General features: G+C 64.9%; 55 protein-coding genes (1 of these 55 cut by a window edge). 42 read left to right on the plus strand and 13 right to left on the minus strand.

Translation table 11 applies throughout. From position 1 onward, the window contains the following. Window positions 1-19: 19 nt before the first annotated feature. From ACQRCJ_RS03240 to ACQRCJ_RS03255, 4 genes are all read left to right on the plus strand, one after another. Window positions 20-1,477: a hypothetical protein gene (locus ACQRCJ_RS03240; RefSeq protein ID WP_419008628.1), complete on the plus strand. Its 1,458-nt coding sequence runs from the start codon at window positions 20-22 to the stop codon at window positions 1,475-1,477. A gap of 18 nt (window positions 1,478-1,495) precedes the next feature. Then, on the plus strand, window positions 1,496-1,687 hold the full coding sequence (locus tag ACQRCJ_RS03245) for a hypothetical protein (protein WP_419008629.1): 192 nt from the start codon (window positions 1,496-1,498) through the stop codon (window positions 1,685-1,687). A 369-nt stretch (window positions 1,688-2,056) separates the two neighbouring features. Beyond that, window positions 2,057-3,616, plus strand: coding sequence for a phage portal protein family protein (locus ACQRCJ_RS03250; RefSeq protein ID WP_419008630.1), 1,560 nt, complete (start codon window positions 2,057-2,059; stop codon window positions 3,614-3,616). Further along, entirely contained in the window at window positions 3,579-5,060 is a 1,482-nt protein-coding gene (locus ACQRCJ_RS03255; RefSeq protein WP_427799346.1) for a phage minor head protein, read from the plus strand. The genes ACQRCJ_RS03250 and ACQRCJ_RS03255 overlap by 38 nt, the downstream gene beginning before the upstream one ends. Here ACQRCJ_RS03255 and ACQRCJ_RS03260 read toward each other — a convergent pair. Further along, the gene (locus ACQRCJ_RS03260; RefSeq protein ID WP_419008632.1) at window positions 5,037-5,291 is read right to left on the minus strand and encodes a hypothetical protein; all 255 of its coding nucleotides are present in this window, start codon (window positions 5,289-5,291) and stop codon (window positions 5,037-5,039) included. The two genes, ACQRCJ_RS03255 and ACQRCJ_RS03260, sit on opposite strands and share 24 nt — an antisense overlap. A gap of 172 nt (window positions 5,292-5,463) precedes the next feature. Between ACQRCJ_RS03260 and ACQRCJ_RS03265 the strand changes: the two genes are divergently transcribed. The 30 genes from ACQRCJ_RS03265 (at window position 5,464) to ACQRCJ_RS03410 (ending at window position 32,282) form a co-directional block, all read left to right on the plus strand. Continuing rightward, on the plus strand, window positions 5,464-6,447 hold the full coding sequence (locus ACQRCJ_RS03265) for a phage protease (RefSeq protein ID WP_419008633.1): 984 nt from the start codon (window positions 5,464-5,466) through the stop codon (window positions 6,445-6,447). Between the two features lie 18 nt (window positions 6,448-6,465). Further along, window positions 6,466-7,053, plus strand: a complete 588-nt coding sequence (locus tag ACQRCJ_RS03270) for a hypothetical protein (RefSeq protein WP_419008634.1) — start codon at window positions 6,466-6,468, stop codon at window positions 7,051-7,053. Window positions 7,054-7,083: 30 nt separating this feature from the next. After that, on the plus strand, window positions 7,084-8,082 hold the full coding sequence (locus ACQRCJ_RS03275; RefSeq protein ID WP_419008635.1) for a major capsid protein: 999 nt from the start codon (window positions 7,084-7,086) through the stop codon (window positions 8,080-8,082). A 111-nt stretch (window positions 8,083-8,193) separates the two neighbouring features. Further along, window positions 8,194-8,625, plus strand: coding sequence for a phage protein Gp36 family protein (locus ACQRCJ_RS03280; protein WP_419008636.1), 432 nt, complete (start codon window positions 8,194-8,196; stop codon window positions 8,623-8,625). Between the two features lies 1 nt (window position 8,626). Further along, entirely contained in the window at window positions 8,627-9,118 is a 492-nt protein-coding gene (locus ACQRCJ_RS03285) for a phage virion morphogenesis protein (protein WP_419008637.1), read from the plus strand. Window positions 9,119-9,126: 8 nt separating this feature from the next. Then, window positions 9,127-9,645 (plus strand): translation initiation factor 2, encoded by a 519-nt coding sequence (locus tag ACQRCJ_RS03290; protein ID WP_419008638.1) that lies wholly within the window; start codon window positions 9,127-9,129, stop codon window positions 9,643-9,645. 9 nt (window positions 9,646-9,654) lie between these two features. Then, a complete protein-coding gene (locus ACQRCJ_RS03295; protein ID WP_419008639.1) occupies window positions 9,655-10,029 on the plus strand; it encodes a hypothetical protein in 375 nt (124 codons plus the stop codon). Window positions 10,030-10,033: 4 nt separating this feature from the next. Continuing rightward, entirely contained in the window at window positions 10,034-11,749 is a 1,716-nt protein-coding gene (locus ACQRCJ_RS03300) for a DUF2586 domain-containing protein (protein WP_427799347.1), read from the plus strand. A gap of 9 nt (window positions 11,750-11,758) precedes the next feature. Beyond that, the gene (locus ACQRCJ_RS03305; protein ID WP_204625970.1) at window positions 11,759-12,223 is read left to right on the plus strand and encodes a hypothetical protein; all 465 of its coding nucleotides are present in this window, start codon (window positions 11,759-11,761) and stop codon (window positions 12,221-12,223) included. A 116-nt stretch (window positions 12,224-12,339) separates the two neighbouring features. Continuing rightward, a complete protein-coding gene (locus ACQRCJ_RS03310; protein ID WP_427799348.1) occupies window positions 12,340-12,666 on the plus strand; it encodes a hypothetical protein in 327 nt (108 codons plus the stop codon). A 172-nt stretch (window positions 12,667-12,838) separates the two neighbouring features. Then, the gene (locus tag ACQRCJ_RS03315; protein ID WP_427799349.1) at window positions 12,839-15,364 is read left to right on the plus strand and encodes a phage tail tape measure protein; all 2,526 of its coding nucleotides are present in this window, start codon (window positions 12,839-12,841) and stop codon (window positions 15,362-15,364) included. Then, window positions 15,361-15,900 (plus strand): hypothetical protein, encoded by a 540-nt coding sequence (locus ACQRCJ_RS03320; RefSeq protein ID WP_302554387.1) that lies wholly within the window; start codon window positions 15,361-15,363, stop codon window positions 15,898-15,900. Before ACQRCJ_RS03315 ends, ACQRCJ_RS03320 begins: the two co-directional genes overlap by 4 nt. Next, window positions 15,897-16,715, plus strand: a complete 819-nt coding sequence (locus ACQRCJ_RS03325) for a hypothetical protein (protein ID WP_302554388.1) — start codon at window positions 15,897-15,899, stop codon at window positions 16,713-16,715. The genes ACQRCJ_RS03320 and ACQRCJ_RS03325 overlap by 4 nt, the downstream gene beginning before the upstream one ends. 1 nt (window position 16,716) lies before the next feature. Then, on the plus strand, window positions 16,717-17,475 hold the full coding sequence (locus tag ACQRCJ_RS03330; RefSeq protein ID WP_302554389.1) for a baseplate assembly protein: 759 nt from the start codon (window positions 16,717-16,719) through the stop codon (window positions 17,473-17,475). A gap of 110 nt (window positions 17,476-17,585) precedes the next feature. Further along, complete coding sequence (locus ACQRCJ_RS03335) at window positions 17,586-18,059, plus strand: baseplate assembly protein (RefSeq protein ID WP_302554390.1); 474 nt, start codon at window positions 17,586-17,588, stop codon at window positions 18,057-18,059. After that, window positions 18,010-19,197, plus strand: coding sequence for a baseplate J/gp47 family protein (locus ACQRCJ_RS03340; protein WP_302554391.1), 1,188 nt, complete (start codon window positions 18,010-18,012; stop codon window positions 19,195-19,197). The genes ACQRCJ_RS03335 and ACQRCJ_RS03340 overlap by 50 nt, the downstream gene beginning before the upstream one ends. Next, window positions 19,198-20,658, plus strand: a complete 1,461-nt coding sequence (locus tag ACQRCJ_RS03345) for a phage tail protein (protein WP_419008641.1) — start codon at window positions 19,198-19,200, stop codon at window positions 20,656-20,658. Beyond that, window positions 20,655-21,182: a hypothetical protein gene (locus ACQRCJ_RS03350; RefSeq protein WP_419008642.1), complete on the plus strand. Its 528-nt coding sequence runs from the start codon at window positions 20,655-20,657 to the stop codon at window positions 21,180-21,182. The genes ACQRCJ_RS03345 and ACQRCJ_RS03350 overlap by 4 nt, the downstream gene beginning before the upstream one ends. Before the next feature lie 9 nt (window positions 21,183-21,191). Next, window positions 21,192-24,383: a DUF4815 domain-containing protein gene (locus ACQRCJ_RS03355; protein ID WP_419008643.1), complete on the plus strand. Its 3,192-nt coding sequence runs from the start codon at window positions 21,192-21,194 to the stop codon at window positions 24,381-24,383. Between the two features lie 12 nt (window positions 24,384-24,395). Then, the gene (locus tag ACQRCJ_RS03360; protein WP_427799350.1) at window positions 24,396-25,907 is read left to right on the plus strand and encodes a hypothetical protein; all 1,512 of its coding nucleotides are present in this window, start codon (window positions 24,396-24,398) and stop codon (window positions 25,905-25,907) included. Window positions 25,908-25,976: 69 nt separating this feature from the next. Then, window positions 25,977-26,240 carry a hypothetical protein gene (locus ACQRCJ_RS03365; protein WP_427799351.1) on the plus strand — a complete coding sequence of 88 codons (264 nt, stop codon included), beginning with the start codon at window positions 25,977-25,979 and terminating at the stop codon, window positions 26,238-26,240. Then, window positions 26,227-26,649, plus strand: coding sequence for a hypothetical protein (locus ACQRCJ_RS03370; protein ID WP_427799352.1), 423 nt, complete (start codon window positions 26,227-26,229; stop codon window positions 26,647-26,649). The genes ACQRCJ_RS03365 and ACQRCJ_RS03370 overlap by 14 nt, the downstream gene beginning before the upstream one ends. Beyond that, window positions 26,646-26,939, plus strand: a complete 294-nt coding sequence (locus ACQRCJ_RS03375) for a pseudouridine synthase (protein ID WP_427799353.1) — start codon at window positions 26,646-26,648, stop codon at window positions 26,937-26,939. The genes ACQRCJ_RS03370 and ACQRCJ_RS03375 overlap by 4 nt, the downstream gene beginning before the upstream one ends. Window positions 26,940-27,014: 75 nt before the next feature. Further along, a complete protein-coding gene (locus ACQRCJ_RS03380) occupies window positions 27,015-27,266 on the plus strand; it encodes a helix-turn-helix domain-containing protein (RefSeq protein ID WP_016360880.1) in 252 nt (83 codons plus the stop codon). Next, window positions 27,266-27,691, plus strand: a complete 426-nt coding sequence (locus ACQRCJ_RS03385) for a four helix bundle protein (protein WP_427799354.1) — start codon at window positions 27,266-27,268, stop codon at window positions 27,689-27,691. The genes ACQRCJ_RS03380 and ACQRCJ_RS03385 overlap by 1 nt, the downstream gene beginning before the upstream one ends. Window positions 27,692-28,500: 809 nt before the next feature. Further along, entirely contained in the window at window positions 28,501-29,541 is a 1,041-nt protein-coding gene (locus ACQRCJ_RS03390; protein ID WP_427799355.1) for a reverse transcriptase domain-containing protein, read from the plus strand. 253 nt (window positions 29,542-29,794) lie between these two features. Then, window positions 29,795-29,989 (plus strand): Com family DNA-binding transcriptional regulator, encoded by a 195-nt coding sequence (locus tag ACQRCJ_RS03395; RefSeq protein WP_427799356.1) that lies wholly within the window; start codon window positions 29,795-29,797, stop codon window positions 29,987-29,989. Then, on the plus strand, window positions 29,958-30,137 hold the full coding sequence (locus ACQRCJ_RS03400) for a hypothetical protein (RefSeq protein ID WP_337441408.1): 180 nt from the start codon (window positions 29,958-29,960) through the stop codon (window positions 30,135-30,137). Before ACQRCJ_RS03395 ends, ACQRCJ_RS03400 begins: the two co-directional genes overlap by 32 nt. Further along, entirely contained in the window at window positions 30,124-31,644 is a 1,521-nt protein-coding gene (locus ACQRCJ_RS03405) for a ParB N-terminal domain-containing protein (protein WP_427799357.1), read from the plus strand. Before ACQRCJ_RS03400 ends, ACQRCJ_RS03405 begins: the two co-directional genes overlap by 14 nt. Next, window positions 31,641-32,282: a class I SAM-dependent methyltransferase gene (locus tag ACQRCJ_RS03410; protein ID WP_337441406.1), complete on the plus strand. Its 642-nt coding sequence runs from the start codon at window positions 31,641-31,643 to the stop codon at window positions 32,280-32,282. The genes ACQRCJ_RS03405 and ACQRCJ_RS03410 overlap by 4 nt, the downstream gene beginning before the upstream one ends. Before the next feature lie 387 nt (window positions 32,283-32,669). Here ACQRCJ_RS03410 and ACQRCJ_RS03415 read toward each other — a convergent pair whose 3' ends face one another. The 9 genes from ACQRCJ_RS03415 to ACQRCJ_RS03455 form a co-directional block, all read right to left on the minus strand. Beyond that, window positions 32,670-33,632 (minus strand): ABC transporter ATP-binding protein, encoded by a 963-nt coding sequence (locus ACQRCJ_RS03415; RefSeq protein ID WP_204625160.1) that lies wholly within the window; start codon window positions 33,630-33,632, stop codon window positions 32,670-32,672. A 137-nt stretch (window positions 33,633-33,769) separates the two neighbouring features. Further along, on the minus strand, window positions 33,770-34,603 hold the full coding sequence (locus tag ACQRCJ_RS03420; RefSeq protein ID WP_204625159.1) for an MlaA family lipoprotein: 834 nt from the start codon (window positions 34,601-34,603) through the stop codon (window positions 33,770-33,772). An 18-nt stretch (window positions 34,604-34,621) separates the two neighbouring features. Continuing rightward, window positions 34,622-35,278 carry an ABC transporter substrate-binding protein gene (locus tag ACQRCJ_RS03425; RefSeq protein WP_204625158.1) on the minus strand — a complete coding sequence of 219 codons (657 nt, stop codon included), beginning with the start codon at window positions 35,276-35,278 and terminating at the stop codon, window positions 34,622-34,624. Window position 35,279: 1 nt separating this feature from the next. Then, window positions 35,280-35,729 (minus strand): outer membrane lipid asymmetry maintenance protein MlaD, encoded by a 450-nt coding sequence (mlaD, locus tag ACQRCJ_RS03430; protein WP_006006299.1) that lies wholly within the window; start codon window positions 35,727-35,729, stop codon window positions 35,280-35,282. Window positions 35,730-35,906: 177 nt separating this feature from the next. Next, entirely contained in the window at window positions 35,907-36,722 is an 816-nt protein-coding gene (locus tag ACQRCJ_RS03435) for an ABC transporter ATP-binding protein (protein ID WP_168934473.1), read from the minus strand. Window positions 36,723-36,728: 6 nt separating this feature from the next. Beyond that, a complete protein-coding gene (locus ACQRCJ_RS03440) occupies window positions 36,729-37,523 on the minus strand; it encodes an MlaE family ABC transporter permease (protein ID WP_204625157.1) in 795 nt (264 codons plus the stop codon). Window positions 37,524-37,541: 18 nt separating this feature from the next. Further along, window positions 37,542-38,330, minus strand: a complete 789-nt coding sequence (locus ACQRCJ_RS03445; RefSeq protein ID WP_427799358.1) for an SPOR domain-containing protein — start codon at window positions 38,328-38,330, stop codon at window positions 37,542-37,544. Window positions 38,331-38,335: 5 nt separating this feature from the next. Further along, window positions 38,336-39,991 carry an arginine--tRNA ligase gene (gene argS, locus ACQRCJ_RS03450; protein ID WP_204625156.1) on the minus strand — a complete coding sequence of 552 codons (1,656 nt, stop codon included), beginning with the start codon at window positions 39,989-39,991 and terminating at the stop codon, window positions 38,336-38,338. A gap of 30 nt (window positions 39,992-40,021) precedes the next feature. Further along, window positions 40,022-40,975, minus strand: a complete 954-nt coding sequence (locus ACQRCJ_RS03455) for an ACP S-malonyltransferase (protein ID WP_168934469.1) — start codon at window positions 40,973-40,975, stop codon at window positions 40,022-40,024. A gap of 96 nt (window positions 40,976-41,071) precedes the next feature. Here ACQRCJ_RS03455 and ACQRCJ_RS03460 point away from each other — a divergent pair, with 96 nt between their 5' ends. Then, window positions 41,072-41,740 (plus strand): 16S rRNA (guanine(527)-N(7))-methyltransferase RsmG, encoded by a 669-nt coding sequence (locus ACQRCJ_RS03460; protein ID WP_204625155.1) that lies wholly within the window; start codon window positions 41,072-41,074, stop codon window positions 41,738-41,740. A gap of 130 nt (window positions 41,741-41,870) precedes the next feature. Further along, window positions 41,871-44,153, plus strand: a complete 2,283-nt coding sequence (locus ACQRCJ_RS03465; RefSeq protein ID WP_168934467.1) for an STT3 domain-containing protein — start codon at window positions 41,871-41,873, stop codon at window positions 44,151-44,153. 340 nt (window positions 44,154-44,493) lie between these two features. On the opposite strand, the gene ACQRCJ_RS03470 is transcribed toward ACQRCJ_RS03465, so the two are convergent. Further along, a complete protein-coding gene (locus tag ACQRCJ_RS03470; RefSeq protein ID WP_006006317.1) occupies window positions 44,494-44,967 on the minus strand; it encodes a 23S rRNA (pseudouridine(1915)-N(3))-methyltransferase RlmH in 474 nt (157 codons plus the stop codon). Between ACQRCJ_RS03470 and ACQRCJ_RS03475 the strand changes: the two genes are divergently transcribed. The 6 genes from ACQRCJ_RS03475 (at window position 44,966) to ACQRCJ_RS03500 (ending at window position 51,371) form a co-directional block, all read left to right on the plus strand. Further along, window positions 44,966-45,634 carry an L-threonylcarbamoyladenylate synthase gene (locus ACQRCJ_RS03475; RefSeq protein ID WP_289616474.1) on the plus strand — a complete coding sequence of 223 codons (669 nt, stop codon included), beginning with the start codon at window positions 44,966-44,968 and terminating at the stop codon, window positions 45,632-45,634. The two genes, ACQRCJ_RS03470 and ACQRCJ_RS03475, sit on opposite strands and share 2 nt — an antisense overlap. A gap of 113 nt (window positions 45,635-45,747) precedes the next feature. Continuing rightward, a complete protein-coding gene (locus tag ACQRCJ_RS03480) occupies window positions 45,748-46,239 on the plus strand; it encodes an NUDIX domain-containing protein (RefSeq protein WP_168934465.1) in 492 nt (163 codons plus the stop codon). After that, complete coding sequence (locus ACQRCJ_RS03485; protein ID WP_303739876.1) at window positions 46,239-48,080, plus strand: UbiD family decarboxylase; 1,842 nt, start codon at window positions 46,239-46,241, stop codon at window positions 48,078-48,080. The genes ACQRCJ_RS03480 and ACQRCJ_RS03485 overlap by 1 nt, the downstream gene beginning before the upstream one ends. Window positions 48,081-48,089: 9 nt before the next feature. Then, window positions 48,090-49,742 carry an NAD+ synthase gene (locus ACQRCJ_RS03490; RefSeq protein WP_337810260.1) on the plus strand — a complete coding sequence of 551 codons (1,653 nt, stop codon included), beginning with the start codon at window positions 48,090-48,092 and terminating at the stop codon, window positions 49,740-49,742. Window positions 49,743-49,887: 145 nt separating this feature from the next. Then, window positions 49,888-50,871: a class II fructose-bisphosphatase gene (gene glpX / locus ACQRCJ_RS03495; RefSeq protein ID WP_006006325.1), complete on the plus strand. Its 984-nt coding sequence runs from the start codon at window positions 49,888-49,890 to the stop codon at window positions 50,869-50,871. A 17-nt stretch (window positions 50,872-50,888) separates the two neighbouring features. Further along, window positions 50,889-51,371 (plus strand): hypothetical protein, encoded by a 483-nt coding sequence (locus ACQRCJ_RS03500; RefSeq protein WP_297137545.1) that lies wholly within the window; start codon window positions 50,889-50,891, stop codon window positions 51,369-51,371. Window positions 51,372-51,922: 551 nt separating this feature from the next. Here the strand turns inward: ACQRCJ_RS03500 and ACQRCJ_RS03505 are convergent. Both ACQRCJ_RS03505 and ACQRCJ_RS03510 read right to left on the minus strand, forming a co-directional pair. Continuing rightward, window positions 51,923-54,184, minus strand: a complete 2,262-nt coding sequence (locus ACQRCJ_RS03505) for a hypothetical protein (RefSeq protein WP_427799359.1) — start codon at window positions 54,182-54,184, stop codon at window positions 51,923-51,925. Continuing rightward, window positions 54,181-55,000, minus strand: partial view of a hypothetical protein gene (locus tag ACQRCJ_RS03510; RefSeq protein ID WP_427799363.1) — the 3' portion only. 1,223 nt of this gene lie beyond the right edge of the window; only the last 820 of its 2,043 coding nucleotides appear in the window; its start codon lies off the right edge, out of view; the stop codon is at window positions 54,181-54,183. The genes ACQRCJ_RS03505 and ACQRCJ_RS03510 overlap by 4 nt, the downstream gene beginning before the upstream one ends.

The following is a 55,000-nucleotide window of genomic DNA, read 5'->3' on the forward strand; positions in this document are numbered from 1 at the left end:
CTAAGCGGGAGACGAGCATATGAACGATGTGTTTTTGCCGTATCAAAAGAAATGGCTGGCGGACAAGGCTTCGGTCAAGGTGGTGGAAAAATCCCGCCGCATCGGCCTTACCTGGGCGCAGGCGCATGACGATACGCTGCTTGCGGCCACGTCCGGGCGCTACGGCATGGACGTGTTGTATATCTCGTTCAACCAAGACATGACGCGGGAGTATATCGAGGCCTGCGCCGACTGGGCGAAGCGGCTCCAGCTTGTGGCCGGAAAGGTCAACGAGGACGTGTTCAAGGACGGGGACGAACGGGAGATCAAGGCCTTTCGTATCGACTTTGCGAGCGGGCGCAAGATCCTGGCCCTGTCGAACCGGCCTTCCAACCTGCGCGGCAAGCAGGGCCGCGTCATCATAGATGAAGCGGCCTTCGTGGAAGACCTGCCGGAGCTTTTGAAGGCTGCCCTGGCACTCTTGATGTGGGGCGGGCAGGTCATCATTATTTCCACGCACAACGGCGCGGACAATGCCTTCAACCAGCTGGTGCAGGATGTACGCGCCGGGACCCTGCCTTACAGCCTGCACCGCATCACACTGGACGATGCCCTGCGCGACGGCCTGTACCGTCGGATCTGCCAGGTGACGGAAAAGCCCTGGACGCAGAAAGGGGAAGACGCCTGGCGGGCGGAGCTTATCAAGACCTACGGGGACGGGGCGGATGAAGAACTGTTCTGCATTCCCCGGCAGTCTTCCGGGGCCTACCTGACCACGTCCATGATCGAGGCCTGCATGGAGGATATGCCGGTGCTGACCTGGACGCCTCCGGCGGAGGACTTTGTGGACTGGCCCCTGCCCGTGGCGGAACTCTACACCAGGGGCTGGATAGCGGAACAACTGGAACCGCTGCTGGCCACGCTGCCCCAGGACATGGCGCATTTTTGCGGCGTGGACTTCGGGCGCAGCGGCGACCTTTCCGTGTTCTGGCCAGCCACGGAAGGGAAGGGCCTGCGTCTGGTACCGCCCTTTGTGCTGGAGCTGCGCAACTGCCCGCACCGGACACAGCAACAGATCTTGTTCGCCATCCTGGACCGGCTGCCGCGCTTTTCCGGCGTGTCGCTGGACGCGCGGGGCAACGGTTCCGCCCTGGCGGAAGCCGCACGGCAGCAGTACGGGCCGGAACAGGTCCGGGAAGTGATGATTTCCGAATCTTGGTACCGGGAGACCATGCCGCTGCTCAAGGCGGGCATCGAGGACAAGACGCTGCTTTTGCCCAGGGACGCGGGCATCCTTTCGGATTTTCGCAGCCTGCGCGTGGTGAAGGGCGTGGCCCGCGTGCCTGAGCAGCGCATCAAGGACAAGACCGGCGGCAGGCATGGCGACTCCGTCATTGCCTGCGCCATGATGCTGGACGCCCGCAAGGAACTGGGAAGCGCGGAGCCGTGGGACTATGTGGGCATTCCCCTGGAAGGCTTTGCATTGAACGGCTGGTAAGCCAAAGGAGAAAATGGTATGGAACGGGACAAGTTTTTGCAGTGCCGTGATGAAATCCTGGACGTGCTGAAAAAGCATGAGGCGGATAGCTGGGACCGTGTGAGAGTCCTGGTATCCGCCATCAATGAAGACCTTGCGCCGAATGGCCATCAAGCTGTCATTACTCTGCGACCTTTGTTAACTTATCCCGAAGTTGAGAATAAAATATGACAAAACTTTCCATTTCCTTTGTGCGTCGGTCTTCAATGGATCCGTGTTCGCGTACCAAGTCTCCCTTGTTTTTTCTCACAGAGAGATAAAGCTGGGTAGCAGTCTGTAACAATACATCGGGAGAAAATTTCTCAGCCATATTTCCGGCTCCTGTGATGCCCGGATGGTCCGGGGTTATAGGGTGTAATGAAAAGTCTATCACAGAGAGCCGGATTTTTTCAATCCGGGCAATATTGCGGATTTTTGCCTGCCTTTTTGTGTCAGAATTGACACACGGCCACCCTGAAAGATCCTCGCACAGCCCGCGCCCTTTCCGGGCAAGACCTCCGTTTTTCTGCCATTGTGGTGGAAAAACGGAGGTCTTTTTTCATGGCGGACGGACTTTTTATGCCGGACGGCAACTTTGTGCCGTTCAACGCGGCGGAACTTTCCACGGAGCTGGCCACGCGGCAGAACGCGGGCGTGTTTTTCGGGGAGCTGGATGGCTGGCTTTCCACCTTGCCGGACCCGGATCCGGTGCTGCGCAAGCGCGGGGATGATGCGGAAGTGCTGCGGGAGCTTTCCGCCGATGACCAGGTGACAACGGCCATGCTTTCCCGCAAAAACCGCGTGCTGAACTGCCCGCATTTTTCCATCCGTGCGGGCGCGCCGGAGGGTGAAACGCCCACGCCGGAAGCGGAAGAGCTGCACCGGCGCTTCATGCTGGACTTGGAGCGGACGAATCTGCGCACGGTCATTTCCGGGATGCTGGACGCGCCGTACTATGGCTTCACGCCTCTGGAGCTGATCTGGCGCTTTGACGGGGACTGGTGGCACCTCGTGGACATCGTGCCGAAGCCCTACCACTGGTTCCGGTTCGACAGCCGGAACAATCCTGTGTTCGTGGGGGAGTACGGAGCGTTTTGCGCGGATCCGCGCCCTTTGCCGCCGGGAAAGTTCGTTTTCGTGACGCACCATGCCACCTATGACAATCCCTACGGCTTGCGGCTGCTTTCCCGCTGTTTGTGGCCGGTGAGCTTCAAGCGCGGGGGCCTGACCTTCTATGCGCGCTTTGTGGAGCGGCACGGGATGCCCTGGGTGGTGGGCGAGGCCCCGGCACAGGCCAGGGAGCCGGAAAAACGGGACATGGCGCGCGGCCTTTCGCGCATGGTGCAGGACGCTGTGGCCGTCATCCCGCACGGGGCGAACGTAAAGCTGGAAAGCGCCGGGCAGACGCAGGGAGCCATACACGAGGACTTTCTGGCGCGACAGGACCGGGCCATCAGCAAGGTGCTTATGGGACAGACCCTGACCGTGGAGACCGACGGCAAGAACAGCCTGGCGGCCACCAAGGCCCACAAGGACGTTGCCGATGACCTGGCGGATGCCGACAAGGCCATGGTCACGGACGCCTGGAACGAGATCGCCTGGCTGTATGCCCAGGTCAACGCCGGGCCGGGCGTCATGGCCCCGCTGGCGGAATACGACGAACCCGAAGACCTGAATGTCCAGGCGGACCTTGGGAAGAAGATCAAGGAAATGGGGGCGAGCTTCACGCGGGAATACTTCACCGGGCGCTTCGGCCTCAAGCCGGAAGAGTTCACCTTGGAAGGCGAATCCGTGGAGCCGGCGGGCGCGAATTTCGCGGCCCCGGCGGCGAAAAAGGCGACCACGGCGGAGAAAGCCCAGGCGAACCTTGACGCGGCCATCGTGAAGATGCTGCCCGGAGCGCTCAAGTCCAGCGCGGAATTTGTCACCAGACTTGAGAACGAGATCCGGGCGGCGCGAAGCTATGAGGACCTGGAGGAATCGCTGGGCGTGTTGCTGGCCCCCAGCATGACACCGGAGGCATTGGAGAGCTTTCTGGCCCGTGCCATGACGGCGGCTGCGGGCCTGGGCATGACGGCTGTTCGTGCGGAGGAAGAAGAGGATGCCGAAGAAAAGGCCTGAGATCGAGCTGCCGGAGCCGGAAATCATTGCGGAGCCCGTCCACCCGGATGCGGCCATAGCGTTTTGGCAACAGCGGGCCAAGCTCACGGATGCGGAAGCCAGGGCCCTGGGCGAAGAGGCCAGGCGCCGGGCGTTTTATGTGACGGGCCTGGCCCGGCATGACCTGGTGCAACTGGTGAGCGACGGCCTAGAAGAAGCCCTGAAAAACGGGGAGACGCTGCCGGAGTTCAAGGCCAGGATCATGGCGGCCATACAGACGCAGGGCTGGCACGACCACCGGGTGGAAAACATCTTTCGTACCAACCTGCAAACGGCCTACGCCGCCGGGCGATACAAGAAAATGCAGGCGGTGAAGGCTTCGCGCCCTTACTGGCAATACCTGGCGGTCATGGACAAGCGGGTGCGGCCTTCGCACGCCATCTTGCACGAAAAGGTCTATCCGGCGGACCATGAGTTCTGGGCGTCCAACTATCCGCCCAACGGCTTCCGCTGCCGCTGCTGTGTGCGCACGCTTTCCGCGCGGCAGGTGGAAAAAGAGGGCCTGACCGTGGAAAAGGAGATGCCGCAGGCCGGGGTATGGACGGACCCGAAAACCAACATGGAGTATTTCGTCCACTTCCCTGGAGCGGACAAGGGATTCCGCAACAATCCGGGCAAGGACTGGGCGGAATCCGGGCTGGACATGAAGAAGTGCCCGGAGGTGAGCAAGGAAAGCTATGAAGAGCTGCGCGGCCCGGCGTCAAAGCGACCGAAACCGGTCAAAACGTATGCGGAGCTTTGCGAAGGTATCAAGCAACATTGCGGGCAATTTGCCACCAATAACGGCATTCAGAAGGTAGTGCCGGAAAGTGGCAAGCGCTACTTCATGGCCACGGATTGCAAGGGAACGTTTTGGCTTAATGCCAAAACGTTTTCCACGTCCTGCGATGGGTTCAACGCATTACGAGATCTGAAAACCGCATGGAACAAGCTCGCCAAAGGTGAATCGCTGACGTTCAACGAGGAATACGCCTTTGAAAGCCTGTGGCATGAGCTGACGCACAACCGGCAAAAGACTGGAGACCTTGGCAAGGGAGAAACGCCGCAACGGCGTATCATGGAGATATTCACGCAGTGGACGGCCCGGCGCACCTATCCGCGCCTGCTGGAAAGCCTGGGAGGAAAAGCCGCGTATCAGAAAGAGATTCTGAACAGGGGGTACGGCTACGGTCGCAGGATACAGAACTTTGACCGTCTGCTGGATGTGTTGAAGATCAAGGAAGAGGAGTTGTTGCCGGAGATGCTGCGCCTGATGGATACGGTGACCACGCCGGAGTATGACGGCGAATTGAAGGAACTGCTGGCAGCTCTGTCCGGCAGAGAGTTTGTGAACATTGCCAGCGTCCTGGACGACATAGATGCTTTTGACTTTGAGGGGCTACTACGCTTCGCGGAGCTCATATAGGGAAATGCTGGTGTCCAGCCGCTCCCGCTCATCCTTGATTTGCTCCAGGTAATGGTCTGCCTTCTCCGTGTCGCCCCGGCCAAACCAAAGCCCGGCCAACAATGCGCAGTTTCTGTCAGGATACTTTTCCGCAGACGCGCGGCACATTGCCAGCCATTCAGGATTGGTGGCTGCGGTGGGAAAACGCTCCGCGATTTCCTGTTCTGTAGCAATGTCGAAATAGTTTTCCATATTTTTCAGATAGCCCGCAGCCTGGCCACTGTCAACAACCCGCCGTCATTCTCCGTTATCGTGCGGAAAATACTCCCCCAAAACTCACCCTAAAATTGTTCGCATAGTTCGCGCCCTTTCCGGGCAAGGCCCCTGCTTTCCTGTCATAGTGACGGAAACAGGGGCTTTTTTCATGGACAAGAAATGGATCGAGATAGCCCGCACGGGCACGTTCACGGACAGCGCGGGGCGGCCCCAGACGTTTACGGAACGGGACCTTGCCGCCATCGCCAGCGCCTACGACCCGGCCCGGCGGGACGCGCCGCTGACGTTCGGGCATCCGGCAAGCGACAGCGCCCCGGCGTTCGGCTGGGCGGAGCAACTGAAAAGTGAGGGCGGCAAGCTGTTTGCCCGGTTCCGGGACGTGCCGGAGAAGGTGCGGGAGCTGGTGGCGGGCGGACATTATCGCCACGTTTCCATGTCGCTCATGCCGGACCGGGTGAGCCTGCGGCATGTTGCGCTTTTGGGCGCGGCGCAACCCGCCATCGACGGCCTCAAGGCGGTGGAGTTCAAGGACGGCGGCGACGCCATAACGGTGGATTTTGCGGCAGCCGTTGCGACGAAGGAAGCTACGGATGGCGACAGCAAAGATACGGCAGCCGCTGCGAGCGGCGAAGGAGACAGCATGAGTATTGAAGAATTGCAGCGGCAGGTGGGGCAGCTCACGGCGCAGATCGAGACACTGCGCGCGGAAAACGCGGAGCTGAAGAAAAAGGCGGAAAGCCACAAACAGGACAAGGAAAAAGCCGAGGCCGCCCGCGCGGACGCGGAAAAGAAGGCTGGCCAGGCCCATGCGGACTTTGCCGCCTACCGGGAAAAGGTGGAAGGAGAGCGCCGGGAGGCGCGCGTGTCCGAACTGGTGAAGGCCGGGAAGGTGAAGCCTGCCGAAAAGGCTTCCGTCCTGGACTTTGCGGCCCGCCTGGCGGCGCAGACCGACACGGTGGACTTTGCCGCGCCCGACGGCACGACGGAAAAGATCAGCCTGGAAGAACGCTATCTGCGCGAGCTGGAAGCCCGGCCCGTGGACGAACGGGGGACGGACTTCACCGCGCCTCCGGCCCATGCGGGCGGGGACGATCCCGGCTTTGATTACGACAAGATGGCGTCCAAACTTTAACCGCAGGGAGCATCAAGCATGAACGAAGGGCATCTGGGAAAATACAGTTTCGGCGGTGAGCGCGCCGCCACGGACAACCACCCCGCCGTTATCCATTACCTGCCGCTTGCCGAGGGCGTGACGGATCCCCTTGCCGTGGGCACGCTGCTGAAAGCCGTGGACGTGTACGGCGCCACGGCCACGACCGGGGAAGACAACACGGGCGTGACCGCCGCCAGCGTGGACGCCGCGACCTTCGCGGCCAAAGCCGGGAAGGCGGTGGGCGCGTATGCGTTCGCCTACGATTCGGCCTGGAAGCTGAACGGCCAGGGCGTCACGCTTTCGGACTACGGCATTTCCCTGACCGGGGACGCCGCGAGCGGCGATACCGTGACCGTGACGCTGACCGTGGAGGACGTGACCTACGAACCGGCCCTTTCCACGGACGCGGAAGCGTGCGCCGTGGTGGACCTGCCTTGTGACCCCACGGGGGAGAAGGCGGAAACGAGCGCGGCAGCCGTGGTGCACGGCACGGTCAAGACCAGCGTTCTCAAGACCGGTGACGGAAAGGCCCCCACGGGCGGACAGCTGGCCATGCTGGCCCGTCACGGCGTGTTCGCGGTGTAGTCTAAAAACGTCTAAGATTGAGGAATCATTATGCTTGCACAACTGAAAGGACTGTTTACGCCGGAGGCCATCGCGGCTTCGCTGGAGTCGCTGCCGCCGCTGGAAACCACGGTCATGGACAATCTGTTCAAGGACCGTCCCACGCATCCCCTGCCGCTGATCGGCATATCCGACCTGAAGGCCGCCGTGCAGTCGGTGCCGGTGGTGCGTCGTGACGGCACGCCCATTTCCCTGCGCGGGGAAGGGGTGGACATGGAATTTGTGGCCCCGCTGCCCATCAAGGTGCAGATTCCGGTGACGGCCAGCGAGCTGAACGACCTGCGGGTGATTTTCGGCAACAAGGCTGCGCTGACGGCCTGGCGCACGCGCAAGGTGGACCAGATCCGCCAGACCGTGCGCAACACGGTGGAAGGGATGTGCTCCGTGGTGGCGTCCACGGGCAAGCTGACCTGGCCTGTGGAGCTGGAGGGCGGACGCCGCCATGTGTACGAGATCGACTACGGCCCGCTGCTGTCCTATGAGCCGGAAGCCAAGTTGACGACGGCTTCCAAACTGCCCGACGTGTACCGGCTCCTGCGCGGCATGGAGCTGAAAGTACGCCAGGCCGGGCTTGGCGGCAGCGTGGAGTTCTGGGCGGGGCCGGATGTGGCTGCGGTGCTGCTGGGCATTGTGGAACAGTATTCGTCCAACGTGGAAAGCAAGCCGTACCGCCTGTCCCTGGAAGAGGGGCGCGTGGTGGTGGGCGGCTACACCATCCGCTTTATGGACGAAACGTATCCAAACCCAGAAGACGACGGGGAATGGCTGCCCAAGCTGGACGCCAAGATGCTGCTTGCGGTGGCGAAGAACCAGCCGGGCAAGGTGTGGTACTGCGCCATCGACAGCATCAGCGCGAACAATGCGGCCACGCCGCTGCACATTGTGCCGGTGTCCCGCATGGACGACAGCGGCATCATGCTGATCGGCCAGGCCAAGCCGCTTCCGGCGCGTCCTTCGCGGGCTTCCTGCAAGGCTGTGGTGGTCGAATAGCGAAAAACGCCCTGAGCGCCCCGTGGAGGCGTTTTTGCCTCCACGACGGGCGTGGGGAAGGGGAAACTTTTTAGACTATTCTAAAACTAGTCTAAAACGCGAGGAAAAGGCATGTCCATGATTCTGTGCGGGCGCAAGGCGGTGCTGGACCTGATGCACCCGGATTATGTGACGGCGTGCGAGGAGCAGAATCCCGGCCTGGTGGACCGGACCATCAAGGCGGTGTCCGGGGAGATCGCGGACGCGCTTTCGTACCGGTATCCGCAGCCGTGGCCGCAGGTGCCGGAGCTGGTGCGCTACATCGCCACGGCCATCAGCGCCTACCGCGTGGTGGGGGCCATCACGTCCCTGATGGATACGGAAGCCAGCAGCGACAACGAGTGGATCCCGCTGCAAAAGCAGTGGAAATACTGCACGGACCTGCTGGAGGACATTGTATCCGGCAAGCAGAAGCTGCCGCTGACCGAAGTCAATGCGGACCGGGAGGACCCCACGTTTGCCGTGGTGAGCCGCCCGCCGCTCTTTGACCTGCGGGGGCTGTGAGATGGGCAAAAGCGGTGTTTCCCTGCACTGGGGCGGTCTGGACAAGGCGCTGGGCAAGGCGACCGGGAAGCTGGGCAACACGCAGGCGCTCATGGAGTCCGTGGGCGAGGCGCTGGTATCCGGCACCAAGAAACGCTTTGCCGCGAAAAAGGACCCGGAGGGCAAGCCCTGGCAGCCTTCCCGGCGCGCGTTGGAAGAAGGCGGCGAGACGCTGACGGATTCGGGGCGCTTGCGCCGGTCCATCGACTACGCGGCCACGTCCGACAAGGTCATGGTGGGCAGCAATCTGGCCTATGCCCGGATCCACCAGAAAGGCGGCGAGATCAGGCCCAAGAAAGCCAGAAAGCTGGTGTTCAAGGATAGCGACGGCAAGACCGTGGCCGTGGACAAAGTGACCATCCCCGCCCGCCCGTACCTGGGCGTTTCCAAGGAAGACCTGGAGGACGTCAAGGCGACCATGGCCGACTTTCTGGCCGGGGCGTTTAAGGCCTAGGGGGAGCCATGCAGGCATTCGCAACCGAGGTCATCACGCGGGCGGCGCTGGCCGCCGGATTGCCGGAAGGCCGTGTGATCGACATGGTAAAAAAGGACAATCTGACCATCAAGCGCCCGCGCATCGAATTGCAGTTCATGCCGGAAACGCTGACCCGCACGGGCCGCACGCTGGATGTGCGCCGCCAAGAGACGGACCAGATCCGCAAGCGGGAACTGTACGAAGTGGAGCTGACGGTCAACGCCAACATTCTGGCGGATGACCGGGCCTGGCTGGAGCGGTTTTCGTATGACTTTGTGGCCGCGCTTTCCTCCGGGGGCAATGACAGCCGGGGCAACTGGATCCGGGTACGGGCCAGCCAGGCGACTTTTGGACGCGCCCCGGACAAGCGCGTGGGCGAAAAAGTCATTGCCGTGTTCACCAGGGTGAACCGGCTGTACGTTGTGACGTTTACCGGGCGCATCACGAGGGAGGAAGCGGATAAGCTGATCCCCTCCTACACCATCAACGAACCCACATTCAAATAGGAGGCCGGTATGGCTACGAAAAAGAAAACAGCGGAGCAGGCTCCCGATTCCCAGACCGTCACGGCGGCCCCGGAACAGGCTGTTGCGGAAGCGGAACCCAGGGAAGACGAAGGAGGCGCGCATGTCGAGGAGACGACGTCGGAAGCACGGGAAACGCCCGTTGGTGCGCAAGAAGATGTGGCGGCTGTCGTGCGTGCGGAAGCCGGGCCGCAACTGGAAAGCCTTTCTGTGCTGGCGGACCGGCACCGTGTGCCGACCTGGATGGATGCCGCCCTGCGCCGCATGATGGGCTGGGAAGCGGGCAAGATGGTGACGGATGCCGAATACCGGGAAGCCCTGAACGGCATCAGGACCCGCCGGATGTGCGGCGGGCGTGTGAGGTAGCAAGATGGGCGATGTAATCCAATACCTGATAGACGGCACGTCGGGCATCGTGACCGGCGGCGTGGACGGCAAGGCCCTGGTGGCGGGCGTCTGCTCCAAGGGACTTGAGGGCAAGGCGTACCTGATCGGCAAGCGCACGAACCTGGAAGAGCTGCTGGGCACGGGATCGCTGGTGGACCGTATCCGCGACATGCTGGTCACGGGCGGGCAGGAGCCGTATGTGGTGGCTGTGCCTGTCCAGGGGCAGCCGGGCGGCTACATTTCCGCCCTGACGGTGACGGCAGGCAAGACCGGGGCCACGGTATCGGGCTATCCGGCGCTGAATGCGGATGTGGTCGTCCGTGTGGCCACGCCCGGAGTCGTGGGCACGGCCACGCTGGAGATCAGCACGGACGGCAGCAAGACCTTTGCCGAGGCCGCGCCGTCCGCCGTCCAGAATCCCATCAGTTCCGGGGAGGATCCCACGGGGGCCACGCTGGTGTTTGCCGAAGGCGCGACGCTGGAGGCAGGCGCGACGTATGCCTTTGCGGTACGTTGCCCTGTGGGGCCGGTCTATCGCGTGGGGGATGCGGAAAGCCCCCTGGTGGAAGTGAAAGAGCTGGATTCCGGCGTACTGGACGGGGCGGAACTGGTGGCCCGGATCGTGAAAGGCGGCGACAGGAACGAAGGGACGTTCCAGCTTTCCACGGACGGAGGGGACAATTTCGGGCGCATCCGTACCATCCCGCTGGACGGGGAATGCGAGCTGGCGGACTACGGGGTGAAGCTGACCTTCCCGTCCGGGGACTATGTGGCGGGCACCACCTATACCTGCCGCCTGCTGCCGCCCGCGCCGTCCATCGTGGATGTGCTGGAGGCCCTGGAGGAACCGCTGTCCGTGTATGACGTGGAGTTCGTGTATATCGTGGGTCCGTCGGATTCGGTGGACTGGACGGCGGCCCAGGCCAAGGCGGACGAACTCTGGAACCGGCAGAAGCCTACCTACTTCAAGATGGAAGCGCGCCTGCCGCAGGACGGGGAGGACCTTTCCGCCTATACCGCCGCTCTGCTGGCGGAAAAGCAGGACGTGGCCTGCCGTTTTGTGACGGTGTGCTGCCAGTACGGGGAAGTCACGGACACGACCGGCGCGGCCAGGCTGCGCAACGCGGCGGGCTTGCAGGCCGGGCGCGTGATGGCCATCCCTGTGCAACGGGCCACGGGCCGCTACAAGGACGGCCCCGTGTCGCAGCTCCGGCTCCCTGCGGGCTGGGAGGCCGTGCGCCCGACGCTGGAGGAAGCCGGGTTCCTGACGGCGAAGAAGTACACGGGAGATTCCGGTACCTATTGGGGGGATTCGCGTACGCTGTCGGAGAACACGTCGGATTTCCGCTTTGAAGAGGTGCTGCGGACCACGTTCAAGGCCGTGCGCCTGACCAGGGACGCGGCGCGCAAGAGCCTGTACGACGAAGCGGGCGACCCGCTGCGCCGGGGTAACGACGGCGGGCTGGCCTATCTGAAGGCCTCTCTGGAAAACGCGCTGGACGCCATGGTCGCCGCCGGGGAACTGGCAGGTTATGTGGTGGACATTCCGTCCGGGCAAAATGTGGCGCGGGACGGCGTATCGGTGGAAATCACACTTATCGGCATCCCGATCATCCGGGAGATCCGGCTGTATAACCGCTACACCTACGCGGGGTCGACGTTTGACCCGCGCATCGAGGACTACGCGCTGGCAGGGTAAGGAGGCAGCATGTCCGCCAACGGCAATAAATACGACTGGGAAAGCATCACCGTGAACCTGACGAATGGCGAAGTCGTGGGCATCACGGAGATCAAGTACGAGGACGGGCAGGAGATCACGGCCCGTTACGGCAGGGGCAGCATCCCGCGCGGCTACGGACGCGGCAACTACGAGGCCAGCGGCAGCATGGTGCTGGACCGTGAGGAATGGGAGAAGCTCAAGAACGAGCTGACCGCCACGGGTGGTGGCATTTACGACCATGCGCCGTTCACCATCGTGGTGTCGTATGCGAACAACGACATGCCCACGGTGACGGATACCCTGAAAGACTGCAAGATCACCAAATTCAGCGGTGGTGGCGGCAGCCAGGGGGACGACAACGTGAGCCCCATGACCTGCGAGTTCACGATCCTGAAACCCATCCTCTGGAATGGGGTCCCGGCCAAAAAAGACCGGTCGGTCACCGGCCTGTAGCCGGGACTGAAAAACCTCGCATGGAGCGCGTCCTTTCCGGGCGCGCTCTTCGTTTTCATGGCATGTTTTCAGAAACGCCGGGCAATAGTGCCCGCCTCAAACAAGGAGTGATTCGTATGTCTGAGACCAAAGAGACCAACCGCAGGTATGTTCTGTTCTCGCACACCTTTTCCGACATGTGGGCCGGGGAAAGCGCGGAGGACGCGCCGGAAGTGACGCTTTCGTACCGCTTTGCCAAGCCGACCAAGACGCAGATCCAGCGCTTGCAGGACAAGGCGGCCAGGAACGCCGGGCAGGCCTCGCGTAACCTTGTGCTGGACTGCGTGCACCCGGATGACAAGCAATCGCTCACCGAGGCCATGGAAGAATATCCCGGTCTGTCGTCCACCTTTGCCACGGCCATTCTGAAGGGCGTGGGCATTTCCGCTGATCTGGGAAACTAGCGGAGCCGGACGGCTACGGCCAGGGCGACGCCCTGATCCTGCACTGGCTCCACCTTCAGCCGTCGGAAGACCTGGAGGAATGGACGCAGCAGGTAGGCCTGGCCGTCTGGATGGAACGACGCTTTTTTGAAGCCCTGTCCCGCAACCTTTTGGGCACTCGCAAGGTTTGACCATGGAAGTTTTTTCCGTTTTTGCCACGTTGTCATTGGTGGACATGCTTTCCAGTCCTCTGGATTGTATCAAACGGGCCATGAAAGGCGTGGACCTGACAACGGCGGGGCTGGGGCAACGCATGGGCAATCTGGCCCTGGCCATGGGTCCGGCGGCGCTGGCCGCCGGGCTTCTGGTCGGGGCCTTCGGGTCCTGTGTGGGCGTCGCCGCTGGATTTGAGGATCAGATGGCCAAGGTGGGGGCCGTGTCCCGCGCGTCGTCGGAGGAAATGGCGGCGCTGGAAAAAGCGGCGCGCGATCTTGGCGCGACCACGCAGTTCACCGCCGTTCAGGTGGGGCAGGCCGAACAGTATCTGGCCATGGCGGGCTTTTCGGCAAAAGAAAACATAGCGGCACTGCCGGGCGTGCTGAACCTTGCTGCGGCCACGGCCACGGATCTGGGGCGCGCGGCGGACATATCCTCGGACATTCTTTCCGCGTTCGGCATGCAAGCCGAAGAAATGACCCGTGTTGCGGATACCCTGGCCCTGACCTGCGCCACGGCCAACGTCAATATGGAGCTTCTGGGCGACACCATGAAGTATGTCGCCCCGGTGGCGCGCATGGCCGGTCTGTCTCTGGAAGAAACGGCGGCCATGGCGGGCCTGCTCGGCAACGTGGGCATCAAGGGCAGCCAGGCGGGCACCACGCTCAAGGCCATGCTGAACAAGATGGCCGCGCCGACAAAGGAAGCGCAGGAACTTTTCCAGAAGCTGGGCGTGACGGTGAAGGACAGCGCGGGCAATCTGCGCAGTCCTGTGGCCGTGCTTGGCGAGATGGCTGCGGGCCTGAAGAATATGGGCACGGCGGAACAGATCGCGGCCATGAAGACCATTGTGGGCGAAGAGGCCATAGCCGGGTTTGCGGAGCTTATCCAGAAAGAAGGCATCGGCGCCATCGCCGACTATGCCAGGCAACTGGAAGCCGGGGGCGGCTCGGCGGCGGAAATGGCGGCCCGGATGAACGACACTCTGGCGGGTTCTCTGCGCGGCATGGGGTCGGCCTGGGAGAGCGTGCGTATCACGGTGGGCAAGCTGTTTCTACCTGCCGTGCGGGCGGTGGTGGATGCCGTGACCGCCCTGTTGCGGCTGCTGGACCAGGCGGCACAGACGCCCTTTGGCGCGGCGCTTTTGAAGATCGTTTCCGCCGTCAGTCTGGCCGTGCTGGCGGTCACGGGCTTTGCCGCCGGATTGTGGGCGGTATCCAAGGCCGCGCCTTTTGTATCTTCGTCGCTGCTGGCCATCAAGACGGCCTTGCTGGGGCTGGGCTGGCCGGTCTGGGCGCTGATCGCCGCCGTGGGCCTTTTGTACGCGGCCTGGAAAAAGGACTTTGGCGGCATTGCCACCACGCTTTCCCGCTGGGGGCGGAACATTTCGCTGGTGGTCCGGGGCGTGACGGCGGTGTTCGGTTCGCTCAAGGACGGCGTGGGAGAGATCCGGGGTGAACTGGCGGAAGACATCAAGGCGGAAGGCCTGGTGGGCATTGTGACCACGGTGGCCCGCGTGGCCTACCGCATCAAGGAATTTTTCACGGGCATCTGGGAGGGGCTGAATTTTGACGGCGCGGTGGTGGCGCTGACTCCGGCCATCCTCAAGGTCCGCGACCTGTTCGACTCGTTGGGCGAATTGATAGGCCGGGTGTTCGGGACCGAGGTCAAAAGCGCATCGTCCGAGGCGCGGAGCCTGGGTGAGATCCTGGGCGGCGTGCTGAGCATCGGGCTGGAGCTGGTGGCAACGGTGATCGCCAACGTGGTGCGCGGCATCGATTCCCTGGTATCCCTGGTGCGTCTGGTGTGCGCCCTCTTTACCGGGGACTGGGTCACGGCCACGGCCATGGCCGAGAATATCTGGACCAACTTCTGCGATTCGCTCATGGCCTTTGCGGACTATTTTCGCATCGGGGACTGGATCCGGGACGCCTGGGCGCAGGCCACGGAATGGCTTTCTGGCCTGGACCTTTTCGAGTCCGGGGCGCGACTTTTGGATACCTTCAAGGAAGGCATCCTGTCCAAGGTGGAAAGCCTCAAGCAGACGTTTTCCGACGCGCTGGGAAGGCTGCGCGACCTCTTGCCGTTCAGTGACGCCAAGGAAGGCCCGCTGTCCACGCTGACGCTGTCGGGGGCGCGTCTCATGTCCACGCTGAGCGAAGGCATGAACGCGGGCTTTCCCGGCCTGTACGCGACGCTTTCCGGCAAGCTGGGCAGCCTGAAAGAAAGCATCGGCACCTGGTGGGACGGGCTGTGGGGTGACAAGGGCGTGCCCGTGCCCGCCACGGGGGAAGCGCCCGTGGTACCCGACGCGCCGGGGCTGCCCGCCGACGTGGCCGAAGCGCGGACCCGGCAGGGACTTGCCACCGGGGAACAGACCGCAGCGTCGCAATCCTGGACGCTGCATATCGCCAACATCACGCTGCCCAACGTCAAGGACGCGCAGGACTTTTACGCGGACTTGCAGGCAGCGGCCACGGAAATGGGAGGGAGCCTGGCATGAGCCTGAAACTTCTGAGCTTTGAAGACGGCATTGTGAGGATAGGCGGCGAAGAGCTGCCCGGCCTTCTGTCCGATCTGCGGGTCAGCGGGAAGGTGCGCTTTGACGAACAGAGCGTGGACAAGGCCAGCGGCAAAAAAAAGACGCCGCAGGGCTGGGAAGACGCGGACATCAGTCTGACGCTGACCCTGCTCACGGATGAGAACGGCACCTGCTATGACAAACTGGCGGTGCTGGAGGGCTTTTTCAAGAAAACGGACGGCAAGGCCAACCCGTCCATCTTTACCGTGGCGAACAGCCATGTGCTGGCGCGCGGCGTGCGGCGGGTGGTGTTTTCGCGCCTGGATTCCTCGGAGTCGTGCCGGACGGATGAGATCCGGGCCTCGCTGGCCTTTGTGGAGCATAACCCGCCCATCATCAAACAGGAGCGGGCGCAGGCCAGGACGCCCACTCCGGCGGAGCTGGCGAAGCAGGCGAAGGAAAAGGCCGAGAAAGCCGCCGAACAGCCGGAAACGGTCATCGGGGTGGACGTGCAATGATCGAGGGACTGAACATACGCTGCAACGTGGGACCGGTGGAGATCCTGCGCAGCCCGTTTCTGGAGCTGGTGTTCCGTCGCTGCGCGGTGCTGAGCCGGGCGACGGTGGTTGTTCCGGATCCGGAGGGCGAAGTGCGGTCACGGCTTGCCGTGGGGCAGGCGGTGGCCGTACGCTGGGGTTACCGTGGCGAAGCCAGGATGTGGCAGGAATGGGAAGGCACGGTGGAAGGCATCGATCAGCCGCGCCGGGATGCGGACGGCGCGGACGCGGTGGTTGTGCGGGCCGTGGGCCTGGAAAAAGCGCTGACGACCACCATGGTGACGGAGAGCTTTTACCGGGAGCCGGCGGACGTGGTGGCCCGGCGTCTGCTGGCCCGGACCGGGCTTGCCGTGGGCGCTGTGGAGGTTCCGGGGGAAGTGCTGCCCTGGCAGGTGTTTTCCGGCGTGTCCGTGGCGCGGGCCATCCGGCAGCTTTCCCATAGCCTGGAGCGCTCTTTCGGGCACGACATGAGCCGCCACGCGCTGTGGCTGGGGGCATCGGGCCTGACCTGGAGCGCGGGCGATGAACCGGGCGACGTATACAGCGTGGCCACGGCGGAGAACCTGCTTTCCCACACGCCGCCGGAGACGGCGGACGGGGTGGGCGTGGTGGTTTCCGTGCCGTTGCCGGGGCTGACGCACAGCCGCCTGGTGCATATCCGGGATACCCGTCGCGGCGTTGACGAAACGGTGCGGGCGCTGACAGTGGCGCATACCTTTCAGGACAGCGGCAACAGTACGGTCATCAGTTACGGCAAGGACACGGGGTGGTTGTAGCATGGACGACAGTCAGGGCAAACGGGATCTGGTGGGCCTGATCCGCAAGCTGGTGGAACTGGCCATGCCGGACTTGCGGCATTATTACCGCCTGCCCCGGAAGGCCAGGGTGGTGGCCGTGTACGCGAGCGACGGGGAATATTTTTGCGACGTGCAGCCGCTCCGGAACGACGAAAGCGCGGATCCGAAGGAACCGGCGGTGCCGCGTGTGGCCCTGCCCGTGCTGTGGGGCGGCCCGGATCGCGGCGTGGTCTGCCCGCCGGTGCCCGGCGTGCTGTGCGACCTGGCGTATTACGACGGGGACCCGAACTATCCGTATATCGCCAACATCCGCTGGGGCGGCGGCATGAACGCGCCCAAAGCGGCGCTGAACGAATTTGTCATCCAACTTGAGAACGGCGTGGAACTGCGCATCGACAAGGACAAGCGCGTGGTGACGCTGACGCCGCAGGACGTGCGGACGGAAGCGGGGAAAAGCTGGACGGTCCAGGCCGGGGACAACGCGACGATCCAGGCGGGCAAGGACGCCACCGTGCAGGCCGGGAACGTGGCCAACATTGTTGCGCCGCTCATCAATCTGCAAGGCCGCGTGGTCTGCAAGGCGTTTGACGGACAAGGCAAGGGCCAGGCGGAATTTGAGGGGGACGTGGTGATCCGGGGCGACCAGGAGGTGACGGGCAACACGACGACCGGCGGCAGCAGCCGTGTGACCGGGGATTCCTATGCCGGAAGCCGCAGCGGGGGAAGCTGCCCGCATTAGCGCCATTCTCATTTATGGTGCAAAAAACAGGCGGGGAAAGCCCCCGAAAAACTTCGCATGGAGCGCGTCCTTTCCGGGCGTGCTCCCTTTTTTTGTGCCAGTATTTTCCCATGAGCAGTGTAACGACAGATCTTTGGGGGCAGGATATCGCCCTGGACGACAGCGGGCAGGCCCGCGTGGCGGCCAACGGGGAACTTTTGCTGACAAACGGCGTGGACACCGGTCTTCAGGACATACGGCTGCGGCTGTTCACCCGCCTGGGCAGCCTGTTCTATGACCGGGAGTTCGGGTCTTTGCTGTATGACTGGATTCTGGAGGATTCCACGGCGGGGAGCCGCGCGGCCTTTGAGAGCGAGGTCATCCTGCGGGTGGAGGAAGATCCGCGTGTGGAGACCGGTTCGGTACGCTGCACGGTCACGGCCTGGGATGCCCGGTCCATCACGGCGTTGGTGCGCTGGCGTTTTCTGGAGGAAGACACGCCGCTGAACCTGGTTTTGCAGGTGAACAAGCTGACAAGGGAAATGGTGATCGAAGATGCCGACCCAAGAACAGATACCTTTGCCCCGTGTTTCCCGAACGATTGAAGACGTCCGGGCGTCGGTGTTCGGCTATGTGGAGACGGTGCAGGACAGGCTTGCTGCCCACGGCTATCTGCCCGCGCGGCTGAACCTGAACAAGGGCGTGGTACGCGGGCTGCTGGAAATCTACTGCTGGGGCTACTGGCAGATTTACGACCTGTTGCAGCGCCTGCTTGCCCAGGTGACGCCGTCCAGTGCCACGGGAGACTGGCTGGACATGCACGCGGCAAGCGTGGCCCTTACGCGGCGGGCGGCCACGAAGGCGCGGGGCAAGGTCCGCTTTTTCCGGGACGCGCTGTCGAGCTCGGAAGCCAACGTGAGTATCCCCGCCGGGCGCATCGTGCGCACGCTGCCTGACGGCGCGGGCCGGATATACCGCTACGGCACGATAGCCGCCGCCGTACTGCCTGCCGGTGCCGAGCATGTGGACGTGGAGGCTGAGGCCGAGGATTACGGCGCGGCGGCCAATGCGTCCGCCGGACAGATCTGCGAGCTGGTGACGCCGGTCACGGGCATTGCCGGGGTGAGCAACCCGGCGGGCTGGCTGACGGAAGAAGGCGCGGACGAAGAGACGGACACGCAGCTTCGGGAGCGCATCGCGCTGCAATGGCAGGGGAACAACGGCTGCACCAAATACGCCTACGCGGCGTGGGCGCTGTCGGTTCCTGGCGTGACCTCGGTGTCCATTCTGGACCGGCATCCGCGCGGCCAGGGCACGGTGGACGTGGTGGTACGCGGGGCGGACGTGCTGCCCACGGAAGCCCTGCTGGAGAAGGTCCGGGCGGCTATCGCGCCGCATACGCCCATCAATGACGACTGGCTGGTAAAAGGCCCGACGCCGGTATCCGCCGCTCTGGACGGGGTGCTGGAATACACGGCGGGAGATCCCGACGCCATCAGTGCACAGGCGGAAAACCGGCTGCGCGCGCTGTTTGCGGAAAGGAGCCCGCTTGCGGACGTGACGGCCCTGCAGATCGGCCAGGACCTGACGCGGGATCTTTTGACGCACACGGTGATGGCCGTGCCCGGCGTGAAGCGCGTGACCTGGGCAAGCCCCGCGCAGGACGTGGTGCCGGTTCCGGCGGACGGGGTGGCCTTTCTGGAAAGCCTGAGCTTGCGCGCGGTCATGGCGGAGGAAATGTAGGTGTCCGAGTTCTGGAGATACTTTCACGACCGGCTGGCGTGGCCGCTGATCCACGCGCCCGGTCCTCTGGCCGGGCTTGTCCGGGGGCTGGCGCTGTCGCTGGACAGCGCGCGGGACGACAGCGTGTATTTTCGCCGCCAGTGGTTCCCGAAGCTGTGCGAGGCGGAGCTTGTGCCGGACTTCGGCAAAAGTCGCGGACTGGTGCGGCATCCCAAGGAAAGCGCCGAAGCGTTCCGCAGCCGTGTGGTGAACGCCTGGCGCTGGCATCAGCTGGGAGGCAGGACCGAAGGCCTGCCGGAGATCCTGAGATTTTACGGCTTCGAGGCGCTCCGGCTGGAAAGCCTGCGGCGCTACCAGCCGTCGCGCTGGGCGGAGTTTCAGATCGGGCTCAAAACGCCCGCGACGCAAACGGAACAGGATGCCTTGCTGGCGGATCTGGATACGCTGTTGTGGCTGGTGAACGAATACAAGCCCGCCCGTTCCCTGCTGGCGCGCGTGTACACGGATACCTATGACCGGGTGCCCACGGTCTGGAGCGGCGGCCCCGTGGAAGAGCAAGGCTGGTCCAACGGCTTCTGGTCCCGCTTTTCCGGGGTTCTCTGGCCGGGCCAGGACGGGGACATCGTGGTGTCGTTCGGCATGATCCGGCGCTTTCAGTCGGAGCGCTACAACGACAGCGGGGCCGGGCTTGGAGTGGAGAGCCGGACGGGCTTTCTTGCGCCGTACATCGACCGGCCCGTGTGGAGCCGTTCGGCCTGGAGCGACGTGTTTCCGCGCAACCACGGCTTCACCATCGGGGCGTTGGTGAGCCTGCATTGGGAGCGGGAGCTTTTGCCCTGGATCTTTCGGCAGCGGTCCTTTGCGAAGGTGGAGGCCGTGTATTCCTGGCCCGGCGACGGTGAGGAGCCGGGAACGCCCGTGGCCGTGCATGGAGACGGGACCTGGGGCGACGTGAACGCCTGTTATGGCCGCCCGCAGGCGGTCATCTATCAGGGAACGCGCTGGGGGGACGTTTGGGGCGCGGACCCGTTACGGCGCGAATGGGAGATATTGGAGCGCTGGCGGCACCGTACCCCGGTATCCTGCCCCGCCGTCAAAGTGGGCATCCCGCGCTTGGCCGGAGAAAGCCGCCTGGCGGTGCGCAGTGCTTCCCCCAAGAAAGACGGCTGGGAAGGCCCCTGGCGGGGGCGCGAGTGGCGCAGCTGGCGTTTGCCCTGTGCCGTCACGTCCCAGGCGTTTTTGCACGGGGACGAAGCGGAGCGGGAAGCGCCGCGCCTGTCCGGGGACGTGCTGCTGGCCGTAACGGGAGCCGCGCCGGCTGCCACCGCGTACTGGCGCGGGGAAGAGACGGCTCCGCACCTCAGTGGTCCGCTGCATGAACGGCGCTGGCTGGGCAGTTCTGCTGGGCGGCGCTGGTATGACTATACGGGCTTAACCTCTATCAAGGAGCAAACAGAATGAGTCTTGCGACGCTGACGAAAACAGGACGCGCGGCCATCGCGCTGGCGCTGTCCTCCCGGCCCATTCATCTGGCCTGGGGAAGCGGGAATACCGCCTGGGATGAGGAAGACGCGGAACTGCCCAGCCTGGTGGACGCCACAGCGCTGGTCAATGAGCTGGGCCGCCGTACTCCGGCGAGCATCGGCTTTGTGGAACCGGATGAAGAAGGCGACATCGTCATCCCCGTGGCCACGGGCACGGGCGGCGAAGTGCAGGAAGCGCGCTACAAGACCGTGGTCGGGCCGTCGCCGTATCTGTATGTGCGGACCAACTACAACTTTGAGGACGCCAGCAATGCGGTTATCCGGGAGATCGGCGTTTTCATGGACACGGTGCTGAAGGACTCCCTGCCGCCCGGCCAGCGCTATTTTACGCCCGGCGACCTGGAAAGCCCCGGCCTGCTGGTGGCGGTACAGATCATCCGCCCGGCCATCAACCGGTCGCCGTCGGTGCGGCAGACCATCGAATTTGTCCTGCCCATATAGGGGGAAGCCATGCAGACGCAAAGCGGAAAGCGCATAGACAACTACTGGAACCGCTATGATGCGGGCAAGAAATACGTGGAGCTGCTGTTTCGTGACGGATACGGGACGCAGGCCTCGGAAATGAACGAACTGCAAAGCCTGTTCGCCGCGCGCGTGAAATCGCTGGCGGACAGCCTGTTCAAGGACGGGGACATTTTGCAGGACGCGCAGATCACGGTGAATGCCCAGACGGGGGCGCTGACGGCGGAAGCCGGTCTGGTGTACCTGTCCGGCGGGGTGTGGCCTGTGGAGGCCGCGAGCTTTGTCATCCCGGTACAGGGCACGGTGGCCGTGGGGGTGCGGCTCAAGGAAAGCATCATTTCCGAGCTGGAGGATCCGGCGCTGTGCAATCCCGCCGTGGGCAGCCGAGGCGAAGGGGAACCGGGGGCCTGGCGCAAGAAGGTGGAGGCCGTCTGGGGCTATGACGGGGACGGCGGCTCCGGGGAGTTCTATCCCATCCATACGGTGGACGACGGGGTGCCGCGCGCCAAGGAAACGCCGCCGAACCTGGACAGCTTCAACCAGGGGATCGCGCGCTATGACCGTGATTCCACAGGCGGCGGGACCTATGTGTGTTCCGGCCTGACCGTGCGGCAGGCGGAAGACGCGGGAGGCGGCGCGCAGGTGTACACGGTGGCGGAGGGCCGTTGCCGTGTCTGCGGCTACGGCGTGGAACTGCTTACCTCCCGCCGCCTGTCCTACGCGGCGTCCCCGGACCTGCGCTTTATCGATACGGAAGTCATCGAGGCGGACGGGAGCGGAAAGCAGCGCATCAACGTGGCGCATCCGCCCATCCACAACATCACGGCCCTGCGCGTGACGCTGCAAAAGACGGTGTCCGTGGTGCACGGCAGCTATTCCGGCTGCGCGGACGCGCTCCCGGACACGTCGGTCATGTCCCTGGTTGAGATCAAACAGGGCGATACGACGTATGAAGCGGGCACGGACTACAAGCGCACGGGGGACACGGTGGACTGGTCGCCCACGGGCAACGAACCGGCCACGGGTTCCACCTATCAGGCGACCTATACCTACCTGGACAAGACGCTGACGCCGGAAGAGCCGGATTACGACGGGTTCAGCGTGTCCGGAGCGGTGTCGGGTACGGGCATCATGGTGTCGTACAATCAGGCGTTGCCGCGCATCGACCGGCTGTGCATCACGGGGGACGGCACGTTTACCTGGGTGCAGGGCGTGGCGGCGGAATACAACGCCAAAGCTCCGTCCGTGCCGGAGACGGCCCTGGCGCTGTGCAGCGTCAAACAGACCTGGCGGGAGGCCGCCGCGCGCGTGATCCAGAACGACGGCGTGCGCGTGGTGGCGTTTTCGGACATGGAAGCGCTGGCCGCCCGCGTGGAGTACGCCCTGCAGGAAGTGGCCCGGCAGCGGCTGGAAGCCGACGTGGCCACGCGCGAAGCCGGAGCGCGGGTGGGGCTGTTCGTGGACCCCTTGCTGGACGATTCCATGCGCGACCAGGGCATTGAGCAAAACGCCGCCGTGGTCAACGGCTTTTTGACCCTGCCCATTGCCGCGAAAGCCTACGCCCTTTCCCAGGACATCCAGGCCCCGACGGCCCGTACCTACACGCCGCAAATCCTGCTGGAGCAGCCGTACCGCACGGGCGAGATGAAAATCAATCCGTACATGGCGTTTGCCGTGCTGCCCGGCAAGGCACGCCTGACGCCCGCCGTGGACCGCTGGACGGAACAGGCCACGGACTGGACCAGCCCGGTGACGCGGACGTTCTACAAGACGATCTACGCCCCCAGGCATCCGCAGCACGGGCAGACCGTCACGTCCACGAGCAGCAGCACGGAAGCCGTGGGCACGACGCAAAAGGCCCTGGAATACCTGCGGCAGATAGACGTGGCCTTTGAGGTGACGGGCTTCGGCCCCGGCGAAGTGCTGCAATCCATCACCTTTGACGGCATCGAAGTATCGGCCAAGGAAGGCACGGTCACGGCGGACAGCTCCGGCAAACTGACGGGCACATTCACCATCCCCGCCGACGTTCCCGCCGGGACCAAGCTGGTGGTGTTCCGTGGCGGAGAAGGCGGCTCCACGGCGCAGGCCACCTTTGTGGGCCAGGGCACGCTGGAAGTGACCACGCTGCGGCAGGTCCAGACGGTGACGAATACCAACATCGATCCCCTTGCGCAGACCTTCATGCTGGACAAGGCCGTGCAGCTGGCCGGTGTGGACGTGTGGTTCACGGCCAAGGGCGACAGCGGCGTGCGGGTGCAGATCCGCGACGTGAGCAACGGCGTGCCCACGCGCACGGTGCTGGCGGAAGCCGTGGTGGCCGCCGCCGATCTGGTGGTCACGGGCGGCGGGCATACCCGCATCCTGTTCACTGCGCCGGTGGCCCTGGCGGCGTCCACGGAATACGCCCTGGTCATCCTGTGCAATGACGCGGACACCGCCGTGGCCATTGCTGAAATGGGGCAGTTCGACAGCCTGCACCAGCAATGGGTGGCGGCACAGCCCTACACCATCGGCGTGCTGCTGTCTTCGTCCAACGCATCGAGCTGGACCGCGCACCAGACCCGCGACCTGACGTTCCGGCTGCTGGAGGCCGTGTACGCGGAAGGCACCAATACCCTGGACCTGGGCACGGCCACGGTGACGGACGGAGCCACGGACCTGATCCTGCTGGCGCTGGCGGAGACGCCCACGGCGCAAAGCCGCGTGGAATACGAGCTGGGGCTGCCTTCTGGGGCCAGCATGACGGTGGCTGAAGAACAGACGGTGCGCCTTGCCGAAGCCTTGACCGGCCCGCTTTCGGTCAAGGCGAAGCTGGCGGGCGATGCGGCGGGCTCCCCGGTGTTGTGGCCGGGTTCGCAGGTGCTGGCCGGAACGGTCCAGACCAGCGGCAGCTATTACACCCGTAGCATCCCGGCCACCGGTGCGGAAAAGGCCGTGCTGCTCTACAGCGCCTCCATCCCGTCCGGAGCCACGGTGACGCCGGAAATCCAGGTGGATTCCGGGGCCTGGGTAGCCATGACGGCGGAGGGTACGGTGCAGCAGGGTGACGGCTATGTGGAATACAAATTCACGCATGCGCTGTCGGCTGCGGATCTGATCAAGGTCCGGCTGACGCTTTCCGGCACCATAGCGGCCCGGCCCATGCTCTATGACATCCGCCTGATGGCGGTCGCATAAGGAGGTTGCACCATGATCGACAACAAGACGGAACACCTGGGCTTGTCGCTGCCCAACGAGCAAAACATGCTGGAGGACGATTGCCAGCGTATCATCACGTCCTTCAAGCAACTGGACAGCCACGCGAAAACAACGGACGAACGCCTGGACAGCGCGGAAGCAAGCGCGTCCTCGCTGGATTCGCGAGTGACCACGGCGGAAGGCGGCATCAGTTCCCTGGATAATAGAGCTTCTGCCCTGGAAACGGCCCAAAGCGCCACGGATGCCACGCTGCAAGGCCATGCCACGGCCCTGGCCGGGAAAGCGGATCAGACGGCCCTTGAGGCCGCAATCACTACCGAAGCCCAGGCCCGCGCGGCTGCTGTGAGCGGGGAAGCCACGGCCCGATCCGAGGCCATCGTGAACGAAGCCAGCGCGCGGCAAACGGCCTTTGCCAACCATGACGCCAGCCTTACGGCGCATGATGCCCTGGTGAAGCGCATCACGGTGGGCAGCCTCTCGCCTGTCATCGGTATCTGCTGCGTGGAAGACGGGGGCGGTGCCGGGGTGTGGTTCAACATCGACGCCGAAGGCCAGCCGGTCAGCCCGCCCAAGTCCTACTTTGATTACCACCCGACCTACAACGCCCTGCGCCGTGTGCTGGTGGACGGCCAGATGATGCAGGAACACCACAAGTTCTACTACAAGGCCTTTCAGATCGCCTCCGGGCCGTTCGCGGGCCGCCGTGGCCGCTGTATCAGCCCTACCCAGCTTGACGGCTTCAAGCCCTTCCCCAGCTTTATGAAGAACGGGCAAGAGGTCGCCACCTGGTATTGCGGCACCTTTGCCGGGACCAATGAAGGCGGATCTCCCGTCAAGATCGGCTCCCGTCCCGGCAAGGCCCCCATCGTGAACCAGAATTTCACGACTATGCGCCAGTATTGCCAGAACCGCAACGTGGGCGGCGTGGATGGCTTTGACATGTGGAACATCTACCAGGCGGCGGAAATCCAGCTTTTGGCGCTGATCGAGGCGGGCACGTCCGATACCCAGGCCTTTTACGGGCGCGGGCGTGTGGACACGTCTTCCGCCGCCAATGTGGACGCCACGGACGTGGCCACGGCCTCCTGGCGCGGCCATATCGGACTGTGGGGCAATGTCTGGCAGATGTGCGCCGGGCTGGAAGTCTCTTCGTCCGGCACGGTGAAGCTGTGGAAGAACGATGGCAGCAGGGAATTTGTGGACACGGGTTTCACCTGCCCGGCCTTTGACGGGAGCAACAATGCGTATATGACGGCGTTGAAGACGGGCAGCGGCAACGGTTACGACTTTGACGACATCTTCTTTCCGGCCACGACCTCCACCAATGCCGCTTTGGGGACCATCCCTGACGGTTTCTGGGGACGATCCGGCAGCGCCGGGAACGTGCTCTACCTCGGCGCTAATTGGGCTAATGGCGTTCGTGCGGGCCTTTTCGCCTGCCATCTGTCTCATCCCGCGTCCTACGCCGCTGCGAATATCGGTTGCCGCCTCGCAAAGATGTAATACAGTCAGTTGGTTACAGGAATACCGTGCCCGCCGAAGGCGGGCTATAAAAATTTTTCGGAGCGAGAAATGGACATTCTCATTTCTTATGACGACTTGACCATTCCGGTTGCGCTGGTCGCCGGGGACAATATGGCGCTGTACGCCGTCCCCACCGCATACAGCGAAGACGGCCTGTACTTGGCGCAATGGGGAACCGGAGAGCTGGAACCCCTGCCCGCGTGCGGAACATGGACGCCGCTCTTGCGTCTGCGTCTTGCCGACGGGGAAGACGGCGCGGACAGCCTTGTGGAAGACTTCAAAGCCGACGGAGTAAGCTATGCCCAGAACTGAAATCGGCCAGCATGAAATCAGCGGCCTTTCCGGAGCGGAACACGACAAGGCCGCTGCCCGCGCGGCCATTGACGCGGAAACCTCCGTCGCCATCCTGGAGGGATTCGACTACGAAATCGACCCCGGCACAGGAACGCCGGAGACGCTGCATTTCAGCTATGATGCCTTTGACCAGCAAAATTTCAGCGACACGGCCAACGCCTGCCTGATGCTCAAGGCCGGGGCGCATGGCCTGCCGGAATCCGTGACCTGGAACGCCTATCGGGCGGACGGAGAACTGGTGCGCCTGGTTCTGACGGCGGACGCCTTTCTTGCCCTGTACGCTGGCGGCGCACTGGCGCACAAGGCGGCCTGCATGGCGGAAGGCGGTACAAAAAAGGCCGCTCTGGAAACTGAGGGGGCGGCATGAAAACAGTTATCCGCAACGCCTGCCGCAGGCCCCGCCGCTGGGGAAAACAGGTTCTGGTGGCGCTCGATCAGCTTGTGAATGCCCTGTTCGGAGGCTGGGCCGATGAAACGCTTTCTTCCCGCTGCTGGCGCAAGCGTGACAAAACGGGCTGGAAACAGGCGCGTATGGCCCTGGACTTTGTAGCGGCTCTTCTGGGAGACGCGGATCATTGCAGGGCATCGTATGATTCCGAGCGGCTGCGTCTGCAATGCCCGCCGGAATTGCGCTCCCCGGACGCGCAAGCGGTATAATTTTAATAATCATCTACGTTAATATAACGTAGGTGATTAAGGTTTTTGTTCCCGCCCCCCGGTACTACGGGGAATATGGGAGCACCAAGAAAAAAATCGCCCGACGCGGGCACCGCAATACGGCATTTCCGGCATGAAGCGGGATTGTCCCAGGATGGGCTTGCCGACCGCATGGACGTAAGTCCATCCTATATTTCCATGCTGGAAAGCGGGAAACGATACCCGTCCATTGAAATGCTGATACGGATAGCTCTGGCGTTGAACATAAAGCCGGGCCTCATGCTCGACTACATAGCGGAACGCTATCTGCAAAGGAAGGAAAGCTAGTGGCGCTGCAAGACTTCACCCTGCTGGCCAAGCTGGAAGACTTCGACCTCTACACGCACAATGTCTGCCAGAAATTCCAGAAGTCGGAACGGCATGTGCTTTCCGCCAGCATACGCGGGAACGTGGAGGAAATCGTCTGTCTGGTGATTGAGGCCGCCAAGGTGCAGCTTGAAGAAAGGCGCAAAAAAAGACCTCCGGCAAAAACGCTGGAACTCCTCAAAAGAACGGATATACGTCTCGAATACCTGAAAATGCAGATACGCAAAGCGCATAAGCTGAAACAGACAGACGAAAAGACGTATGAAACATGGGCGGGTCTGGCCCGCGAACTGGGCGGCCTGTTGGGAGGCTGGATCAAAAAGGTGGAACCTTATGCCGATGTCTCCGCAACCAGTCGAACACAAAAACAGAATAGCCTTTTCTGATTTGGGGCGCAAGTCTGACCTCGGCGCTAATTGGGATAATGGCGTTCGTGCGGGCCTTTTCGCCTGCGACTTGATAGAGTCGCCAGCCAACGCTAATACGAATATCGGTTGCCGCCTCGCAACTCGCGCCCGAAGCCGTCTCTTCATAGAGAGCCGGACAGTGCGCGACTTGGGATTTGCGCTCCGCTCCGGGCAAAAGAACCGGAGAAACACGAACCGGGCCGGGGCGACCAGTAGCCTGCGGGCGAACGTGGCCCCGGCCCCACTTTTGGGATGCATGCCTGTACTCGGCGCGCAATGGAATGATGGCGTTCGTGCGGGCCTTTTCGCCTGCAATCTGAATAATCCCGCGTCCAACGCCAATACGAATATCGGTTGCCGCCTCGCAATTCGCGCCCGAAGCCGTCTCTTCACGGAGAGCCGGACAGCGCGCGACTTGGGGTTTGCATTCCGCTCCGGGCAAGAGAACCGGAGAAACACGAACCGGGCCGGGGCGGCCAGTAGCCTGCGGGCGAGCGCGGCCCCGGCCCCCATGTTTGGGGCGTAATCCTGACCTCGGCGCGGATTGGTCGGTTGGCGTTCGTGCGGGCCTTTTCGCCTGCAACCTGTATAATGCGGCGTCCAATGCGAGTACGAATATCGGTTGCCGCCTCGCAACTCGCGCCCGAAGCCGTCTCTTTATGGAGGGCCGGACAGCGCGCGACTTGGGGATTGCGTTCCGCTCCGGGCAAGAGAACCGGAGAAACACGAACCGGACCGGGGCGGCCAGTAGCCTGCGGGTGAGCGCGGCCCCGGCCCCTGGAAACAGCATGGCAAAACGGGCAAAACATATCTGGCCGGATATGGTGAGTTTCGGCAATCTTCTGGAGGCGTGGCGCAAGGTGCAGCTCGGCAAGCGGTATCGTCCGGCTGTCGTGCGTTTTCGCGCCGCGCAGGAAGACAACCTTCTCGATTTGCGGGATCGCCTGCAAAGCCATACCTGGGAACCTTCCCCCTGCCGCCGCTTCCGTATTCTTGAGGTCAAGCCGCGCACCATCGACGCGCCCACCATAGGCGACTGCGTGGTGCATCATGCGGCCATGAATCTGCTGGAACCGTGGTTCGAGCGGCGCTTTATCGCGGACTCCTACGCCTGCCGCAAGGGCAAGGGAACCCACGCCGCGAGCCTGCGGACGCGGGAGTTCATGCGCGCCGCCTCGGCGCAATGGGGCCGCCCCTATGTTTTGAAAGGGGACATTTCAAAGTATTTCAGCAGTATTGACCATGACCGGCTTTTGTCCATGCTGCCCCGCATTATCAGCGACCCGGACGTGCTGTGGCTCTTTGAACGGATTGTCCGGCACAACGGGTACGAAGAAAAGGGACTTCCCCTGGGCTGCCTGACAAGCCAGTGGCTGGCGAACCTGTATCTTGACGCCCTGGACCATTACGTCAAGGATGATATGGGCGTGAGATATTATGTCCGCTATATGGATGATTTCGTCATCATCGGGCCGTCAAAGGCGTGGTGCTGGGCAACGCTCGAATCCATCAGGAACTTTGTGGAAATCAGCCTGTTGCTGCGTCTGAACCCCAAAACGGGCGTCTGGCCCATAAGTCGCGGCATCGACTTTGTTGGCTACCGGCACTGGACGGATCACGTCCTGCCGCGCAAGCGCACGGTCAAGCGGGCAAGAACGGCGTTCAGGAGCTTTCCGGGCCTGTACCGGGCCGGGAAAATAGACCTGGACTACATCCGCTCCCGCGTGGTGAGCTTTACGGGCTATATGGCGCACTGCGACGGGCACACCACGCTGGAACACATCCTGGCGCGGCTGGTGCTGACGCCGGGAGCGCGGCGCTCCCCTTGAAAAACACAGGAAATTTTCTTCGCATGGAACGCGCTGTTTCCGGGCGTTGCGCGGGATTTTCCGGCATAGTGAGGGCTGACAGAGGCGGGGGCGAAGGCCGCCCCCACCGGCGGGCTTGAGGCAAGCCCACCACGGCCCCACATGAGGATTAGGCCCCTCATGCAGAGTATCCGCCTGTCTGTGCTTGTCCGCGTGGGACAAGGCATGGTCTAGCACGGCGGAACGCATGGGGCAACCGCTGGAAACGCTGAAAATGAAGGAAAAGAAGGAAATCCGCTGTGGCCATTGCAACAAGCTGCTGGGCAAAGGAACCGCCCGCGATCTGGAAATCAAGTGCCCCCGCTGCGGCACGCTGAATCATGTGAGGGACATAATCCCCTGCTCCGAGCCGCGCGACGGCCTGAACGGAGCGAATCATGCTGATCCCGAAGAAAAAATCGGCAACTGAAACCATCATCACGGTGGGCCCCTACCGCATCCCGGTAAAGCTCGACGCCTTCAAGGAATGGGAAGTCGCGCTCATGGCCGAAGCGGGCTTCACCGACAAGGAAATCAAGGCGGAAATCCTGCGGAGGCTGGGCTATGCCAAAAATTGAGCTTCTGCCTGTTTCCGCCCTGCGGCCCGCCCTCTACAATCCCCGCGAGGCCGACGCCGAACGCCTGGAACTGGTACGGCTCTCCCTGCGCAAGCTGGGCTTTCTGCTGCCGCTGGTGGCCACCCCGGACGGGGAAATCCTCTCCGGCCACCAGCGGCACGCCGTGGCCGTGGACATGGGGGTCGCCCGCGTGCCCGTGCTGCGCGTGGACGTGCCGGAAGAACGGCGGCGCGGCATCAATATCCTGTTCAACCGGGCCACCAACGACATAACCGTGCAGGATACCGAACGGGACATGGGCGCGGCCCTGCGCGGGGCGGATGTTCATTCCTTGGCTGCGAAACTGCCGGACATTGCCCCGGACAGCCCGGCGTTCTTTCCGTGTATGAATGCTGAAACGCGGGACGTCCTGCCCCTTGCCCGGCATAATGTCCGCCGCTTCGTGCGTCATGCCGCCAACGTGGGCCGGATGCTGGCGCGACTCGGCGTCCGTCTGCCCATCGTGGCCACGCCGGACGGCACGGTCATCAACGGCGTGGGCCGTCTTGAAGCCGCCGCCCGCAAGGGCAGGAAGGAAATAGCCGTGGTCACGCTGGATGAAGGCCGGGCGGAACTGGCCCGCGCCATGCTGAACCTCCTGTCTATGGACTTCAAGTTTACCGGCGACAGCGCGGATTTTTTGCGCTACGGCGCATTCCGGCGGGACTGGCTGCGCCGCACCTATCTGGGAACGGCCTTCGTCCTGCCTGTGTACCGGCACAAGCGGCTTTCCGACGTGCGTCTGGACGAAAAATTCATGGCGAAATGGACGGCGGCCTGCGGGGAAAGCGTGCTGGATTTTGGTTCCGGCCAGGGCGACGAGGCCCGGATGCTTCGGGACGCCGGCATCCGTGTGACCACGTTTGAGCCGTATCCCGCCGAGAACAACGCGGTGAGCCGGGAACGGGGCCGGGCTTCCGCCCTTGGCTTCCTGTCCGCCGTGCGGTCAGGCGTGCCGTTCAGCGCCATTTTCGTTTCCAGCGTTCTGAACAGCGTGCCCTTCCCGGAGGACAGGGAACACGTCCTGCGCATCGTGGCGGCCCTGTGCGGCCCGGAAACGCTGGTCTGCGCGGCGGCGCGCGGGACAAAAAGCAGCGCGTGGGGCTGGTTTGCCGGGGGCGAGGCCATGAGCGAACGCGCGTCAAGGGCCTGCAATTTCCCGCTGGGCATGGAGCCGGGCGTGGTGCTGGGAGACCTTGCCGTCAGCCCGAAGGTACAGAAGTTCTTCGAGCTTGAAGAATGGAGAGCATTGTGGAGCAGACATTTCGGCACCGTGGATGTGGGCAATTCCGACGGCATGGTGACGGCCCGCTGCCGCAAGCCGTTGTTCCTGCATCCGCGCGAGCTGGCCGATTCCCTGCGTTTCGAGTTCAATCTGCCATACCCGGACGGGCAACGCATGGGGTTTGTCCGGCAAGCCCTGCAAGCCTTTTCCATGCGGCTGGGGATGGATCTGGAGGGCGTATGAGTCAGGGCCAAGACTGGACTTTCCACGGTTTCGCCGGAGAGTTTGACGGGCATGTCCGGGAGCAACTGCCCTGGTATGAGCTGGCCAGCGCTGCGATGGGGCTGATTGCCCGCCAGTACATTCCCAAAAATGGCAAGGTCTATGATCTGGGGGCATCCACGGGCAATGTGGGGCGCGTGCTGGCGCACACGCTTGAGGCGCGCGGTGCGCGGCTGACGGCCCTGGATGAATGCCCGGATATGGTGGAGGCCTACAATGCGCCAGGGCGGGCGCTGCGGGCTGATATAACCCGCTTCGATTACAAGCCTTTCGACGTGGCCGTGGCCTTCCTGGTATTCATGTTCCTGGCTGTGCCCGCCCGCAGAAAGCTGCTGGCCCGTCTGCGGCAGCAGCTACGCCCCGGCGGGGCCATCATTGTCTTTGACAAGCTGGTGCCGCCCGGCGGCTATCCCGCCACGGTTCTGGCAAGGCTGACCTGGGCTTCCAAACTGGATCAGGGGGCGGAGCCCGGAGCCGTGGTCAGGAAGGAGCTCTCCCTGTCAGGGATTCAGCGCCCGCTTTACCCTGGGGAACTGGGAGAGGACGCCGTGGAGGTTTTCAGATTTGGGGACTTCGCGGGCTGGATTATTGAGGGCTGAAAAATGGGCGTGGTTTCGTGTCTGTTTTGACACACAGCCCGCACTCCTAAAATCTTAATTCAAAAAACGTGCCAGAGTAGAAAAATGCTCTGGCACGTTCTCTTTTATTGTGCGGGAAATTCTCTTTTATCGTGCGACCTCACATGGACATACTGGTGCTTGGGGAGAGGAAGGGCGTTCGAGGGGAGAGGCCCCTTTTTGCCGCAAGATGCGACCGAATGGCGGCCGCAAGGCCGTGCCCGTTGCGACGCAGGAAGTTACGGGCATCGACAGCAGGGATGCGACCGGATGGCGGCCGCAAGGCCGTGCCCGTTGCGACGCAGGAAGTTACGGGCATCGACCGCAGAGCGAAAGGGGATCTCCTCTCGATCTAAAAGCAATGGCGGCCTACACCGCCCAGCAGGCAACGCTGTGGCCGTTCTCGCACCGGGCCACAGGGGCGCTTTCAAAGCAGCGCGGCAAGGCTTCGTCGCAGCGCGGGGCAAAGGGGCAGCCTTCAGGCATGTTGTCCAGGCTGGGGACGCTGCCGGTGATGGCGGGCAGGCGCTGCATGCCCATGGCCGCACGTCCCGGTGCGGAGCGCATGAGCCCGCGCGTATACGGATGCAGGGGATTGCGGAACAGCTCGGCCGTGGGAGCGTGTTCCACCAGATGCCCCGCGTACATGACGCCCACGTTGTCGGCGATACGGGCCACCACGCCCAGGTCGTGGGTGATGAAGAGCACGGCCATGCCGCGCTTGCGGCTCTGTTCCGTGATGAGGCTGAGTATCTGCCCCTGGATGGTGGCGTCGAGGGCCGTGGTGGGCTCGTCCGCCAGCAGCAGATCGGGCTTGCAGGCCAGGGCCATGGCGATCATCACGCGCTGGCGCATGCCGCCGGAAAGCTGATGGGGATAATCGTCATAGCGGCTCTCCGCCGCCGGGATGCCCACCTCGGAGAACAGGCGGATGACCTCCTGCCGCGCCTCGCTGCGGGACAGGCCCAGATGCAGGCGCAGGGGCTCCGCGGTCTGCATGCCTACCTTCAGCACCGGATTGAGCGAGGTCATGGGCTCCTGGAAGATCATGGCGATATGGCGGCCCCGCAGGGCGCGCATCTCTTCCGGGGGCATGGTGCGCAGGTCACGGCCGCGGAACAGGATACGGCCGCTGATATGGGCATTTTCGGGCAGCAGATGCAGGATGGCGCGGGCCGTGAGGCTTTTGCCGCAACCGGATTCGCCCACCAGGCAGGTGATGCCCGCCGGGGGCAGGCTGAGGCTGACGGCGTGGACGGCGGGCAGGATGCCGTCGTCCGTGCTGAAACTGACGGAAAGCTGTTCCAGAGTGAGGGTATCGTCCAGGTTCATGGGCGGAGTGTTCCCCGGCTGTTGGGTTGGGCGGCCGGTCCCCGGCAGGGCCCCGGCACGGCGGGTTTGAAAAAGGGAAGGAGTCTTTCCTTGCGGAAACGGCTCCTTCCCCCGGATGTCGTCGAGGTGACGGCGGATCAGCGTTTGACGCGCGCCTCGCGGTACTGGATGTAGGCCTCGCGCACGGCGATGTACGGGTCCACGGCGATGCCGCTCAGGCTCTCGTAGGTGGGCAGCAGGTCGTCCAGGGCATTGAAGCGCAGGTAGAGCTCGGAAGCCGTGGCCAGCTCCCAGGGATGGACGAAGAAGAAGACATCGGTGGCGCAGTCGCCCACAAAGCCGATGCTTTCACGCACGGAGCTGGGGCCCAGGAAGGGCCAGACGATGTAGAAACCGTGCCCGATGCCCCAGCGGCCCAGGGTCTGTCCGAAATCCTCACCGCCGGGATCGATGTCCACCAGGATCTTCTTGGTGCTGGCCACATCGGCAAAGCCGCCCAGGCCCACGGTGGTGTTCATGCAGAAGCGCCCGAATTCCACAAAGGCTTCCTTGACGCGGAACTGCAGCAGGCTGTTGATCATGCGCTTGGGCATGAGGATGTTGGCATAGAAGTTTTTGACGCCGCCCCGGATGGGCTGGGGGACGACGGTCTCGTAGAAGTTGTAGACCGGCTTGGCGACATGCAGGAAGAAGATGTCGTTGAAGGCGAACCAGAAGCGATTCCAGGGCTCCAGCGGGTCGGCGATGCTGGTCAGGGGCTCGCTGTCGTAATCATCCAGGGAATCCCCGTCAGCCAGCTGCTCATGGGCATAGGGATGCACGGAGATGGCCCCGGCCGGCATGGTGGGGCTGCTGCTGTCGTACAGGCTCGACGGCGCGTGTTCCGTGGCCGGGGCGGCCGGAGCGGCACCGGCGGGCGCGGCGCACAGGAGCGTCAGCAGCAGGAGCGGGACAAGGATATGGGGACGCATGCTGTCTCCGTCTGGCGGCTATTTGCCGACCGGCTGCTTGCGCACTTCTTCGGCCTTGGCCTTGACGCGGGCGATGAGCTCGTCAGGGGTGCCGCTGGTCAGGATGTCCTGGAACTGGGTGCGGTAGTTTTTGACCAGGCTCAGGTTCTCCACGATGATGTCATAGACGCGCCAGCTGTTGTCCTTGGCCATCATGCGGTAGGCCACGGGCACGCGGGTGCCGTCCTTCATGGTGATCTCGGTGCGGACTTCCACACGGGTCTTGGCGGCATTGGCGATCTCGCCGGTATAGGCCACCTGCTCGCCGTTATAGCCGTCCACCTTGTTCAGGTAGGTGGTCAGCAGCAGGTCGGCAAAGGCGTTGCTGAAGCTTTTTTTCTGGGCGGCGGAAAATTCCTTCCAGCGGGGGCCCACCGTACGGGACGAGAATTCGCCGAAATCGAAGATATGGTAGACCTCGTCCTCGATCTGGCGGCGCAGGGGCGGCCGGGTGGCGGGGTTCACGTAGTCGGGGTTCTTGATGCAGTCCAGTACGCGGCTGATGGAGACCTCCAGGGCTTTGCGGGCCGGAGAAGCTTCGGCCGCGTCGGCGGCGGGGGCAAAGCCGGGCAGGGACAGGCAGAGGGTGAGGGCGGCAGCGGCCAGCAGGCCGAGCACCGTGCGACGGTTGTTCATATTACACACCTCCCAGGGCGTATTTGCTGATAAGGGATTCGATGTCTACGGCGGATTCCGTTTCTTCCAGGGTGTCCCCGGAAGCCAGGATGTCTTCGGAGCCGCCGGCAGTCAGGTTGACGTACTTGTCACCGATAAGACCGCTGGTCTTGACCGAGGCGATGGTATCGGCGGGCAGCTGCAGGTCCTTGTCCAGGATCAGGACCACGCGGGCCTGACGCCGGGAAAGGTCGTCATCCAGCTTGATGGAGGCCACACGGCCCACGGGCACACCGGCCATCTCCACGTCGGCGCCCACGCGCAGACCGGAAACGGAGTTGAAGTTGGCCACAAGCTCAAAGCCCTTGCTGTCGAAGACCTCCATCTTGCCGAGCTTGATGGTCAGATAGGCCACACAGACAAGGCCCAGCAGGACGAAGATGCCGACAGCGGTCTGGCGGAAAGAATTCATGGCAATTTCCTTGTGCGGCAATGCCGCGCTATGGTTATACGCCCGGCAGGGGCAATCTTCAAGGTGCGTCCGCAACGATATGCGGCAACATTCGTTGGCGGCTCGCCGGGTATCAGACGATGGATGCGGCGGCACGACCCCGCAGCGCAGCACAGGGCAGAGGGCCGCCGGCCCCGCCTAGGTCCTGAACCATTTGTCCAGGGCGGCGCTCACGCGCGGGTCGGCAGGGGCGTCGGCCAGGCTTTCCTCATCGCCGCCTTCACGGCGCAGGAACTGGAGCAGGTACGGGTCCCGGCTGGCCTCCAGCTCCGGCAACGTACCGGAAAAGATGGCCCGGCCCTCGCGCAGCACCAGCACATGGTCGGCGATGCAGCGCAGGCTGGCCAGGTCGTGGCTGACCACCACGATGGTCATTTCCGGGTACTGGCGGTGCATGGCCTGCAACAGGGCATCCATGCGCGCGGCCGTGATGGGGTCCAGGCCGGAGGTCGGCTCGTCACACAGCAGGATGCGCGGCTCGGCGATGAGGGCCCGGGCAAGGCCCGCCCGTTTGCGCATGCCGCCCGAAAGCTGGTTGGGGAAATAGTCGGCAAAGTCTTCCAGCCCCACCATGCGCAGGACGCGCAGCCCGGCTTCGCGCAGGACGTCCTTGGGCAGGCGCAGATGCTCGCTGAGGGGCAGGCAGACGTTCTGCACCAGGGTCAGGGCGCCCAGCAGGGCGCCGTCCTGGAAAAGCACGCCCATGCGGCGGCGGATGCGCCGGGCCTCGGCATGGGGCAGGCTGAACAGGTCCTGGCCGCCGATGCGCAGGTTGCCGCTGATGGGCCGCGAAAGGCCGATGATGTGGCGCAGCAGGGTGGACTTGCCGCAGCCGGAGCCCCCCAGGATGACGGAGACCTTGCCGCCGGGCAGGGTGGCGTTGATGTCATGCAGCACGGCGTGATCGCCGTAGCCTACGGAAAGGGAAGAAAAAGAGATGTCCCAGGCGTTCATGGTCACCTACAGCAGGAAGGAGGTCAGCACATAGTCGGCCACCAGGATGAGCACGCAGGAGATGACCACGGCCGAGGTGGTGGCGTTGCCCACGGCTTCGGGGCCCACACTGTCACGCCGCATGTGGGTGGTGTAGCCCTGATGGCAGCAGACCGTGGCCACCAGCAGGCCGAAGACCAGGGATTTGATGAAGCCCCCGGCCACGTCGTTCATGGTCACGGAACTGGCGATGCGGTACAGGTAGGCGCCTTCGTTGATGTGCAGCATGAGCACGCCGGTGAGGTAACCGCCGATGATGCCGATGGCGTCGAAGATGGCCGTGAGCAGGGGGAAGGCCAGCAGCGAGGCCACCAGCCGGGGGCTGACCAGATAGGCCATGGAGTTGATGTCCATGACGTCCAGGGCGTCGATCTGGTCGGAGATGCGCATGACGCCGATCTCGGCCGCCATGGAGGAACCGGCGCGTCCGGCCAGCATGATGGCCGTGAGCACGGGGCCCAGTTCGCGGATGAGGCTCAGCGAGACGGCCGAGCCCAGCATGCCCACGGAACCGAACTGGACGAGGGTATAGTAACCCTGCAGGCCCAGCACCATGCCGCAGAAGATGCCGATGAGCAGGATGACGAACAGGGATTTGTAACCGATGACGTACAGCTGCTGGATGGTGCGGGGAACGATGCGGGGACTGGTGAAGATATGGCGCAGGCCGTCGAGCATGAAAAGGGTCACGGCGCCCAGACTGTCCAGCATGCGCAGCACAGCGGCGCCCAGCCGGTTGCAGAACGTCAGGATGCTGCTCATAAAGGGTAACACGCCTCACTAGCGGGGGCGGGGTTTGCCGCCTACCCGTTTTTTGGATTTTTGCAGGGGAGAGCCGAGCCGCATGCGTTGCAGCTCTTCTTTGAGGTTGGCGGCATCCAGATCCGTGCCGCGCATATGGACCATGACCAGGGTCAGCTTGCCGCTTTTCTGGCCGCGTGTGCGCAGGCCCTGGCCTTCCAGGCGCTGGCGCAGGCGGTCGGCGTCGTCCACATTGCGGAAGGCCGCCACCTGGAACACGAAATCATACAGGGGCGCGCCGTTCGTCGCCGCCTGGGGCTTGGCCGGGGCCGCCGTTTTTTCGGAAGCGGGCTGGGCCGCGCCCTTGGGGGCATTGCCCCAGGCCGTCAGTCCGTTGTCCGAAGGCTTGTTGAAAGGATACGGGCTCTTGGCGGCAGGGGCCGCGGCCGGTGCGGCGGATGCGTTGGCAGCGGCAGCGGGGGCCGCAGCGGTATCCCCGTCGGGAGCGGCAGGGGCGCCGCCCACGGGCTGCCGGCTCAGGTCGGCCAGTTTGTCGCGCAGGCCCGCGTCTTCGGAACCGGCCATGGCCTTGTCCATCTCGGCCAGGGTCTCCCTGTCGGGACGGCCGATGCCGGTCAGCTCCCGCATCTCTTCGCCGGGGTTCTGGCCGTGGCCCACCATATAGCCCATGAAGAAGGCCCAGCCTATGCAGGCCAGCATGACGATGCAGACGGCCCCCGCGGCCAGGGGCGGCAGCGTGAAGCTGAAACCGCCCTTGGGCACAGCGGGAGCGATACGCTGGCGGATCTTTCGCAAAGGCTGGGCCATAGGATCTACATGGCCTCGGGAGCGCTGACGCCCAGCAGGTCAAGGCCGTTGCGAAGCACCTGGCTCACGGCGCGCAGCAGGGCCAGACGCGAGAGGGTGCGGGCCGTATCGTCGGCCAGCAGCACCTGATGCTTGGCGTAGTAGCTGTGCAGCATGCCGGCCAGATCCATCAGATAGTGGCTGACGTGATGCACGGCCAGGGCCTGGGCAGCGGTGGCCACCATGTCCTCGAAACCGGCCATCTTGCGCAGCAGGGCCATGTCTTCGGGGGTGTCCAGGGCCGCCAGCAGTTCGTCCGTGGCAGCGGCGGGCAGGGTGATGCCGCGTTCCTCGGCACGGCGCAGCACGGCGCAGATGCGGGCGTGGGCGTACTGCACATAGTACACCGGGTTGTCCAGGCTGCGCTGCTTGGCCAGCTCCAGGTCGAAGTCCAGGCTGGTGTCGCTCTTGCGCGAAAGGAACATGAAGCGGGCCGCGTCGGCGCCCACTTCCTTGACCACGTCGGCCAGGGTCTCGAAGGTGCCGGCGCGGGTGGACATGCTCACGGGCTTGCCGCCCTGGAGCAGGTTCACCAGCTGGATGAGCACCACGTCGAAGCTTTCGCGGGGCTTGCCCATGGCGGTGATGGCCGCGCGCATGCGGGGCACGTAGCCGTGGTGGTCGGCGCCCCAGATGTCGATGAGCCAGTCGTAGCCGCGCTGGAACTTGTTGTGGTGGTAGGCGATGTCCGAGGCGAAATAGGTCAGGCTGCCGTCGGACTTGCGCAGCACGCGGTCCTTGTCGTCGCCCAGGGCCTGGGTGGCGAACCAGAAGGCGCCGTCCTTGTCGAAGGTGTGCCCGGCTTCGGTCAGGGCGTCGAAGGCGGCCTTGACGGCGCCGCTCTCCACCAGGGTCTTTTCCGAGAACCAGTGCTGGTGCTCCACGCGGAAGTCGGCCAGGTCGGCCTTGATGCCGTCCAGGATCTCGTTCATGGCGCGTTCGTAGCAGCGGTCCTGACCGGCCTGGTCTTCCATGTCGGGCAGGCTGGGATCTTCGGCCAGCATCTCGCGGGCGATGTCGATGATGTAGCTGCCGCGGTAGTAGTCTTCAGGCCATTCCACGGGACGACCGGCCAGTTCCTTCACGCGCAGCCACACGGAAAGGCCCAGGATGCGCATCTGGCGACCGGCGTCGTTGATGTAGTACTCGGTCTCCACGTCGAAACCGGCCTTGCGCAGCAGGCGGGCCAGGCTGTCGCCCACGGCGGCGCCGCGGCCGTGGCCCACATGCAGGGGGCCGGTGGGGTTGGCGGAAACGTATTCCACCAGGGTCTTGCGGCCCTGGCCCACGCTGCTCTGGCCGTAGGCGGCACCGGCGGCTTCCACTTCACACACGGTCTTGCGCCAGAAGTGCTGGCTGAAGGTCACGTTGCAGAAACCGGGGCCGGCCACTTCCACCTTTTCGATGTCGGCGCAGCGCTGGGGCAGTTTTTCCACGAAGATCTGGGCCAGTTCGCGGGGATTCTTGTGGGCCTCGCGGGCCAGCAGCATGGCGATGTTGGCGGCCAGGTCGCCGTGTTTGGGGTCGCGGGGCGGTTCGATGACCGCTTTGGCGGGCCAGTTGAGGCCCATCTCTTCCACAATGCCCATGAGGGCAGAGCGCAAAACGTCAGTAGCGCGCATGTATTTTATCTCCTGAGGCGGGGCTCGCGCCTACGCCGAAAAATTTTCCACGCTTTCGAGGCTGTTGACCAGTTCCACCCGCAGTTCCTGGCGGGCGGCCTCGTCCAGATGATTGAGACAGGCGGGCACCATCTTGCCCAGCACGGCCTTGGGACCCACTTCGACCCAGCGGCGCACGCCGTCGGCGTACTGGTTGCGCACGGTCTCGATCCAGAGCACGGACGAGGTCATCTGCTTGAGCAGGCTTTCCTTGGCGCTTTCGCCGTCGGTGACGGCGCGGCCGTGCAGGTTGCAGTAGACCGGGAACTGCGGCTTGCGCCACACGGCCTTGCGCAGCAGGGGCTCCAGCTCGCGGGAGGCCTTTTCCATCATGGGGCTGTGGAAGGCGCCGCTCACCTTGAGCTCGATGGCGCGGCCGCGGTGCTCCTTGGCCTTTTGACAGGCCAGGGCCACGGCATCGCGGTGACCGCTGACCACGAACTGGGCCGGGGTGTTGTAATTGGCCACGATGAGCAGGGCGTCGGCTTCCACGGCGGCCTCGCGGGCCAGGGCCTCCACGTCTTCCTGCTTCATCTTGAGGATGGCGGCCATGCTGCCGGTGCCGTCGGGATCGGCCTCGGCCATGAGGCGGCCGCGCAGGGAGACGATCTGCAGCACGGTCTCGGGATCCAGCACCTCGGCGGCGGCCAGGGCGCTGAATTCGCCCAGGCTGTGACCGGCGGCGGCACAGGGGCGCACCTTGCCCGCCAGCTCACGCCAGAGGTTGATGTTGACCACGGTCAGCGCGGGCTGCAGGGCGCGGGTGTCGCTCATGGCGGCAGCATCGCCTTCCCAGTAGATCTCGCGCAGCGGCAGGCCGCTGATGGCTTCGGCGCGCTTCCAGAGCGTCATGGCTTCGGGACGGGCTTCGGCCAGCTCCCGGCCCATGCCCGCTTCCTGCGAGCCCTGGCCGGGAAAAAGCAATGCACACGATGTCATTTTCATAGCTCCAAAAATGGATTGGCAAGCGGTATAAAGTCGTCTTTTTACGACAGAGCGCCAGAGCTTGCAAGTCCCGCCGCCAGAGGCTACACAAGGCCCATGAAGCCCAACGCGAAACACGACGACATCTCCCTGTCCGCCCTGGCGCGATGCGCCCGGGAGGCGGGCGTGACGGTGCCCGAGGCGGCCCTGCCCGGGCTGGCGGAATATCTGCAGCTGCTCTGCCGCTGGAACAAGGCCATGAACCTGGTGGGCGCGCATCACTGGCGCGACGCCATGCAGCGCCTGGTGGCCGACAGCTTCCATCTGGCGACCTTCCTCGACGGCCTGCCCCTGCCCGAAGATCCCCTGTGCTGGGATCTGGGCTCCGGTGCGGGCCTGCCCGCCATCCCCCTGCGCATGGCCTGGCAGCGCGGCACCTGCTGGCTGGTGGAGGCCCGGGAGAAACGGGCGCTGTTCCTTTCCACGGTGCTGGCCCGCGTGCCCCTGCCGGGGACCCATGTTTTCCGGGGCAGGGTGGAGCACTTTTTCCCCAAGCAGGCCCGCAAGGCCGACTGCATCACCAGCCGGGCCTTCATGCCTTGGCCGCAGCTGCTGGAGCTGGTGGCCCCGCATCTGGCCGATGACGGCATCGTGGTGATCCTGGCCCGCGAGGAGCCGCCCGCCGCCGGGGACATCGACGGCTGGGAGCTGGTGGGGTCCTTCGCCTACACGGCCGACAACGTGCACCGCTGGTTCTGGGCCCTGCGCCGGAGAGCCGAAGGATAGTTTTTGAGGGGAGGGGCTGCCCACGCGGGAGGGCCCCAGGCTTTTCGCCTTTTCCCCGCACGTTTCTTCGTATCCCCGGGATGCGTCCCTTCTTCTGCCTGAAAACTCTCTGCCACAAAGGAGAGCACGCATGACGGACAAACCGGTCTCCGTCTATTTTACCGCTGAGAACCGCACCTTCTGGCTGCACGGCCTGTTCTGGGGCCTGGTGACCCTGGGCCTGGCCTTTGCCCTGCGCATGCTGGAATGGCCCTGCTGGCAGAACCCGGAGTACCGTCTGGGCTCGGAATGGCTGCTGGCCACGCACGATGCCTACCACTGGGTGGCCGGTGCCGAAGGTTTCGGCCATGCGGTGGGGCACCCCATGGCCGTCATGCTGCGCGGCATGGCCGATCTGCTGGGGACCTATCCCGCGGCGGTGGCCTTCTGGTTCCCGGCGCTGCTCTCCTGCTTCGTGGCCGTCATCGTCTACGCCTGGGTCTGGGCCCTGGGCAGCATGGAAGCCGGTGTGGCGGCGGGCCTGCTGACCAGCCTTGCGCCGGGTTTCCTGGCCCGCACGCTGCTGGGCTACTATGACACGGACCTGGTGACCCTGTTCTTCCCCCTGCTCATGACCCTGGCGCCTGCCTGCTGGGCCATGCGCTACATGCTCCTGCCCCAGCTGATCCTGAAAAAGCTCATCGTCGGTTCCGGCCTGGCCGCGGCCAGACGCCTTTGGGGCAGCTCGCTGGCCGAGCAGGACCTGCGCCTGGGCAACCCCCTGCGCTGGCAGTGGGTGGTGCTGCTGGGCGTTTCCGGCGTCATCTCCTGGTGGACGCAGGAATGGCACTCGGTCTTCCCCTATCTGACCCGCTACAATGTCTGTCTGCTGGCCTTCATGAGCCTGGTCATGGCGCCGCGCGGCCGCCGCAACCTTCTGCTGCTGGGCTCGCTGGCCTACGCCCTGCCCACGCTGGGCGGCCCCCTGTTCTTCGGCTTCAGCGCCCTGCTCATGACCGCGGGCTGGACGCGTGCCCGTCAGATGTACCGTTTGCGCCAGTGGCTGTGTCGCCCCTGGGTCCTCATCCTCCTCTGGCTGGGGGTGGGCTCCCTCTTCCTGTCGGGCGAACTGTTGCAGACCATCACCCACCAGCTTTCCCTGTACATGAAGAAGGCCGAGGTCTCGGGCGGCAGCGGGGCGCTGGCCCTCATCTATCCGCCTGCGGGACAGGCCCTTACCGAAGTGCAGGACCTTGGCCTGCTGGCCGTGCTGGCCTATTTCCATCCCTGGCACGAGGCCGCGGCCCTGGGCCTGCTGGGCTTTGTGTGGGTGATCTTCCGCCGTCCCGGCGCGCTCTTCCTGCTGCCGCTGGCGGCGCTGGGCCTGCTCAGCACCAAGATGGGCGGCCGCATGGTCATGTTCGGCGCGCCCATCGTGGCCGTGGGCCTGACCCTGCCCCTGTACTGGATGCTCCAGCGTCTGCTGCGCAAGCTGCGCCCCAACGTGACGGGCATCCTGACCTCCGCGCTGCTGCTGGCGCTGCTGGTGGCCCCCTTCGTGAACATCATCCCGGCCATGTCGCAGGGCCCCATGATCAACCGCCGCCATGCCGAGATGCTCAGCCGGGCCCAGACCGTGGTGCCCAAGGATGCCACGCTCTGGCTGTGGTGGGACTGGGGCTACGCGGCCCATCATTTTGCCCACCGCCTCACCATCGCGGACGGTGCCCGCAATGCCGGAGCGCCGCTCTATCTTTCGGCGGCGGTGCTGGGTACGGACAATCCCCGTTTCGCCCGTCAGCTCATCCGCTATACCAGCCAGTTCGCCAAAGGGCGCGACCCCTTCGACGAGGAGGTGGCCAGCGAGGTCTTTGCCGGACTGGACGCCCAGCAGGCCCAGGACCTCATGGACAAGCTGCGCTCGCCGGAAACGGCGCTGGTGGAAGGCGAAGGGCGGCAGTTCGTGACGGTCAGCTTCGAGATGCTGCGTCTCGGTTTCTGGATCAGCAATTTCGGCAACTGGGATTTCGTGACCCGGCAGGGAGAGGGCGCGGCCCTGTCCATCCTGCCGCAGGCCGTGGCCTACAATCTGGACAAGGGCGAGGTCCTGCTGGATGACAGCGCCACGCCCATCCGTCCGGCGTCCATCAGCGTGTTCGAGGAGACGGGCGTCACCCGCCGGGACTACATCCAGCAGTGGTTCGACAGCCATCCGCGGGCCACGGCGGCCCAGCGGCAGGAATTCCTTTCCGGACGCCGCAACGTGCACTTCTTCTTCAACCGCATCACGGACGAGAAGCTGGCCATGGATGCCAACCTCTACAATTCGCTCATGGTGCGCCTGCTGGTGGGCAATCCGCAGGATCCGGCCATCTCGCCCTATTTCAAGCTGGTCTACGACAACGTGTTCTGCCGTATCTACGAAGTGCTGTAGGGAAGGGCGGACGTTGAGGGATTCTTGAGGAGAGGGCAGACCTCTCCTCAAATCTCTTGGCCTTCCCCAGCGTGTTTTGTCTGGAAAAGAGGAAGCGGATGCCGGGGGAGCCCCGGTCGCGGGGATGCTTTTTGCCGGACGAAGCCGTCCCTTTTGGCATGGGCGTGTGACCAAAGACAGTCTGCAGGGCCGTGTCCGTCGCGATGGAGAGCGCCGGGGCATGGACGGCAGAGGGGCGAGCGGAGGCGGCTCGCGGCAAGGCTCCTCTGGAGATGAAGCGCATGGTGGGGAGGGGCGCTCCTCCCCGGCGGATTTTTCAGACAAGCGCCCGCAGGCCGCATCAATGATGGTAGGGCACCTTGCGGATGATGCACTCCGCGCGGTAGAGCTGCTCCAGCAGGAGCACGCGGGCCAGCTCATGGGGGAAGGTCATGCTGCTGAGGCTGACGAGCTTCCAGGCGCGCTGGCGCACGGCCTCATCCAGACCGTAGGCGCCGCCGATGATGAAGCAGGCGCGGCCCATGGCGTTGTTGTCGATCTTTTGCAGCAGCTGGGCCAGCTGGGGCGAGGTCATGGTGATGCCGCGCTCGTCCAGCACCAGGGGCACGTCCTGCGGGCCCAGGGCCTCCAGCAGGCGGCGGCCTTCCAGCTCGTTGCGCTGGGCCTGGGGCAGGGCGGGGTCCCCGTCCCGGACTTCCACACATTCCAGACGCCGCCAGCGGTTGATGCGCTGGCTGTAGTGGGCGGCGGCGTCTTTCCAGAACGGTACTTTCAGTTTGCCCACACTGAGCAGGCGCAAGGGTTTCCCTGTCATGATTCCTCGATCGTTGTGTCAGATATCCACGGCGGAAGACGCCGCCCGCAGACTGCGTGATGGCGGCGTGCTGGCCTTTCCCACAGAGACGTTCTACGGCCTGGGCTGCTGTGCCGACCAGGCCGTGGCCGTGGCGCGAGTGTATCAGGCCAAGCGCAGGCCCGTCCATATGCCTCTGCCCCTGCTGGCGGGCAGCCTTGACCTGCTGCGCCCCTATGTGACGCTGGAGCAGGCCCCCGAAGCGCTGCTGACGGCCTTTTGGCCCGGCCCGTTGACCGTGGTGCTGACCGCCCGGCTGACGCCGCTGGAAGGACGTCGGCCCCTGGCGCCGCAGCTGGTGAACCCCAAGGGCAAGGCTGCCGTGCGCCTGACGCCCCATCCGCTGGCGGCGCAGCTTTCCCGTCTGGCCGGGGCGCCCCTGACGGCCAGCAGCGCCAACATCAGCGGCCAGGCGGCCGCCCGTGTGCCTGACGAGCTGGACGAACGCCTGCTGGCGGCCCTGACCGGGCCCGACGACGGCGTGGTGGTCAGCGGCCCGGCCCCGGCAGGCGGCGTGCCGTCCACCATCGTGGAGCCGCTGGCCGGTACGGACCTGCGCGTGCTGCGTCTGGGGGCCGTCAGCCTGGAGGCTTTGAAGGCCGCGGGCTTCACGCCGCACCTGGCCTGAGCCCGCTCCGCCGCCAAAGGCGGAAGGCGCATCCCGGAGCATCGGAATCCCTGTCGAACATGGAGCTTGCGGCCAACATGCTGCTGGCGTACCATGCGCCACTGGAGGCACCCATGCAGAAAGAACTCACCTGTCCCGCTTGTGGTCACAGCGTCATCCAGTATCTGAACCCCGCGCCCACCACGGATGTGGTCATCTATGATCCCGAACGGGGCGTGGTGGTCATCGAACGTGTCAACGAGCCGCACGGCTTTGCCCTGCCGGGAGGCTTCGTGGACGACGGCGAGCAGGTGGAACATGCCGCCGTGCGCGAGATGCGCGAGGAGACCGGCCTCGATGTGGAGCTGCTGGGCGTGCTGGGGGTGTATTCGCGCCCGGATCGTGACCCGCGCCGCCATACCATGAGCGTGGTCTTCGTGGGGCGTCCGCGTGATGCGGCGGCCCTGAAAGCCGGGGACGATGCGGCCCGGGCGGCCTTCTATCCTCTGGACAGGCTGCCGCAGCCCATTTGTTTCGACCATGCCCGCATCCTGGCGGACTTCGGCCGCTGGCTGGCGGGAGAACGTACGCTGGCACCGGTGGAACCGGCAGGGGAGGATGACTGATGGGCTACCGTAACCTTCAGGAATGTGTGGCCGATCTGGAAAAGGTCGGGCAGCTGCGCCGTATCGACGTGCCCGTGGACCCGTATCTGGAGCTGGCGCACATCCAGCGCCGGGCCTTCCGCTCCAAGTCTCCGGCCCTGCTGTTCACGCGGGTCAAGGGCTGCTCCTTCCCCATGCTGGCCAACCTTTTCGGCACCACGGAGCGCCTGCACTACATTTTTCGCGACAGCCTCGCCGGGGTGGAAGCCGTGCTGGCCGCCAAGGCCGATCCGGCCGCGGCCCTGAAGCATCCCCTGCGCAGCCTGCGGGCCCTGCCCGCGCTGCCGCACATGCTGCCCCGCCGCACCTCCAAGGCCCCCGTGCTGGAGAACCGCTGCGCCCTGTCGGCCCTGCCCCGTCTGGTGGGCTGGCCCATGGACGGCGGCCCCTTCATCACCCTGCCGCTGGTCTACAGCGAGGATCCCGCACGCCCCGGCCCGGATGCCTCCAATCTGGGCATGTACCGTGTGCAGCTGGCGGGCAACGACTACGCCGCCGACGAGGTGGGCCTGCATTACCAGATCCATCGCGGCATCGGCGTGCACCATGCCGAGGCCCTCAAGCGGGGCCAGAGCCTGCCGGTGAACATCTTCGTGGGCGGGCCGCCGGCCTTCACCGTGGCGGCGGTCATGCCCCTGCCCGAAGGCCTGTCGGAACTGCGCTTCGCGGGCCTGCTGGGGGGCTGCCGTGCGGCCATGCATTACAGCCGCCGTCTGCCCCTGCCGGTGCTGGCCGAGGCGGATTTCTGCATCAGCGGTCACATCCTGCCGCACCTCAAGCCCGAAGGTCCCTTTGGCGACCATGTGGGCTACTACAGCCTGAAGCATGATTTCCCCGTCCTGCAGGTGGAGGCCGTGCATCACCGCACCGGCGCCATCTGGCCCTATACGGCCGTGGGACGCCCGCCGCAGGAAGACACGGTCTTCGGCGACTTTATCCACGAGCTCACCGGCGCGCTGGTGCCTCAGGTCTTCCAGGGCGTGCGCGAGGTCCACGCCGTGGACGCCGCCGGGGTGCACCCCCTGCTGCTGGCCCTGGGCAGCGAGCGCTATACGCCGTACGAGGCGCAGCGCCGCCCGCGCGAACTGCTGACCGCCGCCCTGCACATGCTGGGCACCACGCAGACGGCCCTGGCCAAATACGTGCTGGTGGCCGCGCATGAGGATGCGCCGGGACTGCGGGCGCGGGACGTGGTGGCCTTTTTCCGGCATCTGCTGGAGCGTACCGATTTCGAGCGCGACCTGCACTTCATCACCCGCTCCACCACGGATACGCTGGACTACACCGGTTTTGCCCTCAACGAAGGCTCCAAGCTCATCTGGGCCTCGGCGGGCGAGAAGCGCCGAGAACTGGCGCTGGAAGTGCACGACCTGCCGTCGCTGCCCGAAGGCTTCGGCGACGCCCGCTGTGCCGGGCCGGGCATCCTGGTGCTGCGCGGCCCCCGTCATGAGCTGGGCCGCAACGAGACCGACCCGCGCATGGAGGAGCTGGCCGCCTGCCTGGCCCACTGGCCGCAGCGCGATGCCTTCCCGCTGGTGGTCGTGGCGGACGATGCCGCCTTTTGCGCCGCGGACTTCGACAATTTCCTCTGGGTGGCCTTCAGCCGTTCCGATCCCGCTGCCGACGTCTACGGCACCGGGGCCGTGGTCCGCGCGCGGCACTGGTCCTGCGAAGGGCCGCTGCTGCTGGATGCCCGCATCAAGCCCTTCCATGCGCCCGCCCTGGAGGAAGACCCCGCCGTTCAACGCCGTGTGGATGCCCTGGCCGCGCCGGGCGGCCCGCTGCACGGCCTTATCGAATAAGGATCGTCTATGAAGATCGCCCTCTTGCAATGCAATACCGTCACCGGTGACGTGGCCGGCAATGCCGAGCGCATCCTTGCCGCCGTGCGTGAGGCCGCCGCCCAGGGCGCCGACCTGTGCGTCACTCCCGAGCTGGCCCTGTGCGGCGTGGCCCCGGGCAGCTATCTGCGCGCCGAGGACTTCGCCGAGGGCTGCAAGGCCGGGTTGCAGATGCTGGCCGATGCCCTGCAGGACGGGCCGCCCCTGCTGGTGGGCGCGCCGGTGGCCAGCGTGTACGCCTCGGGCCTGCTCTCCAATGCGGCCATCCTGGTGCAGAAAGGGCGCTGGTCGGTGGTCTCGCGCAAGGTCTACCAGACCTGCGGGCAGGACAGCGAGGCCCGCTTCTTCGACCGGGGCGTCTCCTGCGGTATCCTGGCCTTGGACGGCTGGCGCCTTGGCGTGGTGCTGTGCCAGGAATCGGCCACCGAGGACGGCGCCTTCTGGAAGACCCAGTACGCCAGCGGCCACAACCCGCTCATGGAGCTGGTGCAGCGCGGTGTGGACGCCATCGTCCACATGGCGGCGGTGCCGTTCAGCAAGGGGGTGCAGCGCCTGAGCGAGCAGATGCTCTCGCATGTGGCGGCGCGGCATCATGTGCATCTTTTTTCCGTCAACATGGTGGGCGGCAACGACAGCCGCGTGTACAACGGCCAGAGCCTGGCCTTCGATCCCACGGGGCAGATCCTGGCCCGCGGCAAGGCCTTTGCCGAGGACGTGCTGCTGGTGGACACCGCGGGCAGCGGCGGCATCGTGCATCCGCGTCCCGCCTGCCTGCCCGAAGCCATCTGGGACGCCCTGACCCTGGGCGTACGGGACTTCGTCCGCAAGTGCGGTCTGGAAAAGGCCATCGTGGCCCTTTCCGGCGGCATGGATTCGGCCCTGGTGCTCTGTGTGGCTGCCGAGGCCCTGGGCGCGGACAACGTGACGGCCGTGCTCATGCCGTCGCCCTACAGCAGCGAAGGTTCGGTGACCGACTCGCTGGAGCTGGCCAAGAATCTGGGAGTGCGGACCCTGACCCTGCCCATCGAGCCGGTCATGGAGAGTTTTTCCGCGGCGCTGGCGCCGGGGCTCGACCTGTTCGAGACCTTCCCCGGTGACACCACCTTCGAGAACCTGCAGGCCCGCATCCGGGGCATTATGGTGTCCTCGCTGGCCAACCGGGCGCGGGCGCTGGTGCTCAACACGGGCAACAAGAGCGAGTGCGCCGTGGGCTACAGCACCCTGTACGGCGATACCGTGGGCGCGCTGGGCGTCATCGCCGACCTGACCAAGACCGAAGTCTACACCCTGGCAGGCTGGTACAACCATCACCGTCAGGCCACCATCATCCCGCAGGCCATCTTCGACAAGGCCCCCTCGGCCGAGCTGCGGCCCGGGCAGAAGGATTCGGATTCCCTGCCGCCCTACGACGTGCTGGACCCGGTGCTGGAGAGCCTGATCTTTGCCGGGCAGACGGCGGCCCAGCCCCAGGAAGCCGACGAGGGCCTGCGCAAGGAAGTGCGCCGCAAGCTGTTCGCCGCGGAATTCAAGCGCCGTCAGGAGCCGTTGGGCCTGCACATCAGCCGCATGCCCTTCGGCACGGGCTGGCAGGTGCCGGTGGCCGGGCGCTACCGCATGCCGTAGGGGCGCGTGCTATCCGAGGAAAAGGGGACGCGCCGCAAGGCGCACGATATTTGATACCAAGGGAAGGCGGCTGCGGGAACGAGCATGGCCGCCGGAGCGCTCGCAGGAGCGCAGACAGACATCATTCGCATCTGGAGGAGAGACCATGCCTGAAGCACCAGAGAAAAACCTGGCTCTTGACATCGTTCGCATCACGGAAGCCGCCGCGCTTTCTTCGGCCCGCTGGCTGGGCCGCGGCAACAAGGAGGCCGGTGACGGCGCCGCCGTGGACGCCATGCGCAACAGTTTTTCCACCCTGCATGTGGACGGCATCGTGGTCATCGGTGAAGGCGAAAAGGACCACGCCCCCATGCTGTACAACGGTGAAAAGGTCGGCATGGGCGACGGCCCGCAGCTGGACGTGGCCGTGGACCCCGTGGAAGGCACCAGCCTGCTGGCCTATGGCCGTCCCAATGCCATCTCCACGGTGGCCGTGGCGCCGCGCGGCAGCATGTTCAACCCCGGCCCCAGCTATTACATGCAGAAGCTGGTGGTGGCCCGCGAGGCCCGCGATGTGATCGATCTGGACGCCCCGGTGGACGTCAACCTGCACAACGTGGCCCGCGCCCTGGGCAAGAACGTGCAGGACCTGGTGGTCTTCGTGCTGGACAAGCCCCGTCACAAGAAGCTCATCGAAGACATCCGCAGCACGGGCGCCCGCATCCAGCTGCATACCGACGGTGACGTGGCCGGCGCCCTGATGGCCGTGGATCCGCGTTCCGAAGTCGACGTCATGATGGGCACCGGCGGCACCCCCGAAGGCGTGCTGGCGGCCTGCGCCATCAAGGGGATGGGCGGCCAGATCCTGGCCCGTCTGGATCCCCAGTCCTATGTGGAGAAGGAAGCCATCAACGAGGCCGGCATCGACATCCGCGAAGTGCTGACCGTGCACGACCTGGTGCGCAGCGATGATTGCTTCTTTGCCGCCACGGGTATCTCCGGCGGCGATTTCCTGCGTGGCGTGCGCTACAGCGCCCGTCATGCGGTGACCCATTCCCTGGTGCTGCGCGGCAAGACCGGGACCCTGCGCTATGTGGAATCCTACCACAATATGGACAGGCTCTCCAAGATCAGCGCCGTGCAGTACTAAGCGAGGCTTGTTGCTTGATGAGAAAAACAGGATGCCAAGGCTGGCTGGTCAGCGGGCTGCTTTGCGGCCTGCTGCTGTGCGGCCTGACCGTGGTCGCCCCGGTGGACGTGGAAGCGGCCGCCGTGACGACGGTCTATGACGGGCAGAGCCCGGTGGAAGAAAAGGAACTGCTGCGCTTTCTCGATGTGCTGCCCCAGTTCCGCAGCTGGGCCCGTGAGAACAGGATCGAGGCCCATCCCGTGGCCCGCAGGGGCAAGGCGGATTTCCTCTATCCTGAGGATGCCGCCCGCTGGGTGGAAGCCAAGGGCTGGGATGCCCGGCGCTTCTTCTGCGTCATGGGCCGTATGGCCGCAGCGCTTGTCATCGTGGAAGACGGCAATGACTTGCAGGCCCGTCCCAAGGATATGCCCGTCGTGGACAAGAGCGAAGTGGAGCTGGCCCGCAAGCATCTGGGCAGCCTGCTCAAGGTGAGCATGCCTGACGAGGGCATGTCCCACTAGCATCGCAGGTCCCTGCCTGCTGTTCTGAAAAAAGGCGTCCGTCCCGTGAGGGATGGGCGCTTTTTTCATGGCGTTTGGCTTTGTTCCGTTTGCATCCTCCCTGCTGGCAGGCGGATGTGGAGCGTCCTTTTCTCGCACGGCGAGGCCTTCAGAGCCTTAGCGGCGGCGACGGACGGAAGCGCCAAACGAAGAAGAGCTGTCGCCCAAACAGAGGGCCGGGACTGGTGGCCTCCCTGCTTTACAGTACGCTATGGAGGCAGGTCCGGTACGTTCGCATTTGTTGGTGTGGTGTCGTGTCGCTAGGGGAGATCCGCCATCTCGGACGGCATCCTTTCCGTATGTTTGCGGATACGTCGTCCGGCAGGGATAAAGAGATGCTGTCACAGTCCCGCTGTCCGAAATGTGGGGCGGCAGGCAGCCCGACAGCAGACAGGTGCGGGAGTCTTTGTCGAAGCTGGCGGGTGGAGTTCCCGCTGGGCAAGGAAACAGGAAACGCAAAAGGGGAGGGCCTTGGCAGGCTCTCCCCTTGTTTTTGGTCTATGGACGGGCGCTTACTGGACCGGAACGGCTTCCGGCGGGATGGGCGCGCCGTGTTCGGGGCCCGCGGGCAGGGTCTGCACGGCGGGCGCCTCCTGCACGGGTTCGGCAGGCTGCGCGTTTTCCGCAGGCGCGGGCGTACCTTCCGCGGGAGCGGGGGCCGCAGCCTCCTCGGCCGGGGCAGCCTGCGTTTCCGCAGGAGCGGCGGCATCAGTCGCGGGAGCGGTGGCTTCCGGCGTTTCCGGGGCCTGGGCGGCTTCAGCCGGAGCAGCGGCTTCAGCAGCGGGCGTTTCCGGTGCGGCCGTTTCGGCAGCAGCTTCGGGGGCCGCAGGAGCCGTGCTTTCCTTAACAGCGGCCGGAGCGGCAGGGGCAGCGGCGTTCAGAGGCTGGGCGGCGGCGAGCTTGAGCTCGGCATGTCCGGCCAGCTGGGGAGCCAGCCACAGGTGGGCAGGCTGGGCCAGGAGGATGGCGAACAGGGTGCAGACCAGCAGGGAGCCGCCGGGCCAGGCGCGGCGGGTGAAGCGGGCCAGCAGCACGGCAAAGACGATGCACAGGCCGCCCAGGACGGGCAGGGCATCCAGACTGGTCAACAGGGCCTCATACTGCTGGGGGATGGCCAGCGAGGTGGACGTGCGGAGCCATTCCAGCGCCACGGGGAAGTGCAGGGCGGCCAGCAGCATGCCCGCATGCAGGAAGAGCAGGGCGATGACCAGATAGAAGAACTTGCTGCCCAGGCTGCCCATGCGGACCAGGGCGCGGCCCAGCAGGATGGCCAGCAGGCAGAGCGCGGGCGTGGCACCGGCAAGGCCGGAACCCAGCAGGGACAAGGGCAGGGAGAAGAACAGGGCGATCCAGAGGAAGGAGCTGCCGCTGTTTTCTTTGCGGCTGGCCCGCAGGGTCTTCCAGCTGGTGGCGAACACGCGGCCCCAGTTGACGCCGGTGACCACGAAGAGCCAGGGCAGGAGGCCGAGCACGGCCAGCGCCGGGGCCAGCCACCAGAAGGCGGGCAGGGGCCAGGGCAGGCTGATGAACTTGCCCGACACGGCCTGGGCGTAGCCTTCGGCCTGCACCCAGAAGATGATGGCGGCGGCCCAGAGGGTACCCAGCAGCAGGAGCAGGAGGAAGCCCGCCAGCGCGTCCAGACGCTGGGCGCGACGGATGCGCCAGGTCCAGAACAGGTGGACGAGGCTGGTCAGCAGGGGCAGGATCAGGAAGACCAGGCCGCCGGTCAGCGCGGCCAGACCGGAGGTCAGGAAGGCCAGCGGCAGGGAGATCCAGGCGTGTTCCTTTTTCCAGCCCATGCAGAAAAAGGCCATGGAGAGCAGGCACAGACCGGTGGCCAGCCCCTGCGGGCCCATGAAATGCGCCAGCTGCGGGAACAGCAGGCTGGAGAGCAGGATCAGGCCGGAGGCCAGGGCGGCCTGCGGGCCGAAACCGGCGGCACGGCTCAGGGCCCAGGTGCCCCACAGACAAGCCAGCCCGCCCAGAGCGGCGCCCGCCGGCCAGACGAAGGCCGAAAGCTGCGGCACCATGCGGGCCACCAGGTCGAGGGCGGCCAGCATCCAGACGAAGACGGGCAGCTGGGCATCACCGTTATGCAGGGGCGCGAACCACTGTCCACTGGCCAGCGCTTCACGGACGGTATCCATCAGTTTCATTTCCGGCGGGCAGTACAGGCCGCCGGTCAGGAAGGTGGGCCAGAGCTGGCAGGCCAGGAGCAGGAGCAGGGCCAGGGGGCCCATCTTGGCCAGTACGGCAAAGGCCTTCTGGGCAGGCCCGGCTTCCAGCATGGCCACCGGCGCGGCAGCAGGCGCGGCGGGAGCGGCAGCGACGTCCTCCGCAGGGGCTTCGCTGCCGTCGGCCTTTTCTTCGGCGGTGACGGCAGGCTCGGTCGCGGGTACGGGCTGTGCAGTCTCGGCAGGGGCCGCAGGCGCTTCCCCGGCTTCCATGCTCAGGGGCGCTTCGGGCGTCTGGTTCGCGGCAGGGCTTTCCACCGGCGCGGCAACGGGCGCGGCGGGAGCGGCCGGGGCGCCCTCAGCCTGCACGGCCTCTGCGGCGGGCATGGGGATGGGGACCTCTTGCTGCGGGGCGGGCGCCGGTTCCGGGGCCACAGACGCTGTGCCGGGGGCCGGGCTCTTCTGGCCGTCGGCAGGGGCGGGGCGGCTTACCCGGGCCCGGGCCTCTTCATCCAGCTGGGACCAGGGCGTCATGCCCATGGGGATCTCCTCTTCAGGGCAGGCCAGCTTGCTGGCGGCATCGGGATTTTTTTCTGTCATGATGGCTCCTTGGGCGATGCGGCGGCTCCGACCAGATAATGCCGGGCAGAACGGCCGTTCAGGGTCACGGTCAGACCTCCCCGGACAGCCAGGGACGTCTGTTCAACGATATCTTGCGCTGCCCCGGAAACGGGCAGGGGGATGCGAAGGGTGGCGCTGTCGCTGCCGAAGTTGGCGGCCAGCACCCAGCAGCTGCCGTCAGGCAGACGGGTGACGGTGGCCAGAGTCCCGGCAGGGCCGCTGACCACGCGCAAAAGCCGGCCCCGGGCCACACCGGAGACGGCGCGGGCATGCAGCAGCCGCGCCATGATGCTTGCCGGGCTCCGGGGCAGGCGCAGCTCTTCCGAAAGCGGGCCAAAGGCCAGGGGCGCGGGCTCCACTTCTCCGGCTGCGGTCTCCGGCTCCAGCAGGGGGACGAGACCGGCGCTGGCAGCCGTGCCCGGCGTGGACTTGGGCAGGGGCAGGGCGCCCTGCAATTCCTGCGAGCTCACGAAGGCCAGACCGGGCAGGCCCACACGCCAGGCAAGCAGCAGCAGGCAGGCTTCTTCCAGTTCCGTGTCGCGCCGGTCGCGGGCGGGAACGGCATCGGGCTTGCGCCCAAGGGCTTCCCGGGCCAGTCCGGCGGGCGTGGTGGGCCAGAAATATTCGTCGTCATGCAGGCCGGCAAGACGGCAGGCACGCTGGAACAGGGCCTCGCCACCGGGCAGGTCGCGCAGGGGACGCCAGTCCACGCCCCGCCACTGGTGCAGACCGCGGGCCAGACCTTCCTGCCGGACACCGCTGTTCATGGACTGGCGCAGCAATGCGGCCAGAGGC

It is taken from the genome of Desulfovibrio sp. SGI.102, assembly GCF_050314315.1.
Taxonomy (GTDB): domain Bacteria; phylum Desulfobacterota; class Desulfovibrionia; order Desulfovibrionales; family Desulfovibrionaceae; genus Desulfovibrio.

What these genes read in the sequence shown, in the direction of transcription:
- ACQRCJ_RS03410 (WP_337441406.1), top strand. Translation starts at nt 31,641, where the DNA reads ATGAGTCAGGGCCAAGACTGGACTTTCCACGGTTTCGCCGGAGAGTTT.
- ACQRCJ_RS03455 (WP_168934469.1), bottom strand. Translation starts at nt 40,975, where the DNA reads ATGAAAATGACATCGTGTGCATTGCTTTTTCCCGGCCAGGGCTCGCAG.
- ACQRCJ_RS03365 (WP_427799351.1), top strand. Translation starts at nt 25,977, where the DNA reads ATGGACATTCTCATTTCTTATGACGACTTGACCATTCCGGTTGCGCTG.
- ACQRCJ_RS03325 (WP_302554388.1), top strand. Translation starts at nt 15,897, where the DNA reads ATGATCGAGGGACTGAACATACGCTGCAACGTGGGACCGGTGGAGATC.
- ACQRCJ_RS03435 (WP_168934473.1), bottom strand. Translation starts at nt 36,722, where the DNA reads ATGAACGCCTGGGACATCTCTTTTTCTTCCCTTTCCGTAGGCTACGGC.
- ACQRCJ_RS03340 (WP_302554391.1), top strand. Translation starts at nt 18,010, where the DNA reads ATGCCGACCCAAGAACAGATACCTTTGCCCCGTGTTTCCCGAACGATT.
- ACQRCJ_RS03400 (WP_337441408.1), top strand. Translation starts at nt 29,958, where the DNA reads ATGCTGATCCCGAAGAAAAAATCGGCAACTGAAACCATCATCACGGTG.
- ACQRCJ_RS03420 (WP_204625159.1), bottom strand. Translation starts at nt 34,603, where the DNA reads ATGCGTCCCCATATCCTTGTCCCGCTCCTGCTGCTGACGCTCCTGTGC.
- ACQRCJ_RS03265 (WP_419008633.1), top strand. Translation starts at nt 5,464, where the DNA reads ATGGACAAGAAATGGATCGAGATAGCCCGCACGGGCACGTTCACGGAC.
- ACQRCJ_RS03270 (WP_419008634.1), top strand. Translation starts at nt 6,466, where the DNA reads ATGAACGAAGGGCATCTGGGAAAATACAGTTTCGGCGGTGAGCGCGCC.
- glpX (WP_006006325.1), top strand. Translation starts at nt 49,888, where the DNA reads ATGCCTGAAGCACCAGAGAAAAACCTGGCTCTTGACATCGTTCGCATC.
- ACQRCJ_RS03360 (WP_427799350.1), top strand. Translation starts at nt 24,396, where the DNA reads ATGATCGACAACAAGACGGAACACCTGGGCTTGTCGCTGCCCAACGAG.
- mlaD (WP_006006299.1), bottom strand. Translation starts at nt 35,729, where the DNA reads ATGAATTCTTTCCGCCAGACCGCTGTCGGCATCTTCGTCCTGCTGGGC.
- ACQRCJ_RS03290 (WP_419008638.1), top strand. Translation starts at nt 9,127, where the DNA reads ATGCAGGCATTCGCAACCGAGGTCATCACGCGGGCGGCGCTGGCCGCC.
- ACQRCJ_RS03350 (WP_419008642.1), top strand. Translation starts at nt 20,655, where the DNA reads ATGAGTCTTGCGACGCTGACGAAAACAGGACGCGCGGCCATCGCGCTG.
- ACQRCJ_RS03475 (WP_289616474.1), top strand. Translation starts at nt 44,966, where the DNA reads ATGATTCCTCGATCGTTGTGTCAGATATCCACGGCGGAAGACGCCGCC.
- ACQRCJ_RS03505 (WP_427799359.1), bottom strand. Translation starts at nt 54,184, where the DNA reads ATGACAGAAAAAAATCCCGATGCCGCCAGCAAGCTGGCCTGCCCTGAA.
- ACQRCJ_RS03310 (WP_427799348.1), top strand. Translation starts at nt 12,340, where the DNA reads ATGTCTGAGACCAAAGAGACCAACCGCAGGTATGTTCTGTTCTCGCAC.
- ACQRCJ_RS03485 (WP_303739876.1), top strand. Translation starts at nt 46,239, where the DNA reads ATGGGCTACCGTAACCTTCAGGAATGTGTGGCCGATCTGGAAAAGGTC.
- ACQRCJ_RS03275 (WP_419008635.1), top strand. Translation starts at nt 7,084, where the DNA reads ATGCTTGCACAACTGAAAGGACTGTTTACGCCGGAGGCCATCGCGGCT.
- ACQRCJ_RS03320 (WP_302554387.1), top strand. Translation starts at nt 15,361, where the DNA reads ATGAGCCTGAAACTTCTGAGCTTTGAAGACGGCATTGTGAGGATAGGC.
- ACQRCJ_RS03315 (WP_427799349.1), top strand. Translation starts at nt 12,839, where the DNA reads ATGGAAGTTTTTTCCGTTTTTGCCACGTTGTCATTGGTGGACATGCTT.
- ACQRCJ_RS03300 (WP_427799347.1), top strand. Translation starts at nt 10,034, where the DNA reads ATGGGCGATGTAATCCAATACCTGATAGACGGCACGTCGGGCATCGTG.
- ACQRCJ_RS03490 (WP_337810260.1), top strand. Translation starts at nt 48,090, where the DNA reads ATGAAGATCGCCCTCTTGCAATGCAATACCGTCACCGGTGACGTGGCC.
- ACQRCJ_RS03440 (WP_204625157.1), bottom strand. Translation starts at nt 37,523, where the DNA reads ATGAGCAGCATCCTGACGTTCTGCAACCGGCTGGGCGCCGCTGTGCTG.
- ACQRCJ_RS03370 (WP_427799352.1), top strand. Translation starts at nt 26,227, where the DNA reads ATGCCCAGAACTGAAATCGGCCAGCATGAAATCAGCGGCCTTTCCGGA.
- ACQRCJ_RS03380 (WP_016360880.1), top strand. Translation starts at nt 27,015, where the DNA reads ATGGGAGCACCAAGAAAAAAATCGCCCGACGCGGGCACCGCAATACGG.
- ACQRCJ_RS03465 (WP_168934467.1), top strand. Translation starts at nt 41,871, where the DNA reads ATGACGGACAAACCGGTCTCCGTCTATTTTACCGCTGAGAACCGCACC.
- ACQRCJ_RS03500 (WP_297137545.1), top strand. Translation starts at nt 50,889, where the DNA reads ATGAGAAAAACAGGATGCCAAGGCTGGCTGGTCAGCGGGCTGCTTTGC.
- ACQRCJ_RS03375 (WP_427799353.1), top strand. Translation starts at nt 26,646, where the DNA reads ATGAAAACAGTTATCCGCAACGCCTGCCGCAGGCCCCGCCGCTGGGGA.
- ACQRCJ_RS03470 (WP_006006317.1), bottom strand. Translation starts at nt 44,967, where the DNA reads ATGACAGGGAAACCCTTGCGCCTGCTCAGTGTGGGCAAACTGAAAGTA.
- ACQRCJ_RS03445 (WP_427799358.1), bottom strand. Translation starts at nt 38,330, where the DNA reads ATGGCCCAGCCTTTGCGAAAGATCCGCCAGCGTATCGCTCCCGCTGTG.
- ACQRCJ_RS03260 (WP_419008632.1), bottom strand. Translation starts at nt 5,291, where the DNA reads ATGGAAAACTATTTCGACATTGCTACAGAACAGGAAATCGCGGAGCGT.
- ACQRCJ_RS03460 (WP_204625155.1), top strand. Translation starts at nt 41,072, where the DNA reads ATGAAGCCCAACGCGAAACACGACGACATCTCCCTGTCCGCCCTGGCG.
- ACQRCJ_RS03355 (WP_419008643.1), top strand. Translation starts at nt 21,192, where the DNA reads ATGCAGACGCAAAGCGGAAAGCGCATAGACAACTACTGGAACCGCTAT.
- ACQRCJ_RS03425 (WP_204625158.1), bottom strand. Translation starts at nt 35,278, where the DNA reads ATGAACAACCGTCGCACGGTGCTCGGCCTGCTGGCCGCTGCCGCCCTC.
- ACQRCJ_RS03305 (WP_204625970.1), top strand. Translation starts at nt 11,759, where the DNA reads ATGTCCGCCAACGGCAATAAATACGACTGGGAAAGCATCACCGTGAAC.
- ACQRCJ_RS03335 (WP_302554390.1), top strand. Translation starts at nt 17,586, where the DNA reads ATGAGCAGTGTAACGACAGATCTTTGGGGGCAGGATATCGCCCTGGAC.
- ACQRCJ_RS03250 (WP_419008630.1), top strand. Translation starts at nt 2,057, where the DNA reads ATGGCGGACGGACTTTTTATGCCGGACGGCAACTTTGTGCCGTTCAAC.
- argS (WP_204625156.1), bottom strand. Translation starts at nt 39,991, where the DNA reads ATGCGCGCTACTGACGTTTTGCGCTCTGCCCTCATGGGCATTGTGGAA.
- ACQRCJ_RS03390 (WP_427799355.1), top strand. Translation starts at nt 28,501, where the DNA reads ATGGCAAAACGGGCAAAACATATCTGGCCGGATATGGTGAGTTTCGGC.
- ACQRCJ_RS03240 (WP_419008628.1), top strand. Translation starts at nt 20, where the DNA reads ATGAACGATGTGTTTTTGCCGTATCAAAAGAAATGGCTGGCGGACAAG.
- ACQRCJ_RS03285 (WP_419008637.1), top strand. Translation starts at nt 8,627, where the DNA reads ATGGGCAAAAGCGGTGTTTCCCTGCACTGGGGCGGTCTGGACAAGGCG.
- ACQRCJ_RS03280 (WP_419008636.1), top strand. Translation starts at nt 8,194, where the DNA reads ATGTCCATGATTCTGTGCGGGCGCAAGGCGGTGCTGGACCTGATGCAC.
- ACQRCJ_RS03405 (WP_427799357.1), top strand. Translation starts at nt 30,124, where the DNA reads ATGCCAAAAATTGAGCTTCTGCCTGTTTCCGCCCTGCGGCCCGCCCTC.
- ACQRCJ_RS03295 (WP_419008639.1), top strand. Translation starts at nt 9,655, where the DNA reads ATGGCTACGAAAAAGAAAACAGCGGAGCAGGCTCCCGATTCCCAGACC.
- ACQRCJ_RS03395 (WP_427799356.1), top strand. Translation starts at nt 29,795, where the DNA reads ATGAAGGAAAAGAAGGAAATCCGCTGTGGCCATTGCAACAAGCTGCTG.
- ACQRCJ_RS03330 (WP_302554389.1), top strand. Translation starts at nt 16,717, where the DNA reads ATGGACGACAGTCAGGGCAAACGGGATCTGGTGGGCCTGATCCGCAAG.
- ACQRCJ_RS03480 (WP_168934465.1), top strand. Translation starts at nt 45,748, where the DNA reads ATGCAGAAAGAACTCACCTGTCCCGCTTGTGGTCACAGCGTCATCCAG.
- ACQRCJ_RS03245 (WP_419008629.1), top strand. Translation starts at nt 1,496, where the DNA reads ATGGAACGGGACAAGTTTTTGCAGTGCCGTGATGAAATCCTGGACGTG.
- ACQRCJ_RS03415 (WP_204625160.1), bottom strand. Translation starts at nt 33,632, where the DNA reads ATGAACCTGGACGATACCCTCACTCTGGAACAGCTTTCCGTCAGTTTC.